Source organism: Acidovorax sp. Leaf160, assembly GCF_001424265.1.
Classification (GTDB): domain Bacteria; phylum Pseudomonadota; class Gammaproteobacteria; order Burkholderiales; family Burkholderiaceae_C; genus Paracidovorax.
In genome coordinates, this window is the sequence record NZ_LMOV01000027.1 from 1 (window position 1) to 56,907 (window position 56,907).

Below are 56,907 nucleotides of genomic sequence, written 5' to 3' on the forward strand. Positions count from 1 at the left end.
AGGGTCGCCCTTTCTTTGGTGACTTTCTTTCGGCGAGACGAAAGAAAGTTACTCGCCCGCCGGGGCGAAATCCCGGCCCCGGAAAGCAAAGGCCCAGCACCCGCCAGCACCGCCCCGGCAAGGCAAAGAGGCTCCGGAAAACTCATCCCGAACGGCCAGGACGCCGCCAACCGGCCCGTCCAAAACTATCAAAAAAGATAGCAGAAGACCCCATCACACCCAGCGCAGCCCCCCCAAAACACCCAAAGAATCAAGGAGAAGAAGAAGCCAGCGCCTTCTCGATCCGCCGCCGATTCACCGTCGTCTTCGGCACATGGAACGGAAACCAGGCCCGCACATCCTCCTCCAGCCCGATCCCATGCATGTAGTTGTAGATGGCCTTCTTCAACCCCAGCCCCAGCGCATCGTGATCCACCCCCGTCGGATCGATGAACCCCACGTCGTTCCTGGCGAACGCCCCGGCCGGAAGCGGCGCAAGCGTCACCCCGTATTCCTCGGGGTTCTTGCCGACGGGTGAATGCACCGTGCAGGCAAAGCGGTGGAAGAAGCCGCTCTGGATGCAGCCGTTGGCGAAGAGCTGCCGCACGTATTCCAGCGCGTCCACCGTGTCCTGCACCGTCTGCGTCGGAAAGCCGTACATCAGGTAGGCATGCACCAGGATGCCGGCGTCCGAGAACGCCTTGGTCACGCGTGCCACCTGGTCCACCGACACGCCCTTCTTCATCAGCTGCAGCAGCCGGTCGGACGCCACCTCCAGCCCGCCGGAGATGGCGATGCAGCCGGCATCGGCCATCAGCTCGGCCAGATCGGGCGTGAAGGTCTTCTCGAAGCGCACGTTGCCCCACCAGCTGATGCCGGCGTTGCGCGCGATGAGTTCGGTGGACAGCGCCTTGAGCGCCTTCGGCGGCGCGGCCTCGTCCACGAAGTGGAAGCCCGTCTGCCCCGTCTCGGCGACGATCGCCTCGATGCGGTCGGCCAGCACCGCCGCGCTGGCGCCTTCGTAGCGGCCGATGTAGTCCAGGCTCACGTCGCAGAAGCTGCACTTCTTCCAGTAGCAGCCGTGCGCCACGGTCAGCTTGTTCCAGCGCCCGTCGCTCCAGAGCCGGTGCATGGGGTTGAGCATGTCCAAGAGCGACAGGTAGCGGTCCAGCGGCAGGCCGTCCCAGGTGGGCGTGCCCACCTCGGCAAACGCCACGTCGGCTTCCATCATGTTCACGTACTGCACGGCGCCGTCATCGCCCCGGATGAACGTGCGCACCAGGCGCTGCTTGCCGCGGCGGCCTTCCAGGTGTTCCAGCAGCGCCAGCAGCGGGCGTTCGCCGGCGTCCAGCGTCACGTAGTCCACAAAGTCGAACACGCGCGGATCGGCCAGCTCGCGCAGCTCGGTGTTCACGAAGCCGCCGCCCAGCACCGTCGCGATGTGCGGGTGCCGCGCCTTGATCGCCTGCGCGATGCGGAAGGCGGCATAGACCGAACCCGGAAAGGGCACCGACAACAGCACCACGCTGGGCTGGTGGCGCTCGATGGCTTCGTGGGTGAGCTGCACCAGCATCGCGTCCACCAGCGTGGGCGGAGCGGCAAGGGCGTCCGCCAACGGGTCGAAGGTGGGCTGGCTGCCGGCCAGCGATTCGGCATAGCGCACGAACTCGAAACGCTCGTCCACGGCATCGCGCAGCACGTCCGCCAGGTCGTTCAGATACAGCGTGGCCAGGTGCTTGGCCTTGTCCTGCAGGCCCAGGGCGCCGAAGGCCCAGCCCAGCGGGTCGCCGCCCTGGTCGTCCACATAGACATCGAGCGTGGCGAAGCGGGGACCTTCGGGTAGGTAGTGGCGGCCGGCGATGCGGTGCGCCAGGGTGCTGTCGCGCCCCTGCAGGAAGGCGATGGCCGGCCCGATGGTGGCGAGATACCGCGCCTGCTGCGCCTCGAACGACTGCACGGCCGGGCTGCGCCGCGAGGGGGGAAGGGCCGCCACCTGCGCCGCCACCTGCTGCAAGCCTTCGGGCGACAGCAGCCGCAGCACCAGCGCCAGCGCCAGGTCTTCTTGAAACGCGGTGACGCCGCGCGAGCGCAGAAAGCCCGTGAGGTAGGCGGTGGAGGGGTAGGGCGTGTTCAGCTGCGTCATCGGCGGGATGACGGCCAGCACGCGGGAGGCGGAATCAGGCATGGAGAGCGAGGGCGGCAAGGCCCCCGATTATCCCGGCCCCCGGCCGGCCCTGTGCGGGCCGGGTTACTGCCCCGCCGCCGCGCGGGCCAGCGGCAGGGCCGGCGGCCCTATGCCGCCGCCCACTGCCGGTCCAGCCCCTGCAGCGTGGCGGCCAGCACCTGGGTGCCTGCCAGCACCTGTTCCGGGTCGCTCCACTCGCGCGCGCAGTGGCTGCGGCCGCCGCGGCAGGGAATGAACACCATGCCCATCGGGGCGGTGCGGGCCAGGGGGGCGGCGTCGTGGCCGGCGCCGCTGGGCATGCATCGGTGGGCATGGCCGTGGCGGCGCGCGGCCTGCTCGATGGCGGCGATCACGCCCTCGTCGGCGCGGGTGGGCTGCGTCAGCGTCTGGGTGCGGGCGCTGGCGGCAACGCGGCAGCGCTGCAACTCGCCTTCCGCGCTGCGCAGCAGTTCATCGGCGAAGCTGCCCAGCACCTCGGGGTCGTCGCTGCGCACTTCCAGGCTCATGCGCACCAGCCCGGGCACGGTGTTGGTCGAATTCGGCTCCACGGCCAGGCGCCCCACGGTGGCGACCACGTAGCGGTGCGCGTGGTTCAGTGCCCGGGCGCGGTGGTGGGCCAGCGTGATGAGGGCCGCCGCGCCGGCCAGCGCATCGCGGCGCAGGGCCATGGGCGTGGTGCCGGCATGGTCGGGCTGGCCGGTGACGGTGATCTCCACGCGGTGGATGCCGACGATGTGCGTCACCACGCCGATGGCCAGATGCTCCTGTTCCAGCACCGGGCCCTGCTCGATGTGCAGCTCGACGAAGGCGGCCAGGCTGCCGGGCTCGCGCCGCGCCGTGTCGATCCGTTCCGGCATGCCGCCGATGCGGCGCAGGGCCTGGGCCAGCGTCTCGCCGAGCGGGTCGGTGGCCTGCAGCAGGGGCAAGTCCAGCAGGCCCGCCATCGCGCGGCTGCCGACGCAGGAGACCCCGTGGTCGGTGGGCTCCTCGGCCAGGAAATCCACCACCTCCAGCGGGTGGTGCCAGGTCTGGCCGGCGTCGTGCAGCGCATGGGCCACTTCCAGCGCCGCGACCACGCCCAGGATGCCGTCGAACCGGCCGCCCTGCGTCACCGTGTCGCTGTGGGAGCCGCTCATCAGCGCCGGCGCGCCGGGCATGCGGCCTTCGCGCCGGCCGATCAGGTTGCCTGCCGCATCCAGCCGCACCGCCAGGCCGGCGCTGGCGAATTCCCCCTGCAGCCAGGCCCGGGCGGCGATGAATTCGGGCGAGAACGCGCGCCGGGTCCAGGGCAGGTCGGGACGGGTGAAGCCCGACAGGGTCTCCAGGCGCCGCCAGAGCCGGTCGCCGCGCAGGGGCAGGGTGGGCAGCGCCTCCTGCAGCGGTTGCAGCAGCAGCGCGGCGGCAGCCGGCTGCTGCAAGGTGGGTGCAGGAGGGGCGCCCGCAGCGGCGCGGGCGGGGCTGGGTGGGGCGGTGGAAGTGTCCATGCGGCGGATCGTGCCGCGCTATGCTCTGCAGAGGAACCTGGGGTAATGCATGCAAAGCATAAAATTTTCTTTGCCTTCCGATCTGCCGCTGGAGCCCCTGCGCGCGTTCGACCTGGTGGTGCGGGAAGGCACTTTCTCCGCCGCCGCCGAGCGGCTGGGGCTGACCCAGCCCGCAGTCAGCCTGCAGGTGCGGCAGCTGGAGCGCCGCCTGGGCGTGCGCCTGCTGGAGCGTGTCGGCCGCAGCGTGCGCCCCACGGCCGCCGGCGCCGAGCTGCTGCTGCACGTGCCTGCCATCGCCGCCGCGCTGCAGGCCGCGCTGCGGGCGGTGGGCTCGCATGCCAGCGAGGCGGCGGGCCGCGTGCGGCTCTGCACCGGCCTCACCACCTGCCTCTACCTGCTGCCCCCGGTGCTCCACCGGCTGCGGGCGGCCCATCCGCGGCTGGAGGTGGTCGTCAGCACCGGCAACACCGAGCAGTGCCTGCGCGGTGTGGAGTCCAACACGCTGGACCTGGCGCTGGTCACGCTGCCCGTCGCGTCGCGCGCGCTGACCGTGGTGGACGTGCTGCAGGACGAACTGGTCGCCGTGGGCCGCATGGGGGGCACCCCCGCGCTGCCGGCACGCTGCACGCCGGGCGCGCTGGCCAGCCTGCCGCTGCTGGCGCTGGACGCCGCGGCCACCACGCGGCAGATCGTCGATGCCTGGCTGCGCAGGAGCGGCGCGGTGCCGCGCCCGCAGATGGAATTCGACAGCGTGGAGGCCATCAAGGCGATGGTCTGCGCGGGCCTGGGCGTGGCCATCCTGCCGCGCATGGCGGCGAGCGGACCGGGATTGCCGGACGCGCTGGAGGTGCGTCCGCTGGTGCCGCGGCTGCAGCGCCGCATGGGGCTGGTGCTGCGCAACGACAAGCCGCTGAACCGGGCCCTTCAAGCGGTGGTGCAGGCCATCACGGAAGCGGGCCGGCCCGTAGCCTGAGCGCGCCGCCCGCTGCGGCCCGGGCGCCATGCGGCCTGCTGCGGCCTGCTGCGGCGTGGGGGCGGTCAGGCGCCTTTGCGGTCAGGCGCTCAGACGCTCTTGCGCGCCTGCTTGATCCGGTACATGGCCTGGTCCGCCAGTCGCAGGGCCTCTTGCGCGTCCTGCACCGCGCCCGGTGCCACGGTGACCACGCCCACGCTGGCGCCCGGGTAGTCGAGCGTGGCGCCCGGCAGCGCAAAGCGCCCGCGGGTGGCTTCGGCAATGCGGTCGGTCCAGCCGCCCTGCGTGACCGGGTCGGCGCCGCCCGAGGGCGACCCCATGCCCGCGAGGATGAATTCGTCTCCGCCCAGCCGGGCCGCGATGTCCTCGGCGCGCAGCGCGCGCTGGAGCCGCTCGGCCATCGCGATCAGCAACTGGTCGCCCACGTCGTGCCCATGGCGGTCGTTGACGGCCTTGAATCCGTCCAGGTCGATGAAGGCGATCAGCACGCTGGCCTGCTGGCGCTGGCCGTAGGCCAGCATGCGGGTGAGCGTCGCCATCAGCGCGCGGCGGTTGGGCAGGCCGGTGAGCTGGTCGGTGGAAGCCGCTGCGGCCAGTTGGTCGTTGGCGGCCACCAGCTGGCGGATGAGCTGTTCACGTTCGGCCTGCTGGGCGATGAGGTGGGCGAACAGCCGCAACGCCTGCTCCGTGTGAGGCCGGTGCGGCCGGGCCTCGCCGTCCACGGCGCAGAGCGTGCCGTACAGCCCGCCGTCGCTGGTGCGCACCGGCACGCCGGCATAGGTCTGCAGGCCGATCTCCTGCGCCACCTGGAGGTCGGGCCAGCGGGCCAGGACCTGGTTGGTGAAGACCACGCTGTCGTCCTGCGCGCGCTTGCAGGGTGAATCGTTCCACTGCAGCGAACGGTCTTCGGGAATCTGCAGGTTGCGGGAATTGTGCGCGTACACGATGTGCTGCACGCCCTTGGCTTCGTCGACGGAGGTGAGGAATGCGGACTCCAGGCCGGTGACCGCCTCCAGCATCTCCAGCAGCGGACGCGTCAGCTCCTCCAGGGTGCGGGCCTTGGAAACGGTGTCGGACAGCTGATCGATGAACGGGTTCATGGCCTGAAATTATCGCCATCGCGGCGGACCGCGGGTGGGTTCAAACCCCATCGGGCTCCGCTATGCTGGGTGCATGACCGACCGCCACGCCTCCCTCGATGTCGCGGCTCCCGTGACCGACGCAACTCTCTCGCAGGTCGTGGCGGGCCGGTTCCGCAACCAGGCGCCCCGCCATGCCCTGGGCCTGGCCAGAACGGTGGCGGTCTTCTGGAAGTTCGCGACCGGCCGCAAGCCCGCCGGCACCGTGCCCGGCGGGCCCATCGCGGTGCGGCCCCTGGCGCGCGCCGACCTGCTGGCCGCACCCGACATGAGCCTCTGGCGGCTCGGCCATTCCACGGTGCTGCTGAAGCTCTCCGGTGGCTTCTGGCTGACCGACCCGGTGTTCTCCGAGCGCGCGTCGCCGGTGCGGTTCGCCGGCCCCAGGCGCTTCCATGCGCCGCCCATCGCCATCGACGATCTGCCGCCCATCACCGGCGTGGTGCTGTCGCACGACCATTACGACCATCTGGACCACGCGGCCATCCGCGCGCTGGCGCCCCGGGTGGCGCATTTCGTGGCGCCGCTGGGCGTGGGCGACCGGCTCATCGCCTGGGGCGTGCCCGCGCACAAGGTGCAGCAGCTCGACTGGTGGCAGGGCACGGCCATCGCGGGCGTCGAGCTGGTGGCCACGCCGGCCCAGCATTTCTCGGGCCGGGGCCTGTCGGACGGCAACCGCACGCTGTGGGCGTCCTGGGTGCTGCGGGCGCAAGGGCGGCGGGTCTTCTTCAGTGGCGACAGCGGCTATTTCAGCGGCTTTCGCGCCATCGGCGAGCGCTACGGCCCCTTCGATCTGACGCTGATGGAAACCGGGGCCTACAACGAGGACTGGCCCGACGTGCACATGCAGCCGGAGCAGAGCCTGCAGGCCCATCTCGACGTGCGCGGCCGCCAGCTGCTGCCCATCCACAACGGCACCTTCGATCTGTCCATGCACCCCTGGAACGAGCCGTTCGACCGCATCGAGGCGCTGGCGGGTCAGCAGGGCATACCGCTGCTCACGCCCGCCATGGGCGAGCGCGTGGACATCGCCGCGCCGGCCGCCACGCCGCGCTGGTGGCGGGCCGGGGCCGCGTCCGCACCGACACCTGCCCCTGCCCCTGCCCCTGCCCCTGCCCCTGACGCCGCACCTGCCGGCTGACGGTTTCAGGCCGCCGCTCCATCGCCGGTGGGCAGCCGCATCACGCCCGTGTGGAAGTCGTACTCGAACACCTCCCCGTGGCGCGCCCAGGTGATGGCCGTGCGCAGCACGCTCTCGGCCTCGGCGGCGCCCAGCTGCTCGGCCAGCAGGCGCAGGAAGGGCGCCTCGGGCAGCTCGCCCTGGGCTTCCTGCTCCAGGCTGTGGCGGATATGGGCCACCAGCGGCACGTGGGCCAGCAGCTGCTGGCCGAAGAGCTGCTGGCGCAGGGCATGGCCGCCGTCCACGTAGCGGCGGCCCAGCGGGGTGATCTGCAGGTCGCCCACCTCCAGCGTGGCCAGGCCCAGCTGCGACACGGCATGCGCCAGGGGCAGCAGTTCGGCATCGGTCAGGCTGGTCTCCTCGGCCAGCTGCGGCAGGTCGGCGCGGCCGTCGAAGGGCGGCTCGGCCAGCAGCTCCAGCAGACCGTCCATGCGCGCCACGTCGGCCTCGGGCAGCCGGTCGGTCAGGCGGGCGGGCGACGGCTGCTCGGACGTCGCCTCGCCGGCCACGGCGGCACGGCGCGTGGCGCCTGCGGTCATCAGCGCATACACCTCGTCGATCAGCGCGCGCACCTGCGGGCTGTCGGCCTCGCGCGGCTGCGGCAGCTGGATGGCCAGCTGGCAGCGGATGCGGCCCGGGTCGCTGGCGAAGATCAGCACGCGGTCGGCCATCATCACGGCTTCCTCGATGTTGTGCGAGACGACCAGCATCGCCTTGGTGGGCATGGTGCCGCTGCGCCAGAGCTGCAGGATGTCTTCGCGCAGCCGCTCGCCGGTCAGCACGTCCAGCGCGGAGAACGCCTCGTCCATCAGCAGCACGTCGGGCTGGGTGACGAGGGCGCGGGCGATGCCCACCCGCTGGCGCATGCCGCCCGACAGCTCGCGCGGCAGCGCGCCCTCGAAGCCCGCCAGGCCGATCAGGTCGATGGCGGCTTCGGCCCGCGTGGCGCGCTCGGCCTGCGGCACGCCGCGCGCCTCCAGGCCCAGCTCCACGTTCTGCTGCACCGTCAGCCAGGGAAAGAGGGCGAACGACTGGAACACCATGCTGATCGCGCGCGCCGGCCCGTGCAGCGGCTGGCCGCGGTAGCGCACGCTGCCCTCGTCGGCGGGGACCAGGCCGGCCATGATGCGCAGCAGCGTGCTCTTGCCGGAGCCCGACTGGCCCAGCAGCGCGACGATTTCGCCTTCGCGCAGTGTGAAGTCGACACCGCTCAGCACGGGGCGTTCGCGGCCGTCGGACGAGCGGAAGGCCTTGCCCACGCCCTGGAGTTCGATGATGGATTGCGTCATGGTGGCGGTACGTTCATTCGGCGGACAACGTTCGGGGCGGTTCAGAAATGCATGCGGTCTTCGGCCAGGCGATAGAGGCGCCGCCAGAGGAAGTGGTTCAGCCCCATCACGAAGACCACCATGGCGCCGATGCCCAGCGCGATGCGCGGGAAGTCGCCGCTCGCGGTCATCTGCGCGATGTAGCTGCCCAGCCCCTGCGCCTGCAGCGTGGTGTCGCCCCAGGTCACGTATTCGGCCACGATGCTGGCGTTCCACGAGCCGCCGCTGGCGGTGATGGCTCCGGTCACGAAGCTCGGGAACACGGCGGGCAGCAGGTAGCGCTTCCACTTGAGCCAGCCCGACAGGCCCAGGTTCTGCGCGGCCAGGCGCAGCTCGTTGGGAATGCTCGATGCGCCCGCGATCACGTTGAACAGGATGTACCACTGCGTGCCGAGGATCATGAGCGGCGACAGCCACACGTCGGGGTTGAGCTTCCAGTGCAGCACCAGCATCACCGCCACCGGAAAGAACAGGTTGGCCGGGAACGCAGCCAGGAACTGCGCCACCGCCTGCAGCCGGCCCGCCCAGCGCGGGTTCATGCCGATCCACACGCCGATCGGCACCCACACCAGGGCCGCCAGGGCAATCAGCACCAGCACGCGCACCAGCGTGTAGCCGCCCAGCATGAAGACATGCCCCACCTCGTGCCAGCCGACTTCGGTGTGGACGAACTGCACCAGCCGGGCGATGGCGAAGAGCACGCCGGCGGCCAGTACCGCGTCCCACACCCGCTCGGCGCGGGCCGACGGCGCCGCCGGACGGGCGCGGATCGAGGTGCCGTCGTGGCTGCGCCGGAACAGCGTCAGCGTGCGGCCCAGCTGCCGCTGGCACCAGCCCGCCAGGGTCTGCGTGGCGCGCGCGCGGCGCAGCCAGTCCAGCAGCCACGAACGGGGCGCCGCGTCGCCGCTGCCTTCCTCGAAGCGGAACTTGTCGGCCCAGGCAACCAGCGGGCGGAACAGGAACTGGTCGTAGAGCAGGATCGCCGCCAGCATGCAGCCGATGGCCCAGCCGATGGCGGGCAGGTCGCGCGCCTCGATGGCCAGGGCGATGTACGAGCCCACGCCCGGCAGCTTGATGTCCTGGTGCGACACCGAGATGGCCTCGGACGCGACCACGAAGAACCAGCCGCCGGACATGGACATCATCATGTTCCACAGCAGCCCTGGCATGGCGAAGGGCAGCTCCAGCCGCCAGAAGCGCTGCCAGCCCGAGAGCTGGAACACGCGCGCGGCCTCCTGCAGCTCCGCCGGCACGGTGCGCAGCGACTGGTACAGGCTGAATGCCATGTTCCAGGCCTGCGAGGTGAAGATGGCGAAGATGGCCGCGCATTCCACGCCCAGCAGGCTGCCCGGAAAGAGCGCGATGAAGCCCGTCACCGTGATCGACAGGAAGCCCAGGATGGGAATGGACTGCAGGATGTCCAGCAGCGGCACCAGCACCCGCTCGGCCAGCCGGTACTTGGCCGCCAGCACCGCGAACACGCAGGCGAAGACCAGCGAGGCGCCCAGCGCGATGAACATGCGCAGCGTGGTGCGCAGCAGGTAGTAGGGCAGCTGCCAGGGGTCGAGCGAGATGGGCAGCGCCTCGCCCAGGTGGAACGGCTGCGCCATCTGCGCGGCGCCGTAGGCCAGCAGCACGATGGCGGCCAGCACCAGGGGCAGGAGCGCCCAGTCCCAGCGGTTGGGCGGCGCGTCCACGATCTGGCGGGGAAGGAATTCGCGGCGTTGGGGCGAGGTCATGGCAGGGCCGGCAGCAAAAGGCGGAACAAGGGTGGCCGCGCCGGGCGAAGGGCCGCGCGCCGCACACGGAGCCGGCCGAGGGTAAACCCGTTCTTTGTCGATTGTGTGTAGGCCGCGCGCAGGGCGCGAGGGTGCTGCCCTGGTGCCCCTTGTGGCCGCTGGAGCAGGCGGGCGCCCTGCCCTGCCGCCTGGCCCTATCGCCCGCCCTGCAGCCCGCCCGCCGGGGCGCCGCGCCCCGTCAGCTGCCGGGTGATGGCCGCCTGCAGCGGCGGCAGCCGGCGCGCGCCCTGCAGCACCCATTGCCGCAGCAGGCGGGGCAGGGGCCGCGCGTCGGTATAGAGCCGCACGATGGCGTTGGTGCCCTGGTAGATCGGCAGGGCGTGGCGGTGGTGGGCACGGGCGTAGCCGGCCAGCACCGAGGCGGCGCCGATGTCCTGGCCCCGCGCCCTGGCGGCGGCGAGCACCCCGGTCAGCGTCTCGACCCCCGCCAGGCCCAGGTTGTAGCCGTGCGCCGTCACCGGGTGCATGCCGACGGCGGCATCGCCCAGCAGCGCGCAGCGCGGCCCCGCGAACCGGTGCGCGTAGACGGCCACCAGCGGATAGGCATGGCGTTCACCCAGCAGTTGCATGTCGCCCAGGCGGTGCCGGAACTGCGCCTGCACCTCGGCGGCGAACGCGGCGGCGCCCTGCGCCATCAGCGCCGCTGCATCCGCCGTGCCGGTGGTGACGACCACCGAACACTGGTGCGCGCGGCTGAGCGGGTCGTCCGGCAGCGGCAGCACGGCCAGCGTGCGGGTGTAGCCGAAGCACTCATGCGCCACGCCGCCATGGGCCTGCGCGTGCCGCATACGGCAGACGATGACGCTGCGGCCGAAGTCGGTCATCTGCGCGCCGATGCCCAGTTGCCGCCGCGTGGCCGACAAGCGACTGTCCGCGGCGACCACCAGCGGTGCCCGCAGGCGCGTGCCCTGCCCGCCGTCGCCGGGCAGGCGCCAGTCCACCTCGGCATGGGTGGCGAGCGTGGCCACGCGGCCGACCTGCGCGCCGCAGACGATGCGCACCCCCGGCGTGGCCCGGGCCGCCTGCCAGGCCGTGCGGCGCAGCGCGTGGTTGGGGACGATCCAGCCCAGATGCCCGGCGCCGCTGCCGTGCGCCGCCAATTCCAGGGCCGGCCGCTGGCCCACCGGGCCGTCGTGCACCTGTGCTGCGCCGATGCGGCCGATTTCATGACGGGCCAGGCGTTGCCAGCTGCCCAGCCGCCGCAGCAGGTCGGCGCTGGGGTGGGTGAGGGCGATCTCGCGGCCGTCGGGCGCGGGGTCGGCGAGCGCTGCCTCGTCCTGCCGGTCGAGCACCGTGGCCTGGAAACCCGCCCGGCCCAGCGCGGTCGCCAGCGACAGGCCGGCCGGGCCGGCGCCTACGATCAGCACGTCGCAGGCGGGGGTGCCGTCGGTGCTGTCGGTATCGGGCCGGTGGCTGCGGGGTGTTGGTGGATCGGAGGGCATGGCGGGTTCCGGGTCGGGGGGGCTGCGCGGGGCGGGCGGGCGGCCATTGTGGAGTGGCTCTGGGGGCAGGTCTTGATGTGCCGCAAGGGGTGGTCGGGCACGGTCAGGCGCGCTGCGGGGGCGGTGCTGGCGGGGGCTGGGCCTTTGCTTCCCGGGGCCGGGATTTCGCCCCGGCGGGCGAGTAGCTTTCTTTCGTCTCGCCGAAAGAAAGTCACCAAAGAAAGGGCGGCCCTGCTGTGCGTGTCCCTTCGCTGCGCTACGGGCAACCTGCGATGCTCGCGCGTGAAGGGCTGCCGCAGAACTCACTGCGCGCTTTCAGCGCTCCGTTCAGACAACTGCGGCAAGTCAGAGCTTGAAGCATGCGTGTCCTGCGGCACGCATGCGCCCTTCACGCGCTGCGCTTCTCGGCACGCACAGAAGGGAACCCGAAGGCCCGATCCGGGCCGTCGCTGCGTTCGGCCTGGCGGGCGCGGCGCGTAGCGCCTGCGCGGGAGCGAGGGTCGGGATAGCGGAGTGGGGGGCCCCATGTCCTGGCGAGCGAGGCCTCGCCGCGCTGGTCCGATATGCCCGGCGGGATTTGCTATGAATTAGATAGCTGGATGCGTTGATGCATCCAGCGCTGGAGGTCGGAATGGCCTCAAAAACGCCCGCGCCGGCCACCGGCGTGCCGGTGGCCGGTCGGGTGCCATCACACCGGCACGCCTTGCCGCGCCGCCAGCCAGCCTGGCGCGTCCTGCAGCACCACCGGGCGCAGGAAGCGGTCCAGTGCCGCGTAGCCGACCGAGGTGGTGAAGGGGGCTGTGGATGCCGGGAAGGGGCCGCCGTGGTGCTGGGCGGCGGTGACGGCCACGCCGGTGGGCACGCCGGTGAAGAGCACGCGGCCGGCCACCTGGGTGGCGGCGCGCACCAGGTCGCGGTGCTCGGCCGTGTCTTCGTCGGCGCCCCAGACCGTCACGGTGAGCGAGCCGCCCACGGCCTTCAGCACGGCGATGGTCTCGGCGACCGAGGCCACGCGCACCACCAGGGCGGCGGAGCCGAAGACTTCTTCGTGCAGGTGGTGGTCGGCGATGAAGTCGGCTGCCTGCACTTCGGCCAGGAAGGGGCGGGGCGTGGCGCCGGCCTCGGCCACGTCGCTGACCAGGGGCTTGAGGCGGGCGTGGCCCTTCCAGGTGGCCACGCCCTTGTCGAAGGCGCCGCGGATGCCGGGCGTGAGCATGGCGTGCGGGGCCAGCGCGGCCAGCTTCTCGGCCAGCGTGGCGACGAAGGCGTCGCCGGAGGCGTCCTGGCGCACGACGATCACGCCGGGGCTGGTGCAGAACTGGCCCGCGCCCAGGCAGATGGAGCCGGCCAGCGTCTCGGCCAGCGCGGCGCCGTGGGCCTGCAGTGCGGCGGGCAGGGCGACCAGCGGGTTGACGGAGCCCAGTTCACCGTAGAAAGGGATGGGCGTGGGGCGTTCGGCCACCACCTTGGCCAGGGCCGTGCCGCCCTTGAACGAGCCCGTGAAGGCCACCGCCGCGATGGCGGGCGCCTGCACCAGCGCCACCCCGGCATCGATGGAGCCGCCTTCGACCAGTTGGAACACACCGGCCGGCAGGCCGCGCGCGGCCACCACCTGCTGTGCCAGGGCCACGGTGCGGCGGGTCAGTTCGGGGTGGGCCGGGTGGCCCTTGACGACCACCGGGCAGCCGGCGGCCAGCGCCGAGGCGGTGTCGCCGCCCAGCACCGAGAAGGCGAAGGGAAAGTTGCTGGCCGAGAACATGGCGACCGGGCCCACGGGCACGCGCACCCGCAGCATGCGGGGGCGGCCTGCGGGGGGCGCACCCGCCACCGCCGGGTCGTCGATGGTGGCGTGGGCATCGCCGCGCTCGATCACGTCGGCGAAGCCGCGCAGCTGGAAGGCGGTGCGGTCCAGCTCGCCGTTCAGGCGCACGGGTCCCAAGCCGCTTTCGCGGTCCGCCACCGGCACCAGGGTCTCGCGCTGCGCTTCCAGCGCACTGGCCAGGTCGCGCAGCAGGGCGGCGCGGTCGGCGGCCGAGGTGGCGGCGAAAGCGTCGGCAGCCTGCGCGGCGGCGGTGACGGCGGCCTCGATCTGGGCGGGGGTGGATTCGGGCCAGGCTTCGCCATGGGGCTGGCCGGTACGGGCGTCGATGGACTGGAGGGTATGTGGGCTCATGGCGTTGTCTGATGTCTGATGAGTGGCGGTGCGGGCGGAGCATAGCCTGTCCGCGCCGGGCAGCGCAAGTTGCACGCCGGCCGGCGTTCCAGACACCGGGCCGCTTCTGCCGACGCCGGCTGGGGTGCGAATTCCTACGTGGCGCGGCCAGCGCCGTCGCTAGAGTGAACGTTTCTTTAACCGACCCAGGAGTGACCCATGCGCGTGGACATCTATCGCCGAACCGAAGCCGAAGGCAAGTTCTCTCATCTGGTGGTGCCCGAGGGCCGCCCCATTCCGCAGGAGGCGATCAACACCGACTGGGAGAGCGAGATGTCCGGCCAGGAACTGGACGAGTCCGCCGCGCACTGGGACGATTTCGGCATCGCCGAACCCGGCCGCCAGATCAGCGAGAAGGGCTATGCCATCACCAGCGTGAAGGAACAGACGGACTGACATGCGGTTTCCGGGCGGGCGCGGCTGCATGACGAGCCCGGTCGCCCGCTGCAGGACGATCCGTTGCGTGCCCGCCCGCTCCAACCCCCGCCGTTCCGCACCTCACACGTTCCGCACCTCACACGTTCCGCACCTCACACGTTCGGGCTGGGCCTGTCCAAGCCCGGCCATGTTTCCCAATGCCCGGATGACTTCCCGGCCTCGCGCGCACCGCCTGTCCGGTGCGTGACGCCCCGCCGACCCGCCCCGTTGTCTGCCGCGCCGCCGCGCTGCTACGCTGCGTCGCCATGGAGACAAAAAACCCTTCCCCCTCGCACGCCGGTGCCCAGCCGGTCGCCGCCCCACCGCCCTACGTCCCGCAGATCCGCCTGTACCAGGAGTGGCTGCAGCGCGAGCGCGGGCTCTCCTTCGACGACTACGACGCTCTCTGGCGCTGGTCCACCACCGACCTGGACGCCTTCTGGCAGAGCATGTGGGACTACTTCGACGTGCAGTCGCCCACGCCGCACACCGCCGTGCTGGCGCGCAATGCCATGCCGGGCGCGCAGTGGTTCCCCGGCGCGCAGGTCAACTACGCGCGGCAGGCGCTGCGGCATGTGGACGCGGCCCATGCCGCCGGACAGCCCGCCGTCATCAGCCGCAACGAAACGGGCCGGCACCGCGAGCTGAGCTGGCCCGAGCTGCGCCGCCAGGTGGCGGCGCTTGCGCTGCACCTGCGCCGGCAGGGCGTGGGCCCGGGCGACCGGGTGGCGGCCTACCTGCCGAACATTCCCGAGACCCTGGTCGCCCTGCTGGCCACCGTCAGCCTGGGCGCGGTCTGGAGCGTGTGCGCGCCCGACATGGGCACGTCCGCCGTGCTGGACCGCTTCCGCCAGATCGAGCCCAAGGCGCTGATCGCCGTGGACGGCGTGACCTACGGCGGGCGCGCGCTGGACCGCACCGGCGTGCTGGCCGAGTTGCGCGCGGGCCTGCCCACGCTGCAGCACGTGGTGGTGGTGCGCCAGTTCGATGCTACTGAAAATATAGCTGACTGCGTAGACTACACCAGCGCTACAGCACAAAACGATGCAGAAGTGGCGGCCTTCGAGCCGCTCTGGGTGGCGTTCGACCACCCGCTCTGGATCGTCTATTCCAGCGGCACCACCGGCCTGCCCAAGCCCATCGTGCACGGCCATGGCGGCATGGTGCTGGTGGCGTTGCAGCTCAAGTGCCTGCACAACGACATCGGCTGCAGCTACGAGCCCAATTCCTGGGGCGAGCGCTACCACTGGTACAGCTCCACCGGCTGGGTGATGTGGAACGCGCAGGCCAGCGGGCTGCTGTCGGGCACCACCTGCGTGATCTACGACGGCAACCCCGGCGGCAGCAAGGAGCGGCCCGACTGGGGCGTGCTGTGGCGCTTCGCCGCCGATACCGGCGTGACCTTCTTCGGCGCCGGCGCCGCCTTCTACGCCAACTGCATGAAGGCCGGGCTGGAGCTGGCGGACTGCGGCGACCTGCGCCGCGTGCGCGCCCTGGGCACCACCGGCTCGCCGCTGTCGGCGGAGGTGCAGGAATGGGGCAGCCGGCAGTTCGCTGGCATGGGCACGCCCGACATCTGGTGGAACAACATCTCGGGCGGGACGGACTTCTGCGGCGCCTTCATCGGCGGCCACCGTGAAATGCCCCAGGTACCCGGCGAAATGCAGTGCCGCATGCTCGGCGCCGCCGTCGAGGCCTGGGACGCCGAGGGCCACCCGGTGGTGGACGCCGTGGGCGAGCTGGTCTGCACCCAGCCAATCCCCTCCATGCCGCTCTACCTCTGGGGCGACACGGACGGCAAGCGTTATCTGGCCAGCTACTTCGACATGTACCCGCCGGGCCACGGCCGCCGGCCCGGCGGCGGCGACGGCCCGGCCGAGATGGGCGCCGTCTGGCGGCATGGCGACTGGCTGAAGGTCACCTCCCGGGGCAGCTGCATCATCTACGGCCGCAGCGACGCCACCATCAACCGCCACGGCCTGCGCATGGGCACCAGCGAGCTGTACAGCGCCGTGGAGGCGCTGCCCGAAGTGCTCGACAGCCTGGTGGTCGACCTGGAATACCTGGGGCGCGAGAGCTTCATGCCGCTCTTCGTGGTGCTGCGCGACGGCGCGGTGCTGGACGACGCGCTGCGCCAGCGCATCGCCGGCGCCATCCGCACGGCGCTGTCGCCGCGCTTCGTGCCCGACGACATCGTGGCCGTGGCCGAGGTGCCGCGCACGCTGACGGGCAAGAAGCAGGAGCTGCCGGTGAAGAAACTGCTGCTGGGCCAGCCGCTGGAGAAAGTGGTCAACAAGGACGCCATGGCCAACCCGGGCAGCCTGGACTGGTACGTGGGCTACGCGGCGGCGCGGGGCTAGCCGCAGGCCGCCCGGCTCACGCCGGCCAGCGCAGCGAAAAGGCCGAGCCGCCCGGTGCGGAGGCGGCCCAGACGGCGGCGCCCCCATGCGCCTGGGCGATGGCCTGCACCACCGCCAGGCCCAGACCGCTGCCCGCGCCCGGCCGGGCCGAGCCGCCCCGCTGGAAGGCCTCGAACAGCCGCTGCGCCTCGGCGGGCTCCAGGCCCGGGCCGGCGTCCTCCACGCACAGGTGCCAGTCTTCGCCTTCCTGCCACGCCCGCACGCGCAGGGGGCCCGGCGTGGCGTGCCGCAGCGCGTTCTCCAGCAAGGCCAGCAGCGCCTGGCGGATGCGCACCGGGTCGCACAGTGCATCGCCGGGCTGCAGTTCCAGCGCCACCGCGAAGCCCGCGGCCTGCAGCGACGGCTCGTATGCCTGCACCACCGCGCGCACTTCCGCCGCCAGGTCGGCCAGCTCCAGGTGCAGCTCCAGGTGGCCGCTGTCCTTCAGGCCCAGCAGCCGCAGGTCTTCGATCAGGCGCGCCAGGCCCTCCACGTTCTTCAGCAGGGCCTGGAACTGCGCCGGCGTGGGCTCGAAGACACCCTCCGTCAGGCCTTGCAGGCGGCCGCGCAGGATGGTCACGGGCGTGCGCAGTTCATGGGCGATGGCCGCATTCCAGAACGCGCGTTCCTGCGCCATGTGCTGCAGCCGCTCGGCCATGCCGTTGAAGTCGCGCACCAGCTGCGCGGTTTCGCCCAGCGCCGGCTCGGCGTTCGCCGCGCGGGCCGAGAGGTCCCCTCCGGCGATGCTGCGCAGGCTCTCCGCCACCGAGTTGAGCGGCGCCACGATGCGCCGCGACAGCTTGACGGCGGTCGCCACCGCCAGCACCAGCGCCACCAGCACCGTGGCGAACATCCACGCGGCCTCGATGGGGGAGGGCATGAGGTCGTAGGAGATGCTGGAGGGCGAATAGGCCGTCAACAGCCCATAGAGCGCATACGAGCCCAGCAGGAACAGCAGGGCGATGCCCAGGGCCATCACCGCCAGGGTGACGACCAGCTGCCGGCGCAAGCCGTACGCGGGCGTCATGGCGTGATGCCCAGCCGGTAGCCCACGCCGCGCACGCTGGCCGGCACGCCCTCCAGCGAGATCAGCTCCAGCTTCTTGCGCAGCTTGCTGATGTGGCTGTCCACCGTGCGCTCCAGCGCGTCGCTCTCGGGCAGGCATGCGGCCATCAGCTCGGCCCGGCTGAAGACCCGCTTGGGTGCGCGGGCCATGTGGGCCAGCAGGTTGAATTCGGTCAGCGTCAGGGCCAGCACCTGCCGCTCGCCGTTCACCTCCAGGCTGGCCTCCAGCGTCTCGGGATCGATCTGGAAGCCGCCCACGCGCAGCACCTTCTGCGTGCGCCGCCCGCCCTGCGAGGCGGTGCGCCGCAGCACCGCCTGCACGCGCGCCACCACCTCGGCCGGGTTGAACGGCTTGACCACGTAGTCGTCCGCGCCCAGCCGCAGGCCCATCAGCTTGTCGATGTCCTGGTCCAGCGCGGTGAGCATGATGACCGGCGTGTCGCCGCGGTGGCGCAGCTCGGACAGCACCTGCCAGCCGCTCACCTGCGGCAGATGCACGTCCAGCAGCACCAGGTCGGGCTTGAGCGCCAGGTGCAGCGCCAGCGCCTGGCGGCCGTCGGCGGCGTGTACGGCGCGCAGCCCGCTGCGGCGCAGATAGGCGCCGAGGATGTCGGCGATCTCGGCCTCGTCCTCGGCCAGCAGCACCACGGCGCCCGTGCAGGCAGGGTCGGTCAGGGGTAGGTCGGCAGGGTCCATTCGGCGAATTGTGCCGGCTGCTGCGCGGCCTGGAACGCTCCATACAACTTCCATGGTGCGTCCAAGGCGCCGCCACCGGGCCCTCGCAGAATCGTCGTCCTCGCAGGCGCCAGGGCGGTGCCTGCCACGACGGTACGGAGGATGAATGAACGCCATGTCGGATGCAAGGGGAAGGGCCGCAGGACTGTGCTGCCTGCTGGCGGCGGTGCTGGCGGGATGCACTCCCGCCGCGCCCGAGGCGCCTGCGGCGCCGCCCCAGGTCTCGGTGACGGAGCTGCAAGCCAGCGCGGTGACGGTGCGCGAAACCCTGCCCGGCCGGGTCGCGGCGTTCCGCTCGGCGGAGATCCGGGCGCAGGTCGGCGGGATCGTGCAGCGCCGCCTGTTCGAGCAGGGCGCGGACATCGCCGCCGGCCAGCCGCTCTTCCAGATCAACCCGGCCCCGTTCCAGGCCGACGCCGACATGGCGGCGGCCGCCCTGCAGCGCAGCCAGGCCGCATGGCGCCGGGCGCAGAGCCAGGCCGCGCGGCTGGAGCCGCTGATGCGGGCCGACGCGGTGAGCCGCCAGGAATACGAGGAGGCCGCCTCGCAGCGCGACCAGGCCGCCGCCGAAGTCGCGCAGGCCGAGGCCTCGCTGGCACGCCGCCGGCTGGACCTGCGCTTCGCGCGGGTCGATGCGCCCATTGCCGGCCGCATCGACCAGGCCCTGGTCACCGAGGGCGCGCTGGTGAGCGCGGCGGATACCGCCCCCATGGCCCGCATCCAGCAGATCGACAAGGTGTATGTGGACGTGCGCCAGCCCGCCGCGCTGTGGGATGCGCTCCACGCCCAGCAGGGCGCGAACCCGCCGGTCGTGCTGCTGCGTCCCGACGGCCGGCCCTACCCGATGGCCGGCCGCGCGCTGTTTTCCGCCATCAACGTGGACCCGTCCACGGGCGACGTGCTGCTGCGCGTCCAGGTGGACAACGCCCGCCGGCTGCTGTTGCCGGGCATGTTCGTGCAGGCCCAGGTGGTGACCGCGCAGTACCCCGAGGCGCTGCTGGTGCCGCAGCAGGCGGTGCAGCGGGTGGAAGGCCGCCCCCGGGTCTGGACGCTGGAGGCCGGCGACGTGGCCCAGCCCGCCGACGTGCAGCTGGGCGAGGCCGTCGGCCAGCAGTACCGCGTGGTCGGCGGCCTGCGCGCGGGCCAGCGCGTGGTGGTGGAGGGCGTCGAGCGGCTCACCGCCGGCGCGCGGGTCGCGCCCCGGCCCTGGCAGGGGCCCGCGGCCGTTCCCGCAGCCGCTCCCGCAGCCGGGGCAGCCGCCTCGGCCCCGCGCTGACTTCCATCCGCACGCAGAGCAAGAGCCCAGGAGCCTTCCATGCCCCAATTCTTCATCCGGCGACCCGTGTTCGCCTGGGTGGTGGCCGCGTTCATCACCCTGCTGGGCCTGATCGCCCTGCCGCAGCTGCCCATCGCCCGCTACCCGTCGGTCGCGCCCCCGGCCGTCACGGTCTATGCCACCTACCCCGGCGCCACGCCGCAATCGCTGAACGACTCGGTGGTCAGCCTGATCGAGCGGGAGCTTTCCAGCGTCAAGAACCTGCTGTATTTCGAATCTTCGGTGGACACCTCCGGCTCGGCCCAGGTCGTCGCCACGTTCAAGCCCGGCACGAACCCCGAGCTGGCCCAGGTCGACGTGCAGAACCGGCTCAAGGCCGTCGAGCCCCGGCTGCCGCAGGCGGTGCGCCAGAACGGCCTCAGCGTCGAATCCTCGACATCGAGCTTCCTGATGATCGTCAGCCTCGTGTCGGAGGATGGCCGGCACAGCGAGCTGGAACTGAGCGACTACCTGGCCCGCCACGGCGTGGAGGAGATGCGCCGCATCGACGGCGTCGGCCGCGTGCAGCTGTTCGGCGCCGAGCAGGCCATGCGCGTGTGGGTGGATCCGGCCCGGCTGACCGCCTACGGCCTGTCGATGAACGATCTGTCCACCGCCATCACCCAGCAGAACGCGCAGATCGCGCCCGGCCGCGTCGGCGATGCGCCGAGCCTGCCGGGGCAGCGCGTGACCCTTCCGCTCACGGTGCAGGGGCAGCTCTCCACCCCCGAGCAATTCGCGGCGGTGGTGCTGCGCGCCAACCGCGACGGCTCCCGCGTCGTGCTGGGCGACGTGGCGCGAATCGAGCTGGGCGCGCAGTCGTACGGCTTCGCCACCCGGGACGACGGGCGGGCGTCGGCCGGTGCGGCGGTGCAGCTGTCACCGGGCGCGAATGCCGTGCGCACGGCCGAGGCGGTGCAGAGCCGCCTGGCGGAGCTGAGCGCGTCGCTGCCGGCCGGCATGCGCTACACCACGCCGTTCGACACCGCGCCGTTCGTGAAGATCTCCATCGAAAAGGTGGTCCACACGCTGCTGGAGGCGATGGCGCTGGTGTTCGTCGTGATGTTCGTCTTCCTGCAGAACGTGCGCTACACGGTCATCCCGGCCATCGTCGCGCCCATCGCCCTGCTGGGCACCTTCGCCGTCATGCACGTGGCGGGCTTCTCCATCAACGTGCTGACGATGTTCGGCATGGTGCTGGCCATCGGCATCATCGTGGACGATGCCATCGTGGTGGTCGAGAACGTGGAGCGGCTGATGGCCACCGAAGGGCTGGGCCCGCGCGAGGCCACTGCAAAGGCCATGCGCGAGATCACCGGGGCCGTGGTCGGCATCACGCTGGTGCTGACGGCGGTGTTCATTCCCATGGCCTTCGCCAGCGGATCGGTGGGTGCCATCTACCGGCAGTTCGCGCTCTCCATGGCGATCTCCATCCTGTTCTCCGCCTTCCTGGCGCTGACGCTCACGCCCGCGCTCTGCGCCACGCTGCTCAAGCCCGTGCCGGCGGGCCACCATGAGAAGCGCGGCCTCTTCGGCGCGTTCAACCGGCGCTTCGCCCGCATGACCGATCGCTACGGCCACGGCGTGGCCGGGCTGCTGCGCCGGCCCGGGCGGGTGATGCTGGGCTTCGTGGCCATCGTCGCGCTGATGGGCTGGGCCTTCGTGCGCCTGCCATCCGCCTTTCTGCCCGAGGAAGACCAGGGCTATTTCATGACCTCGTTCCAGCTGCCCGCCGACGCCACCATGGAACGCACGCTGGACGTGGTGAAGCAGTACGAGGCGCATGTCGCCGCGCGGCCGGGCATCGCCACCAACCAGTCGGTGATCGGCTTCAGCTTCTCCGGCTCCGGCCCCAACTCCGCGCTGGCGTTCACCATGCTCAAGGGCTGGAACCAGCGCGGCGGGGCCACCGCGCAGCAGGAGGTGGCGCTGGCGCAGCAGGCCATGTCGCACACCCGAGAGGGCACGGTGATGAGCGTCATGCCGCCCGCGATCGACGAGCTGGGCACCTCGTCAGGCTTCAGCCTGCGCCTGCTGGACCGCGCAGGGCAGGGCCAGCCGGCGCTGCAGGCGGCGCAGAACCAGCTCATCGCGCTGGCGGCCCAGAGCCCGCTGCTGACGGGCGTGTATGCCGACGGCCTGCCGCCGGGCACCACCGTGCGGCTGGACATCGACCGCCAGAAGGCAGCGGCGCTGGGCGTGCCCTTCGCCACCGTGAGCGACACGCTCACCGCCGCGCTCGGGTCGCTCTACGTGAACGACTTTCCCAACCGGGGGCGCATGCAGCAGGTCATCCTGCAGGCCGATGCCAAGGCGCGCATGCAGCTGGCCGACGTGCTGAACCTGACGGTGCCCGGCAGCGGCGGCGGCATGGCGCGGCTGGCGGAGATGGTGATGCCCGTCTGGAGCGAAACGCCGCTGCAGCTGGCCCGCTACCAGGGCTACCCCGCGGCACGCCTGTCGGGCAGCGCCGCTCCCGGCACCTCCAGCGGCGCCGCCATGGCGGAGATGGAGCGGCTGGCGCGGCAACTGCCGCCCGGCTTCGCCCTCGCCTGGACGGGCCAGTCGCTGCAGGAGCGGCAGTCGGCCGCGCAGGCTCCGCTGCTGATGGCGCTCTCGATGCTGGTCGTGTTCCTGGTGCTGGCCGCGCTGTACGAAAGCTGGTCGATTCCTGCGGCGGTGATGCTGGTCGTGCCGCTCGGGCTGATCGGCGCGGTCGCCGCCGTGCTGCTGCGCGGCCTGCCCAACGACGTGTTCTTCAAGGTGGGTCTGATCACCGTCATCGGCCTGTCGGCGAAGAACGCCATCCTGATCGTCGAATTCGCCCAGCAGCTGCGCGGACAGGGCCACGGCCTGGTGGATGCGGCCGTGACGGCGGCACGCCTGCGGCTGCGGCCCATCCTGATGACCTCCCTGGCCTTCGCGCTGGGCGTGATCCCGCTCATGCTGGCCGGCGGTGCCAGCAAGGAGACCCAGCACGCCATCGGCACGGGCGTCTTCGGCGGCATCGTCACCGCCACGGTGCTGGCGGTCTTCTTCGTGCCCGTGTTCTTCGTGCTGGTGGCGGGCCTGCGGGAGCGCTGGAGCGGCAAGCGGCCCGCGCCGCCGGCCGCTGCCGTCGCCGACGCGCAAGGAAAGGTCTGACCATGCGCCTCGCGATCTGCCTTCCCCTCGCCGTGCTGATGGCGGGCTGTTCCCTGGCGCCCGCGGTGCAGACCCCGCCGCCGCCGGTGCCGGCCCGGTTTCCTCACCAGGGTGCCGGGCCCGTAGACGCCGCCACCGTGGCTGCCGCCGACATCGGCTGGAAGCGCATGTTCGGCGACCCCCGGCTGCAGCGCCTGATCGAGCTGGCCCTGGAGCACAACCGCGATCTGCGACTGGCTGCGTTGAACGTGGACGCCTTGGGCGCGCAATACCGCATCCAGCGATCGAGCCAATGGCCCGGTGCGTCGCTGGAGGCTTCCACGTCGCGCGAGCGCGCCGGCGCGACCGGGCAGGGCGCCCCGGGCGCGGCGGCGCAAGCGGCCACCAGCACGCGCCACGCGGTCGGCCTGGGCCTCAGCGCGTTCGAGATCGACCTGTTCGGCCGCCTGCGCTCCCTGTCGGAGGCGGCCTTCGCACGCTACCTGGCCAGCGAACAGGGCCGGCATGCCGCGCAGCTGACCCTGGTCGGCGCGGTGGCCGACGCCTACTTCGCCGAACGCCTGGCGCAAGAGCAGTCGCGGCTGGCGGCGCAGACCCTGTCGGACTGGCAGCAGTCGCTGCAGATCGCGCGGCTGCGCTCGCAGGCCGGCCAGCGCAGTGGGCTGGACGTGGCCCAGGCCGAGGGCCAGGTGGCCTCGGCCCAGGCAGACATCGAGGCCCGCCAGCGCGAACAGGCCCGGGCAGGCAACGCGCTGCAGCTGCTGGTCGGCCTGCCCCAATGGCCTGACGACCTGCCCGACGGCCTGCCGCTGACCCAGCCGGCGGTGCTGACACGCCTGCCCGCGGGCCTGCCGTCGCAGCTGCTGCAGGTGCGCCCCGACATCGCGCAGGAAGAGCAGCGGCTGCGCGCCGCGCATGCCGATATCGGCGCCGCCCGCGCCGCGCTGTTCCCGCAGCTGTCGCTCACCGCGTCGCTCGGCTACGCCAGCCCTGCGCTGGGCAGCCTGTTCGATGCCGGCAGCCGCACCTGGCGGTTCACGCCGCAGATCACCCAGCCGCTGTTCCAGGCCGGGCGCCTGCGCGCCGAGGTGCGGCTGGCCGAGGTGCGCAGGTCCGAAGCCGTCGCCCAGTACGAGCGCGCCATCCAGACCGCCTTCCGCGAGGTGGCCGACGGGCTGGCGGGCAGCGCCACGTACGAGCGCCAGGTCGAAGCCCAGTCGCAGGTGGTTGACAGCGCCGAGAGGCGGCTGGCGTTGTCCGGGCTGCGCTGGCGCGCGGGCCTGGACGGGCGGCTCGAATGGCTGGACGCGCAGCGCCAGCTCTATGCCGCGCGCCAGGCGCTGCTGGACTTGCGGCGCGCCGAACTCGGCAACGCCGTGGCGCTCTACAAGGCGCTGGGTGGCGGCCTGTGCGACCAGGGGGCGCGACGGGCCCCCGCCAGCCTTGCGGAGGGCCGGCGGTGACGGCTGCGCCCCTTCACGTGCCTGACCATGACCCCGGCCCCCGTTGGGGCTGGCGCTTCGGGCTGGTCTTCGGCGGACAGGCGCTGTCGCTGATCGGCTCGGCGCTCAGCCAGTTCGTCCTGCTCTGGTGGATCACGGACACCACGGGCAGCGTGTCGGCCCTGGCGACGGCGGGGCTGGCCGCCCTGCTGCCGCAGGCGCTGCTGAGCCCGCTGGGCGGCACCCTGGCCGACCGCTTCAGCCGCCGCCTGCTGATGATCGCGGCCGACGCCATCAGCGCCCTGTGCATGTGCGTGCTGATCGGACTCTTCGCCGCCGGCCGGATCGAGCTGTGGCACGCCTATTCGATGATGGCGGTGCGCAGCGCGATGCAGGCCTTCCAGATGCCGGCAGCCACTGCCAGCGTCACCATGCTCGTGCCGCGGCACTTCCTGGCCCGTGCGGCCGGCCTGAACCAGATGCTGCAAAGCCTGACGCTGGTGGCCGCCGCGCCCCTGGGCGCGCTGGCGGTGTCGCTGCTGCCGATGGGCTGGGCCTTGGGCATCGACGTCGCCACCGTGCTGCTGGGCATCGGTCCGCTCCTGTTCCTGCGCATTCCGCAACCCCGGCGGGCGCCGGGCGCCGCCTCCAGCCTCTGGCAGGAGCTGCGCGAAGGCGTGTACGTGGTGTGGCGTTCGCCCGGCCTGCGCCGGCTGTACGCGCTGCTCGGCGCCGCGATGATGGTGGTCATGCCGACCTTCACCCTGGTGCCCTTGCTGGTGAAGACGCATTTCGGTGGCGGCGCCGCGCAGGTGGGCTGGATGGAGGGGCTGGCCGGCGGCGGAATGATCCTGGGCGGCCTGGCGGTGGCGGCCTGCGCGCCCCGCCGCCAGATGCCGTGGATTCTCTGGGGCCTCGGGCTGTCGTGCGCGGCGGTGGCCTTGGCAGCGCTGATGCCCAGCCGCCTGTTCTTCATGGCCGTGGTGTGGTGGACGGTGAGCGGCATCGCCTTCGCGATGGGCAATGCGCCGCTCACGGCCCTGCTGCAGACCATCGTCGCACCGCAGCTGCAGGGCCGGGTGCTGTCGCTCATGCAGATGGTGGCCGGCCTGGCATCGCCCGTGGGGCTGGCCGTGGCGTCGACCGCCGGGGACTGGCTGGGCGTCCGATGGCTGTTCGTCGTCACCGGCGCGCTGGGCGCGGCGGTGATGTGGACGGGTTTTTTCTCGGGGCCGCTGGTGCGGCTGGAAGATGCCGCGCCGGCCCCTGCCGGTGGCGCGCGCGACGCGGGCGAAGCCGGGCGGCGCTGAGGACCGGCGGGGAAGACGGGGCTGCAGGGGCCGAGGAGGGCCGAGGGCGGGGGGCGGCGTCGTCGCAAAGCTATCATCCGCCAACCCCCGCGCACCGCCATGATCCCTCCCACGCCCCCCGCCGCCGGCGCGCACGACGCCGTGCCGGTTCCCGACTTCGCGCGGCCGGGGCGGTCGTTTGCGGGATACAACGTGGCGGCGGTGCTGTACGAAGGCCCGCGCTCGGTGGTGCTGCGGTGTCGGCAGGCCGACGGCCAGCCGGTCGTCGTCAAGCTGCTGCGCTGCGAGCGGCTGGGCCCCGGCGAGGTGGCGCGCTTTCGGCGGGAATACGAGCTGTCGCGGCAGGTGTCGCACGAGCGCGTGGTCAGCGCCAGCGCCCTCGGCAGCCACGACGGGGTGCTGTTCATCGCCATGCCCGACGACGGCGCCGCTGCCCTGCGCGACTGGCTGCGCGCCGGGCCGCTGCCCATTGCGCAGGCGCTGGACATCGCACTGGCGGTGGTGGACGGGCTGGAGGCCATCCACCTGGGCAACATCGTGCACAAGGACGTCGCGCCCGGCAACATCATCGCCCGGCCCGGCGGCACCGTGCGGCTGATCGATTTCGGCATCGCGGCGAACGTGTCGGTCGAGCGCACGCAGGCCGTGAGCCTGCGCGAGCTGGAAGGCACGCTGTCCACCATGGCGCCGGAGCAGACCGGTCGCATGAACCGCGACCTGGACTACCGCGCCGACTTCTATGCACTGGGCGCCACGCTCTACGAACTGTTGACCGGCGCACCGCCTTTCGGCGCCATCGACGACCCGCTGCGCGCGGTGCACGCCCATCTGACGCTGCTGCCGCCGCCCCTGCAGGCACGCTGCCCCGGGGCGCCCGCGCTGCTCGGCGCGCTGGTGGACCGGCTGCTGGCCAAGGAGCCCGAGTCGCGCTACCAGAGCCACCACGTGCTGCGCCGCGACCTGCAGCGCATCCGCGCGTCGCTGGAGGACCCGGCCGCGCTGCAGGGGCTGGTGCTGGCGCAGGGCGATCTGTCGGAGCGCTTCCAGACGGCGGGCCGGCTCTACGGCCGGGCGCCGGAGGTGCGCCGGTTGCTGGCCGCCTTCGATGCGGCGGCCGGCGGCGCCGCCCGGCTGGTCACCCTGGCGGGCGCGCCGGGCGTGGGCAAGACCGCCCTGGTGCAGGAAGTGCAGCGCACCCTGCTGGCGCGGCAGGGCCACATGGCCAGCGGCAAGTTCAACCAGTTCGGCCAGCCCGCGCCCTGCGCAGCCTTCGTGCAGGCGCTGGCGCAGCGCACCCGCCAGGTGCTGGCGCTGCCGCCCGACGAGCGCGGCTTCTGGAGCGCGCGGCTGCAGACGCTGCTGGGCGCGAACCGGGCGCTGGCGCAGTCCACGCTGCCCGAGCTGATGGCGCTGCTCGATCCCGCCCTGCCGGACGAGCACATGCTCGGCCCGGTCGAATCCGAGAACCGGTTCGTGCGCACCATGCAGCTGTGCTTTGCCGGCCTCTGCAGCGCGCAGTCGCCCCTGCTCGTCTTCATCGACGACCTGCAGTGGAGCGACCGGCTCTCGCGCCGCCTGCTGCGGGAGCTGGTGCTCGACGACAGCCTGCGCCACCTGCTGGTGATCGGCGCCTACCGCGCGGACGAGGTCGTGGGCGACCACCCGCTGGTGCAGGACCTGGCCCTGCTGGCCGCGCAGGACGAAGCCCCGCAGGATCCGCCGCAGCCGCAGGATCGGGAGCCGTCCAGCACGGCACCGGCACCGGCGCCTGCTGCGGCGCAGAGCCGCTACCTCGCGCTCCGGCTGGGGCCGCTGTCGCCCGGCGACGTGGCCCAGTGGTTGGCCGACGCCCTGCAGCGCCCCCAGCCCGAAGTGCAGGCGCTGGCGCAGCTGTGCCATGCGAAGACGGGCGGCAACCCCTTCTTCCTCGGCCGCTTCCTGCACGACCTGCACCAGCGCGGCCTGATCTGGCTCGACCGCGCCGGGCCCCGCTGGAGCTGGGACACTGACCGCATCCGCCACGAACATGTGGCCGACAACGTGGTGGCGCTGATGCTGGAACAGCTGCGCCGCCTGCCGCCCGATACCCGCGACGTGCTGGGCACCGCGGCCTGCCTGGGCAACCGGTTCGACCCGCACCTGCTGGGCGTGGCCAGCCTGCGCTCCACGCCCGCCGTGGCCCGCGCCCTGCACCCGGCGCTGGAGGCCGGGCTGGTGCTGCCGCGCGACGCCCGCTACAAATGGCTGCCGGTGCTGGACGCGCAGGAAAGCGAACAGGTGGAGGCCGAGTTCGCCTTCGCCCACGACCGCGTGCAGGAAGCGGCCTATCTCCTGTCGTCGGCCGAGACGCGGCCGGCCCTGCACCTGCGCATCGCCCGCCTGCTGCGCGATGCGCGGCCGGGGCAGCAGCCCGACTTCGCGGTGGTCAACCACTTCAACCTGGGCCAGGCGCTGCTGGAGTCGCCGGCCGAACGCGCCCTGCTGGCCGGCTACAACGCCCGCGCCAGCCAGCAGGCGGCCGAAGCCGCATCGTTCGACCTGGCCGCGCATTACGCGGCACAGGCCGTGGCGCTGGGCGATGCCGCCAGCTGGCTGACCGACCCGGCGGGCCTGCTGGCGCTGCATGTGCATGCCGCCCGCATGGCCGCCCTGACCGGCGACGCGGCCCGCATGGAGGCGTTGATCGACGCCGCGCTGCCGCATGCCGCCACGCCGCTGGACCGGGCGCGCCTGCTCGACGTGCGCATCGAATCGTTCTATGCCTCGGGCCGGCTCGACGACACGCTGGAACTGGGCCTCGGCGTGCTCGCGCTGCTGGGGGCCTCGCCCCCGGCGGCCGCCTCGCCCGCCGACGCGGTGCAGCTGGTGACCGACGTGCGTGCCGAGATCGAGGCGATCGGCTTCGACGCGCTGGCGGCGCGGCCCGTCATGACCGACGCGCTCTGCCTGCAGCAGCTGTCGGTGGTCGCCAAGATGACCGCGGCCGCCTACATCGCGCGGCCGGCGCTGCTGCCGCTGCTGACCGTGCTGCAGGTGCGGCTGATGGTGGCGAACGGCCATGCGCCGGTGGCGCTGTCGGCGTATTCGGTGATGGGCCTGATGGTGGCCGAATTCCTGCAGGACTACCCCTTCGGCTACCGGCTCGGCCGCCTGTCGATGGACCTGGTGGACCGCCAGGGCTGGCGCCATGTGCACGCGCACGCCGGCTTCTCGTTCAACGCCTTCCTGCGCCACTGGATCGAAGGCATCGCCAGCGGCCTGCCCGGGCTGATGGCGGTGCACCGCAACGGGCTGGAGACGGGCAACCTGCGCCATGCGGGGCTGGGCCTCTACGTGCATGGCTATCACGCGCTGCTGGCCGGCATGCCGCTGGCCGACCTGGAAGCGCAGCTCCAGGCCGATGCGGCCACGCTGCAGCGCATCCGCCAGCCGGTGGCGCACGACTACCTGGGCGCGCTGCTGGCGGTCGTGCGCGTGCTGCGCCGGCCCGCGCTGGAGGCCGAGCCGCTGGAGCAGCCCGCGGCCGGTTTCTCGGCCCGGGCGCTGGAGCAGACCTATGCCGCCCGCGCGGATCAGACGGGCGGCATGTTCCTGCACGCCTGGCAGTGCATGCTGCATGCGCTGGCCGGCCGCGCCGACGAGGCCGTGGCGGCCGGCGACGCGGCGCAGGCGCTGTTCGCCGCCGGGCGCGGCATGGTGATGGTGCCCTTCAGCGTGTTCTTCTCCGCCATGTCAGCGCCGCGCAGCGGCCGCGCCGATGCCGCCCCGCGCTGCAAGGCCGCGCTGCACCGTCTTGAGCTCTGGGCCCACACCTGCCCCGACGTGCAGCCGCTGGCGCACCTGCTGCGGGCCCGCATGGGCGCCGGCGGCATCCGGCCGCCCGGCCCGCCCATCGACGTGGCGATGGAGATCGACGCCGCGCAGCGCAGCGCGCAGGCGCTGGACAACCTGTTCCTGCAGGCGCTGGTGCACTGGGCCGTGACCGAGCCTGCGATGCTGGCCTACCTGCCGCAAGCCGCCGCGCGCGCCGAGCAGGCGCAGGCCCGGGCGCTGTTCCTGCGCTGGGGAGCTCCTGCGCTCGCCGCGCTCATCGAGGACACCGCGCCGGCCACCGCCGGCCCGGCGCAGCGGTCCGCCTCGGTCGCGCTGCCGCGCGGCGCTGTGTCGGTGGCGCCCGGAGGTGCGCTCGACCTCTCCACGCTGATGAAGGCCGTGCAGGCCGTCACCGCCGAAATCGCGCTCGACGCGCTGCTGCACCGCCTGCTGCAGGTGCTGCAGGAAAGCGCGGGCGCCAGCCGCGCGGCGGTGGTGCTGGGCGACGGCAGCCGCTCGGGCGCGGAATGGTCGCTGCGCGCCGACAGCGCGGGAGCGGCCGGGGCCGGGGCCGGCGCGCCCGCCGAAGGGCTGCCGCTGGAAGAGGCCGGCGCGCGCCTGCCGCTGGAAGTGCTGCGCACGGTGCTGCACCTGGGCGCGCCGGTGCTGATCCCCGACGTGGCGCAGGCGCATGTCTGGCGCCGGCTGCCGTATTTCGGCGGCCGTTCTGTGCGCTCGGTGCTCTGCGTGCCGCTGGTGCGCGTGGGCAGCACCCTGGGCGCGCTGTACCTGGAGAACGACGCCCTGCCCGGCGTGTTCTCGCAGGAGCGCATCGAATTCCTGGAGTTGCTGTCGGGCAACGTGGTCAACGCCATCGACAACGCCCGGCTCTATGCCCAGTGGCGGGGGCTGGCGCAGACGCTGGAGCAGCGCGTGGCCGACCGCACCCGGGCGCTGGCCGAAAGCGAATCGCGGCTGCTCTCCATCCTGCACAACGCGCCGCTGCCGATGATCGTGACGCGGCTGGCCGACAACGCCTTCGTGTACGCCAACGAGCGCACGGCGCAGCTGGCCGGCATGGACCTGGCGGAGCTGATGGGCCGCGAGCCGCGCAGCCTCTACCGCAACCCCGGCGAGCGCGAACGCATGATCGCGCAGTACCAGCGCGACGGCCTGCTGCGCGACTACGAGATCGGATTGATCGCCGCGCAGGGGCGCGAATTGTGGGTGTTGCTCTCCATGGTGCCCATCACCTATGACGGCGCGGCCTGCGCGCTGTCCACCATCGTCGACATCACCGAACGCAAGGCCATGGAAGACGCGCTGCGCGTGGCGGCCACCACCGATGCGCTCACCGGCACCGCCAGCCGGCGCAACTTCATGGATCGCTCCCGGGTGGCCGTCGCCCAGGCGCGCCGGGCGGCCGCTGGCAGTGCCGCCGCAGCGCTGTCGATGGTGATGCTCGACGTGGACGACTTCAAGCTGGTCAACGACCGGTATGGCCATGCGGCGGGCGACGCCGTGCTGCGCGCCGTCACCGCCACCTGCATGGCGCGGGTGCGGGCGGGCGATCTGGTCGGCCGGCTGGGCGGGGAGGAATTCGGCATCCTGCTGCCCGCCACCGCGCTGCACGAGGCCGAGTTGCTGGCCGAGGCCCTGCGCGCCGCCATCGCCGCGACCACCGTGGCGGTGGAGACGGTGGCGTCCGGCATGCGGCCGCCCACGCCGGCCCCGGTGCGGGTCACCGCGAGCTTCGGCGTCAGCACCCTGGCTGCCGGCGATACGCTGGACAGCCTGCTCGCACGGGCCGACGGCGGACTCTACCGCTCCAAGCAGCAGGGCCGCGACCGGGTGAGCAGCCTGCCCGCACCGCCTGTGCAGGACGCGCCGGGTGGCGGCAACGGCATGAACGAAGCGCAGGGCGCGGCCGGTGCGGCCGGTGCGCCCGGTACCGCCGGCAGCGCTGCGCCGCCCCCCTCGCCGTAGGATTCGCCTGACGGGCGGCGCCATGCCCGCGTTCCATAATGGCTCGCACCGCCGGTGGCAGCGTCCGTTTTGCTGCCCGGCCGCCCACCGCCCATGCAAGGAGCTTCATGAACGCACCCGCCCCCAAGCGCTTTTCGATGATCCGCGAGTTCCATCTCGCGGACTGGTTCACGCTGGGCAATGCCGTGTGCGGCGTCGGGGCGCTGTTCTCCTGCATGACCTATCTGGCGGCAGGCGACGTGCGGCACATCTACTTCGCGGCGGCGCTGGTGCTGGCCGCGCTGATCTTCGACGTGCTCGACGGGCGCATCGCCCGCTGGCGCCAGAAGTCGTCCGCCATGGGGCGCGAGCTGGACTCGCTCGCCGACGTGATCTCCTTCGGCGTGGCGCCGGCCATCATCGCCTACGCCTGCGGCATGCAGGGCCTCTACGACCGCATCGTGCTGGCGTACTTCGTGGCCTGCGGCGTGTCGCGCCTGGCGCGCTACAACGTCACGGCCGAGACGCTTTCCGAAGGTTCCGGCAAGGTCAAGTATTTCGAGGGCACGCCCATTCCCACCTCCATCCTGCTGGTGGGTCTGCTGGCGCTGGCGGCGTCGGTGGGCGCGGTGGGCGATGCACTCTGGTTCGGAGAAGTGCGCATCGCCGGCTTCCTGCTGCATCCGCTGGTGCTGGTTTTCGCGATCTCCGGCTCGCTCATGATCAGCCGCATCCGCATTCCGAAGCTGTGACCGCGTCCCGCTGGGCGGAACGCTGCGCGATGCTATTCATTTGATAGCTTGAACACCCCGAGAATCGGGCGCAGGCACCTTCCCGGGGTCCGAGTCCGGCGCTCTGGCGCCGACGCAGCGCTGCAGGACACGTCCGGATGCAGCCCGCGCATCGGTGCCGGGTACACTTTGCGGCTTTCCGGCACCGCCCCTGGCACATGCCGCGCGCCACGCCGGTCCCTCTCATCTTCCGCGCATCCACAAGCTCCATGGCCGTTGACACGGCGGGCGCCGCCCGCACCAGCTTTGACCTCAAGAGCGCCCAGCTGCCCGTGGTGGCCGTCGCGCTGCGCACCACCGACGCCGCCGTGCTGGCCGCAGACCTGGCAGCGCGGCTGGCCGACGACCCCGAATTCTTCGACAACGACCCGGTGCTGATCGACCTGGCCGGCGTGCGCGATGCGGCCGAGCCGGTGGACTTCGAGGCGCTGACCGCATCGCTGCGGGCCCTGCACACCCAGCCCGTCGCCGCGCGCGGCGGCAGTCCCGAACAGATGGCGGCCGCGCTGGCTGCCGGCCTGGTAGCGGCGCCGGAGGCCGCCGCGGCCCGCGCTGCCGCACCGGTCGCCCCGGCCCGCGAGGTGGTGCGGGAAGTGGTGCGCGAGGTGGAGGTACCCGCCCCGGTACCGGTGGCCGGCCCGGCCACCGTGGTGGTGGACAAGCCGCTGCGCTCGGGCCAGCAGGTGTATGCGCGCGGCGGCGACCTGGTGGTGATGGCGGTGGTCAGCTTCGGCGCCGAGGTGATCGCCGACGGCAACATCCACATCTATGCGCCGATGCGCGGCCGGGCGATCGCCGGCGCGCGGGGCAATGCCGAGGCGCGCATCTTCAGCACCTGCCTGGAGCCGCAGCTGGTCTCCATCGCCGGCATCTACCGCACCACCGAAACCGAGCTGCCCGAGAACGTGCGCGGCAAGCCGGCCCAGGTGCGGCTCGAAGGCGAGAAGCTGCTCATCGAGCCGCTTTGAAGCCCACCCCGATTTTTCGACTTAGAACCTATCCGTAGCTTCGGATCACCAACGCAGGGAATCAGCACACCATGGCCAAAATCGTCGTCGTGACCTCCGGCAAGGGAGGCGTGGGCAAGACCACCACCAGTGCCAGTTTTGCATCGGGCCTGGCCCTGCGCGGCCACAAGACCGCCGTCATCGACTTCGACGTCGGCCTGCGCAACCTCGACCTGATCATGGGCTGCGAGCGCCGGGTGGTCTATGACCTGATCAACGTCATCCAGGGCGAGGCCAACCTGAACCAAGCCCTCATCAAGGACAAGCAGTGCGACAACCTGTTCGTGCTGGCTGCCAGCCAGACGCGCGACAAGGACGCGCTGACGCAGGACGGCGTGGAGAAGATCCTGAACGACCTGGCGGCGATGGACTTCGAATACATCGTCTGCGATTCCCCTGCCGGCATCGAGAGCGGTGCGCTGATGGCGATGCATTTCGCCGACGAGGCGCTGCTGGTGACCAACCCGGAAGTCTCCTCGGTGCGCGATTCCGACCGCATCCTGGGCATGCTGGGCAGCAAGACCAAGCGCGCCATCGAGGGCAAGGAGCCGATCAAGGAGCACCTGCTCATCACCCGCTACAACCCCGGCCGTGTGCAGGACGGGCAGATGCTGAGCCTGGAGGACATCCAGGACATCCTGCGGATCGATCTGATCGGCGTGATCCCGGAATCGGAAAGCGTGCTGCAGGCCTCCAACCAGGGCACGCCGGCCGTGCACCTGCAGGGCTCGGACGTGTCCGAGGCCTACAAGGACGTGGTGGCCCGCTTCCTGGGCGAAGACAAGCCGCTGCGCTTCATCGATGCGCAGAAGCCCGGCTTCTTCAAGCGCATCTTCGGCGGGAGGTAACAGGCATGGCATCGTTTCTCTCCTTCCTGCTCGGCGAAAAGAAGAAGACCGCCAGCGTCGCCAAGGAGCGGCTGCAGATCATCCTGGCGCACGAGCGCAACGGCCGCAACGCCGCCGAGCCCGACTACCTGCCGGCGCTGCAGCGCGAGCTGGTCGCCGTCATCTCGAAGTACGTGAAGATCAGCCCGGACGACCTGAAGGTGCACCTGGAGCGCCAGGACAACCTGGAAGTGCTCGAGGTGAAGATCGAGCTGCCCGACGCGGCGAAATAGGCACAGCCCTCGCGCCGCTACAGGTCAAATCGGCCTGTAGCGCCCGTGAATGCTGGGCTTGTTGCTATTATTTTTGATTTTCGCTCGCCAGCTGCGGCGCGGCGCCCAGGGGCAGTTCGGCGTAGAACATGCCGCCGTGATAGAGCAGCGGCGAGACGCCCGCCAGGTGGCTGCAGCGCTCGACCTCGCCCACGAAGATGGTGTGGTCGCCCTCCACGTACTGGCTGCGGTTGAAGCACTCGAACACCGCCACGGCGCCTGCCAGCACCGGCGCGCCGGCCACGCCCGGCGCGTGGTCCACACCCGCGAACCGATCGATGCCGCGCGTGGCGAAGCGCTCGGCCAGAGCCTGCTGCCCGGCCGCCAACACGTTGATCGCGTAATGCGAGCCCGCTGCGAACGCCGCCAGCGACGACGCCCGGTGCGCCAGGCTCCACAGCACCAGCGGCGGATCGAGCGAAACCGAATTGAACGAGCTGGCCGTCATGCCCACCAGCGTGCCGTCGGGCGCGCGCGCGGTGACGATGGTCACGCCGGTGGCGAACATGCCCAGGGCGTCGCGGAACTCGCGCGGTGAAAAGCCCGGTGGACGGGCGGCGAGGGGAGCAGGCGTTGGGGAATTCACGGGTGGCGTGTGGCGGCGCGACATGCGCGGCGGCAGGGAAAAGGGGGTGGGCTATTATGGTCCGGCGGCCCCGCCCCCACGGCGCGGGCCACCGGCTCCCCACTCTGTAGTCCATGGCTCTTCTTCCCCACTTCACCACCCTCGGCTCCGGCCCGACCGTCCTCATGCTGCACGACGCGGACGGCAGCCATCTCAGCTTCGCTCCCCAGGTCGAAACCCTCGCCAGCGCCGGCTACCGCGCCGTCGCGTGGGACATGCCCGGCTACGGCCACAGCGCGCCCATCGAACCCTATGGCTTCATGGGCCTGGCGCAAAGCTGCACGCGGCTGATGGAGGCGCTGCAGGGCGGCGCCGTCACGCTGGTCGGCCACGGCCTGGGCGCCATGCTGGCGCTGGAAGTCGCCCTGCGCCAGCCGAAGCTGGTGCGCCAGCTGGTGCTGTGCGCCGGCGGCCGGGCGCTCGACGCCGCCAGCGAGGCGGCCTGGGTGGCGCCGCGCCTGGCCGCGCTGGAGTCGGGCCAGGGGATGGACGCCATCGCCCAGAGCCTCGTGCCGCGCTACATCGGCACCGGGTCGCTGCCCGAGGGCGTGCGGCTGGCCAGCCACGCGCTGAGCCAGGTGAATCCGTCGGCCTGGCGGCGCGCGCTGCAGGCCCTGCCGACCTTCTCGCGCGGCGCTGCCGAACTGGCCAGGGTGCAGGTACCCGTGCTGATCGTCGGCGGCGCGCAGGACCGCTGCACTCCGCCCGAAGCCCTGCAGGCGCTGGCCCATGTGCTGCCCGATGCGCGCCATCTGTCGCTGCCCACCATCGGCCACTGGCCGCAGCTGGAAGACCCCGAGAGCTTCGATGGCGCACTGCTCGACTTCCTGGCCGAATCGTCGGGCCGGGTGCTGCACTGATGCGGCCGGGCGAGGTGTCGGCGGCGCCAGCCGCTGGTGGTGGTGCGCCACGCGGTGAGCACGCGCCGCTCGCCGCGCCGCCGTCCGCAAGGCGCTGGGCCGGGCCCGCAGCGGCCGCCGTGGCCGCGATCGCGCTGGCCTGGGGCGGCTGGCAGCTGCGGCCATCGCTGCAGGACGGGCAGGGCACCACGCGCGGGCCCTTGGGCGCCGCGCTGTTCGCCGAAGGGGCGGACGCGCCACTGCAACTGCTCGGCCCCCGCGCCTTGCCCCAAACCGCCACAGTCGCAGCTGCAGTCGCAGCCCCCGCCTCGATGGCGAACGCGCAGCCGCCCGGAACAGGCGGCCGGAGCCTGACGCCGAAGCGGGCGGACAGCGCCGCGCGCCCGGCGCAGCCGCTGCAGGCCGCGTCGCCCGAGGCCGCAGCCGCCGCCTGCCAGCGCTTTCTCAAGCGCCTGCCCACCATCGACGCGGCGACCTGCGCCGCCACGCGGCTGGCCGACAGCGGTGCCGCGTCGGTCCAGGGCACGCCGCTCTACTGGCGCGATGTGGGCCCGCCGGCAACGCCTCCGGCCAGCGCCCGCGCCGGCGGGGCCGCCGAACCGCTCCGGGTGCTGGTGGTCGGCGCCATGCACGGCGACGAGCTGACGTCGGCCGCGCTCGCACTGCGGTGGGTGACCCTGGCCGAAAGGCAGGTGGGCGATGCGTCGTCCACGCTGCCAATGCACTGGCGCTTCATTCCCATCCTGAATCCGGACGGCCTCCTCGCCCGGCAGCCCACGCGCGTGAATGCGCGCGGCGTGGATCTGAATCGCAACTTCCCCACGCCGAACTGGGAGCGCGACGCGCCCATCTACTGGGAAAAGCGCACCCGCCGCGACCCGCGCCGCTGGCCCGGGCCCGAGCCCCTGTCCGAGCCGGAATCGCGTTTTCTCTACGACCAGATGGAACAGTTCGCCCCTGACCTGGTGGTGAGCATCCATGCGCCGTACGGCGTGCTCGACTACGACGGCCCGGTGCCCCCGCCCAGCCGCCTCGGCCGGCTGCGCCTGGACCAGCTGGGCATCTTCCCGGGCTCGCTGGGCCACTACGGCAGCGTGCGCCAGGGCATGCCGGTGGTGACCATCGAGCTGCAGCACGAGCTGCGCATGCCCGAGGAAGAGCAGGTGCGCCAGATGTGGCGCGACCTGCTGCGCTGGATGGGCACGCATCTGGCGCGCGACGGCACCGGTCGCACGGCGTCCTGATCCGGTGGGGGCGGGGCCCGCGCGGGCCCCTGCCTGGGCCTGTGGCGATTTCCGGTGGCCACATGACGGTGCCAATCAGCGCTGGATTTCTTCGCCATTGCACAGCGCGCAGGATCTGCACGCTGCATTCGACGAATAACGGTGGATGTCTAACGCTTAACGCTTGGCGATTAATGCATCCGGCCATCGCGGAGCGCGATTATCTGTAAATCAAGGTTGTTCAATCATTGTTTGCAATCTGGCTTGATTGTGAATAATCCATAACGCTGGAAAAGCGCTACATCAAAATACATCGCGACACAACAAAATCGTCCGCATTCATACGCCGGGAGAATTTCCATGGATATGCGGACGGTTTTGCCATGTCGCTACCGCGTGCTGGCTTGGGCGGCGCTGGGCATTTTCAGTTCGGCCGGCGCATGGGCCGCGGCCGGCGCGCCGCTGCCCCGGTGCGCGGCCGGTTCGGACTCGTTCTACCTGATGCGCTACATCGAGCCTGGAACCCCGGACACGGCGCCCCAGACCATTCTGCAGCTGTCCACCGTGCCCCCGAACGCCGGGGACCCCGTCGCCAGCACCGTGGTCTGGAGCGGACAGACCGCGCCCACTCCGTCGCCCCGGGACCTGTCGCGCAACGCGGGCGCGACGGTGGCGGCGGGCATGGGCAAAGACGGGTATATCTATGCGATGCGGGCTATCGGCATCAACGAACCTGGCTGGGACTTGCAGGGCCGTACCTGGCGAGAGGAATGGAAGACGCACACGCGGCATTATGAAATGCTGCGTTATGGACGCGACGGCGTGGATAATCTGGGTATTGTCCGCGGGCTGGGTGTTTATCAAACCGATTCCAGCGACGACGGCACGCGCGTCGATGGTGCGACCGATGCCCGGCTGGGCCCCAATTTCAATGCCGCCGACATCGACCCCGTCTCTGGCCACATGATTCTGGCCAGCTTCCAACAGGGCGGGGCCTTGAACCAGCTGTTTCGCATCGACGTCACGCAATCGCCGCCGCAGTATGTGAGCACCATCACGCTGAGCAAGAACATCCCCGGCGCGCAGTCGGGCGACTTCGCCATCGACGCGGCGGGCCAGTATGCCTACGGAGTCGCCAAGGCGCGGGGCACCTTCGGCAATTCGACCAGCTACCGCATCGAACTCGCCACCGGCGCCGTCACCGACCTGGCGCCCAACCTGGGCATCTTTCCCTACGGGGCGGCAGCGCGGCTGCCCAGCGGCAAGTTCGCCTTCTACAACACGTTCCAGACGAATGTGATGACCGTGCCCGGCGGCACGCTGGAGGGCCGGCACTCCACGGAAACCTCCGACGGCAGCGACGGTGCGGCCTGCCTGCCGAAGATCAAGGCACGCCTGGAATGCACGCCCACGTCGCTGGTCGATGCGGACGGGAACGTCTCCACCTGCACCGTCACGCTGGATCAGCCCGCTCCTGCCGGCGGCCTGGAAGTCGCCCTGACGTCGCCCACCGACAACCCGCGCTACAGCACCACCTGCGGCGCTTCCGTCCAGGTGCCGCAGGGCGCCACCTCCGCGCAATGCACGGTGACGGCCACGCCCAATACGACGCCGGGCGACGGCGAGGTCACGGCGACCGTGGCGCTGGCGACGCCGCCGGCTTCCGGCGACTACGAGCTGGACAGCCCTTCCAGCGCCGACGTGCTCGTGCGCAACGACGACAAAGATGCCCCTGTCGGTCCGACCAAGAAGACACCGCTGCCCACCCTCGGGGAGTGGGCGGTGATCCTGCTGTCCATGGCGATGGCCGGGCTGGCGATGCTGCGGCTGCGCCGCACGGCCAAGCCCTGACGGCTGCAGCAGCGCGCGGTGGGGAGGCCGCCAAGCCGCCTGCCGCCTGCCACCCTGCGCGGGGGCGAAAGGCCGGTCAGGAAGAAAAGCGCGGTGGCGCCGCAGCCTGGCAGCGCGCCCGGTCGCGCATCGGATCAGCGGCGCTGGTTGCGGTAGGCAGCAGCTGCCATCTCGGCCAGGAGAGGCGCCTGGCTCGATGGCTCCTGCTTGGGCTTGTCGATCAGGAAATCGTCCCGGTTCCTGCCCTGGATCCAGGCCGGGGGCTTGCCTCGGCCGGTCCAGGTTGCGCCCGTCTTTTCGTCGAGGTATTTGGCGGCCACCTTCTTGGCGGCCGGTGCCTTCCACGGGAAAACCTGTTGGGCGGTGAAACCGAAGTCGTCGATCCAGGCATGGATCTGGGCCAGCGCGGCCTTGGACTCCACCGCGCGGGCCTGCGCGATCTGCGCTTCCAGTTCGGCGCGGGCGGCCAGCAGTTGCTTCAAGTCAGTGGTCATCAGGGGTGAGGAAGAGTTCTCGAAAAACGCGCCGGGCTGCGCGAGCCCCCGGCTCCACCGAGGGCGGGGAGCGCGTCCGGGCGGGCGCTGCGCCGTTCATGGGCCGGGCATCACGGCTCCAGCCGCTGCGGCACGTCGAAGCGGCGATTATCCCGCCGGCCCATGGGGCGCGGCATCGCTGGAGCAAAGTCCGCACGGAATGTCCGGGTGTGGGTGCCTGCCTGAATTCCGCAGGCCACCCCACGTCATCTCGCGCCCGCCCACGTCACCGGCGGCCACCTGGCTGGCGGATGGACAATCCGGGCAGCTTCCTCGCCCGCCCGTATGAGCCAGTCCCTGCACCGCCGTGATCTGATCCGCCTTGCCACCGCCGCTGCGGCCGCCGCCCAACTGCCGCGATGGGGCTGGTCGGCCACCTTCCGCCAGCGTGAGCTGTTTCCGCTGGGCGTGGCAAGCGGCGCGCCAGCCCCTGACGGCTTCGTGCTGTGGACCCGGCTGCTGGCGGGCCCCGTGCCCGGGGCCGCGCTGGCAGCCGCTCCAGGCGAAGCGCCGGCATCCCCCGGCGCCGACGCCGGGCCCACCGCTTCGCGCGATGCCTTGCCCGACATGCTGACCGTGCGCTGGGAGGTCGCCGAAGACGAGGCGTTCCAGCGCATCGTCCGCCAGGGCCAGGCGCAGGCGCTGGCCGTGCTGGGGCATGCGGTGCACGTCGAGGTGGCGGGCCTGGCGCCCGGCCGCTGGTACTTCTACCGCTTCATGCACGGCGATGCCGTCACCCGCACGGCCCGCACCCGCACCGCGCCGGCCCCGGGCGAGATGCCGCGCAAGACCCGCCTGGCCTTTGCCTCGTGCCAGCGGTGGGAGCATGGCCACTATGCCGCCTACCGCCATCTGGTGCAGGAAGACGTGGACCTGGTGCTGTTCCTGGGCGACTACATCTACGAGTACGCACTGCCCCACCGGCCGCCCGATCCTCCGTTCGTGCGCACCCACGCATTGCCGGTCGCCACCACGCTGCAGGATTACCGCGACCGCTACGTCCTCTACCGCAGCGACGACGCACTGCAGGCCGCGCACCGCGCCTGTCCCTGGCTCGTGACCTGGGACGACCACGAGGTGCAGAACGACTACGCCGGCCGTGATGGCATGGGCGCGCCTGCCGACTTTCTGGCGCGGCGCAATGCGGGCTACCAGGCGTTCTACGAGAACATGCCGCTGCGCGCCTCGGTGCTGCGGCGGGGGCTGGCCGGGCTGGGCACCCTGGATGCGGTGCGCATCCACGACCGGCATGCCTGGGGACGGCTCATGGATTTCCACGTGCTGGACACGCGCCAGTACCGCGACCGGCAGGCCTGCCGCGTTCCGGGCGGCGCGGCGGAGGGATCTGTGTCGCCCCGGCGCTGTGGCGAGTTGCGTGCACCATCGCGCTCCATGCTGGGCGCCGACCAGGAGCGCTGGCTGGCAGAGGGGTTGGCGCAGGATGCGGCCGGCGGCGTGCGCTGGAGCGTGATCGCGCAGCAGACGCTGTTCTCGCAGCGCAACACAGCGCAGCCGCCCGCCGAGCGCTACAGCACCGACACCTGGGACGGCTATCCCGCCAGCCGCCAGCGCGTGCTGGACGCGGTGCGGGCCGCCGGGCCGCGCAACACCATCTTCCTGGGTGGCGACATCCACCAGAACTATGTCTGCCGCGTGCTGGCCGACTTCGCCGATCCCCGGTCGCCGGTGGTGGCCAGCGAGTTCTGCGGCACCTCGGTCACGTCGCTGAGCCGTGTGCCCCCGGAGCGGGCCGCGGAGATCGTGCGCCGCCAGCCGCACATCCTGCTGGCCCGGCCCGAGCAGCGCGGCTACGGCGTGGCGGAGGTGACGCCCGAGCGCTGGACCACCACGCTGCGGGTGGTGGACGACGTGGCACGGCCGGACAGCGGCATCGCCACGCAGGCGCGCTTCATCGTGGACGACGGTGTGCCGGGGCCGCGCCCGGCGTGAGAGCCCGGGGCCGTGGCGATCAGGTCGCCAGCGCCGTGGCCGGCGCGCCGCGCCGGGGCGTATCCACGCCCATGAAGCCGAACGCCATCTCCGGGCGCGCGCCGCTGATCAGCTCGGCCATCGCCTTGCCCGAGCCCGCACCGTGCGTCCAGCCCAGCGTGCCATGGCCGGCGTTGACCCAGAGCCGCCCCAGGCGGGTCTTGCCGATGAACGGGATGTTGGTAGGCGTGGCCGGGCGCAGGCCCGTCCAGTACTGCGGGTTGCCGCCTTCCTCGGGCGTGCGCGTGTCGCATACGCCGGGCAGGATTTCCTCGATGCGGCGCGACAGCATGTGGCAGCGCGCGCGGGCCAGCGGGCTGTCCAGCGACAGGTCGTAGCCGCCCAGCTCGATGGTGCCGGCCACGCGCAGGAAGTTGCCCAGCCGGCTCATCGCGATCTTCTTGCCATCGTCGATGGTCGAGACCAGGGGTGCGCCCTCGGGCTTGAGCAGCGGGAAGGTGGCGCTGTAGCCCTTGCCCGGGTAGATCGGCAGGCGCACGCCCACCGTGCGCAGCAGCGGCGCGCTGTAGGAGCCGCAGGCCACCACGATGGCATCCGCCGTCAGGGTCTTGAGGTCATTCGTGCCCTGGGCGCCCGTATTGCGGGGGGTGACTGCTACTGATTCGATAGCGTCGCCGGCCTGGTTCAGGCGCACCACGTCGTGGCCGTAGAGGAACTGCACGCCGCGCTCGGCGCAGCGCCGGGCCAGCGCCTGGGTGAAGACACGGGCGTCGCCGCTCTCGTCGGTGCGGGTGTAGGTGCCGCCGGCGATGCGGTCGCCATAGGCGCGGAACGCCGGCTCGATCTGCAGCAGCTCGTCGCGGCTCACCAAGCGGCGCTGCACGCCGTGGCGGCGCATCAAGTCCACCGCATGGCCGGCGGCGTCGAACGACGCCTGGTCGGTATAGAAGTGGGCGATGCCGCGCTCCAGCCGGTTGTATTCGATGCCGGTGGCGCGCACCACGTCCTTCAGCGCGGCATGGCTGTAGGCGCCCAGCGCTACGATCTGCTGCACGTTCCGCTCGAAGGCCGCGTCATTGCACTGCGCCAGGAACTTCAGGCACCAGCGCCACTGCTCCAGGTCGAGCTGCGGGCGAAACAGCAGCGGCGCTTCCTTGTCGAACATCCATTTCAGCGCCTTCCACGGCGCGCTGCGGTTGGCCCAGGGCTCGCAGTAGCTCACCGAGATCTGCGCCGCGTTGGCGAAGCTCGTCTCCAGCGCCGCGTCCGGCTGCCGGTCGACGACGGTGACTTCGTGGCCGCGCTCGAGCAGATGCCAGGCGGTGGAAATGCCGATGATGCCGGCGCCAAGAACGAGGGTTTTCATGGCTGGTCAGTGTGCTGCGCGCCGGCGGGAAATAAAAGCAAAATTAAACTTGCTCCGATTTCATCAGCCCAACTTATTGAAGAGCCCGCCATGAGCACCTATGACCCCGCCGCGCTGGAGTGCCTGGCCGCCATCGTGGAAGAGGGCGGTTTCGAGCGTGCCGCACAGCGCTTGAACGTCACCCAGTCGGCCGTGTCGCAGCGGCTGCGCGCCCTGGAGGCGCAGGTCGGCTCGGTGCTGATCGTGCGCAGCCGGCCGCTACGGCCCACCACGGCCGGCCAGCTGCTGCTCAAGCACACGAAGCAGCTGCGCCTGCTGCGCGCCGATCTGGAGCGCGACCTGCAGGAGCTGGCGCCCAGCGCCCCGGGCGGCGGGCGCGAGGACGAGCGCATCTCCATCGCCATCAACGCCGACAGCATCGCCACCTGGGCGCTGGACGCGCTGCAGGGCCTGGTGCGCGAACGGCTGCCGCTGGAGATCATCGCGGATGACCAGGACTTCACCCAGGAATGGCTGCGCTCCGGCCAGGTGCTGGGCTGCGTCACCACGCTGGGGAGCGCGCTGCGCGGCTGCAAGGTGGTGCCGCTGGGCGCCATGCGCTATGTGGCCATCGGAGCGCCCGACCTTGCCTACCGCTACCTGCCCCAGGGTCTCACGGCGTACAACTTCCGCGACGTGCCGTTCATCGCCTTCAATCGCAAGGACGACCTCCAGGCTGAATTCGTCGCCCGCACATTCGGCCTCAAGCGCGTGGCGCTGAACCACCTGTTCGTGCCCAGCTCCGAGGGCCAGGTGCGCGCCGTGGCGGCTGGCTGGGGCGTGAGCGTGGTGCCCGAACTGCTGGCCCGCCCGCTCCTGGCCGATGGCCGGCTGGTGGACCTGGCCCCGGGCCAGGCGCTGCCCGTGCAGCTCTACTGGCACTGCTGGAACCTGGAGTCGGAGGTGCTCGACGCCCTGACCGCCGCCCTGACCGGCGCTGCCGCACGCCAGCTGGCACCGCCGGTGTGACCGCGATTCCGCGTGCGGCCTGCCCGCCGTGCGCGCAGCTGTCTCCCGGGTGCAACAAAATGTATCTGACTGTAGGGTTTTGACAGTTCAGTGACAGAGGCTATCGATAAGATTGGGGTGATGAATATCCCGCAGCTTCGCCGCTCCTTCAAAGAGCAGATGCACCAGGCGCGCGAGGAAGCCATCGTCACCGCTGCCAGCCGCCTGATGGGCAAAAAAGGCTTCGAGGCCATGACCGTGGACGACGTGGCCTGCGCCGTCGGCATCGCCAAGGCCAGTCTGTACAAGCACTTCGCCGGCAAGGACGAGTTGTGCGCCGCCGCCATGGTGCACGTGGTGGAGCGTGCCGAACGTTTTCTGCAGGAGCTGCCGGCCAGCCTGCCGCCGCTGGATCGACTGCGTGCTCTGCTGCGCTGGCTGCTGGAATTGCAGCTGACCGACGAGATGCCGCTGATGCTGAGCCGCAACTCCGGCCTGGCCGGCCCGCTGAAGGCCTGCGAGGCCTACCAGGCCGCCCTGCGGGACCTGCACGGGCTGGTGATCGCCTGGATCGAGCAGGCGCAGCAGGCCGGCCAGATCAACGCGGCGCTGCCGCCGGACGTGGTGATGTCCGCCATCTTCGCCCGATCGGCCGACCCGATGCTGCGGCTGCTGCGCGACCGCGGCACCTACAGCGACGCGCAGATCGTCGACTGGGCCGTGGACAGCTGCCTGTCGGGCCTGGCGGCGCGGGGCTGACCCCACGGCGTCCGCCGGGCCGGGCCGCGCCGCCGCCTCACACCGTCACGGTTCCGTGCGGCTGAAAGGCCACCTGCTCGCCCTTGCGCGCATAGCCCAGCGGGTTCGCCACGACGCGGCAGCGCCAGGGCGAGCCGTCCGCATGCGTGCCCTGCACGGTGTAGTCGCTGGGCGCGTGCAGATGGCCGTGCAGCCACAGGTCGGCTTGCGGCAGCAGGTCATCGAGCGCATTGCAGAAACCGGCCGTGCCCGGCACCAGGCCGTAGCGCGGGTCGGCGCTGCGCAGGCTGGGTGCGAAATGGGTGACGACCACCGTCGGCCCGCCCGCCCACGGGGCGGCGAGCGCCTCGCGCAGCCAGTGCTGGCAGGCCAGCGATTCCTCGCGCATGGGCTGCGCCAGGAAGGGCTCGCCCGCCCGGGTGCCGCCGGTCTTGCGCAAATAGAAATTGGCGGCGCGGAAAGCCTTTTCGCGCTGGCGCAGGCGCCGGGCGACGTCCGCGCTGCCTTCCTGCTCGGCCAGCGCATCGAAGTCGCTCCAGAGCGTGGTGCCGACGAAGCGCACGCCCTGCAGCACCACGGTCTCGCGCTCCAGCCAGATGATGCCCAGGCGCTCGCAGGTGCGGCGCAGGCGGTTCTGCGCGGCGTCGAAGTCCTGCGCGTCGTACTCGTGGTTGCCTGGGACGAACAGCACCGGCACCGGCCAGCCTGCATGCTGGGGCAGCGGGGAGAAGCGCGCCAGGCCGAAGTCCTCGTCTGCGAGCATCGAGCCTTCCTGGTAGGAGCCGATGTCGCCCGCCAGCACCAGCACGTCGGCGCCCGGCGCGGGCGTGGCGGTGAAATGCGGATGCGTCTCCAGGTGCAGGTCGGACAGCAGTTGAATCTTCATGCGTCCGATTGTGGCGGGCGCGCGGAGTCGTGCGGCGCACCGCTGCGCAAGCCCGACCGTTCCATCGCCTGCCGCAGCCAGCGGTGCGCCGGGTCGTGCCTGCGGCCGTGGTGCCACAGCGCATCCACATGCACGGTGGGCAGCGGCATGGGCAGGGGGCGCCACACCAGCTCGTCCTTCAGGCTGGCCACGCCGACGAAATGGCGCGGCAGCACCGTCAGCAGATCGCTGGCCGCCACGACCCGGCCGGCCGTGAAGAACTGGTTCACGGTGAGCACGATGCGGCGCTCACGCCCCAGCGCCGTCAGTGCCTCGTCGATGAAGCCGTAGGGGCGGCCCGAGAAGCTCACCAGCAGGTGGCGTGCCGCGCAGAACCTGTCGAGCGTGAGCGGCACCTGCGCCAGCGGATGGCCCTGGCGCATCACGCAGACGTATTCGCCGTCGTAGAGCCGCGTGCTTTCGTACGCGACCAGGTTGCCGGACTGCGCGCGTGCCGTCAGGTCGGCCATCACGGCGGGAAAGTAGCCCACCGCCATGTCGGCTGCCTCGTCGTCCAGCAGGCGGCGCGGGTCGCGCGTGGTGAGCGGCACCACCCGCAGCGACACGCCGGGCGCCTCGCGCTCGACGATCTCCACCAGCGGCGGAATCAGCGTGGCACCGGTGGCGTCGGCCATGGCCAGCACGAAGGTGGTGTTGGCGGTGGCGGGTTCGAACGCGCCGGGCGCCAGCGACTGTTGCAATTGCGCCAACGCGGCCCGCACCGCCGGCCAGAGCGCCAGGGCTCTCGGCGTGGGCTCCACGCCCTGGCCCCGGCGCACCAGCAGTTCGTCGCCCAGCGCGTCGCGCAGCCGGCGCAGCGCGTTGCTGACGGCCGGCTGGGTGAGCGACAGGGTCTCGGCCGCGCGAGTGAGGTTGCGCTCGGACATCACCGCATCGAAAACCCGCAGCAGATTCAGATCGAACGTGCGGAAGTTGAGCGGCTGCATGGGCAGATCATCACGGATGTGAATGGCTGGGATTCAAAATATAAAGTGGAGTCTATTTGGGGTAAACCCTAAGATACGTCCCATCAGCCCGGCAACTTCGCCACAAGCGGCTTACAAAGGGTACTCATCATGACCAGCTTCGTCCAAATCGACTATCGCACCGAACATCCTGGCGTGGAACGCGCTGAAAACGCCGTCGCCACCGTCAAGAACGCTTTCTCCCACTTCAACGGCGCCCGTGCCGGCGCGTCGCTGCTGCTCGCCGCCGTGGTGGCGTCCCTGCTGGTGGTGGCCAACCAGGTCATCGACACCTGGGGCGAAGGCCACCTGCTGGCCGCATGGATGGTGCTGTGGATGGTGGCCTTCGTCGCGCTGGCCCTGCTGGCCGGCCCGGCCCGCGGCGTCGTCGCCAGCCTGCGCACCCAATACGGCAACTGGGCCGAAGCCCTGCGCCGCCAGGAAGAAGACGAGCGTACCTGGAACGCCGCCCTGCGCGACGCGCGCATCATGGCCGACCTGAGCCGCGCCATGAACGGCATGGCCGTGGACAACATCCGCCGTTACTACTGATCCCGCCGGGCCGCAGAGCCCGTAGATCCGAAAAGAAGTTTTCAGGGCACCGCAAGGTGCCCTTTTTCATGGGCGCTGCTGAGCATTTGCTATTGAAAAGATAGCTGCATGCGCAGGCTGCGAGAGCGCTGCAGCGCAAAAAGGCGTTGAAAGCTTGAAGGAAAAGAGGCCGCCGGAGCGCGGCCCCTCCGCGCTGGCGGTTCAGCCCAGCAGGCAGTCCGCCACGCGGGCCAGCATCCCGGCCACGTCCGCCACGGGCACCGCGCCGGGCAGGGCCACGTCGCCGTGCATCACGAAGACAGGCGTGCCCCATTTGAGGCCCATGGCCATTTCCGAGAGCGTGCCCATGTTGCCGCCGATGGCGACCAGGCAGATGGCGCTGCGGGCGACGAGGGCGTTGCGCATCTCGCCCATGCCGGTGGGCAGGGCCACGCCCAGCCAGGCGTTGGCGTGGCGCTCGTCCTCCTCGGGCAGGATGCCGATGGCCAGGCCCCCGGCCTCGGCCGCGCCCTGCGATGCGGCGGCCATGACCCCGCCGCGCCCGCCGCAGACGATGGCCAGGCCCGCGCCGGCCAGCGCCCGGGCCACCTGGCGCGCGGCGCTGCATTCGCGCTCGCCGCCGTCGCCCGGGCCGATGATGCCCACCGGCCGCCGGTGGCGCCGCGGTCCGCGCTGGCGCTCGGCCAGCTGCTGCAGGGCTGCGCGCACGGCGGGCGGCAGGGTGTCCAGGAAGGCGCCTTCGTCGGCGGCGCCTGTCGATGTCTCAGTGCTGTGTGCTTGCATGCTTGGTCCGATCGCGCCGGCGCGCCAGTGCGTCGCCCGCCCCCATCACGATGACGCACAGCGCCATCAGCAGCAGCGAGAGGGCCGCCGCCACGCCGAAGTCGGAGCCGCCGTCGCCCACCTGGGCGTAGAGCATCAGCGGCAGGATGTTGAGCTGGGTGCCGGCCAGGGCCAACGCCGTGCCGTAGGTGCCCATGGCGATGGCCGCCACCAGGCAGGCGTTGGACAGCACCGAGGGCGCGACCTCGGCCAGCACCGTGTCGTTGAAGGCGCGCCAGCGCGTGGCACCCAGGGTGCGCGCGGCCAGCATGGGGCGCAGGTCGAGGTTGGCGAACACCGGGTAGAGCGAGAGCGCCACGCGCGGCACCAGGTAATAGGCATAGGCCAGCCCCAGGCCACCCGCGCCGTAGATCCAGCCGCCCACGCGGGCCGGGTCGGCGCCCAGGCCGCCGAGCAGTTGGGTGACGAAGCCGGCGCGGCCGAAGGCCAGGATGAAGCCGTAGGCGATCACCAGGCCCGAGAACGCCAGCGGCAGGCCCAGGAGCGCCATCATCCAGCGCCTGCGCGCGGCCGGCTGGCGCGCCAGCTCGATGGCCACGGCCGTGCCCACCAGGGCCGAGACGCCGCCCGCCGTGACGCCCAGCGCCAGCGTGTTGCGCAGCGCGCCGGGCAGCAGCGGGTTGGCGAAGAGCCGGCCGAAGGCGCTGCCGCGCTCGGCGAAGGCTTCGGGCACCAGCGCGGCCAGCGGCAGCGCGAAGAAGAGCGCCATGAAGGCCCAGGCGGGCCAGGCACCGAAGCGGCGGATGATCACGTCAGGTCAGATTCCGCGCGTCACTTGCCGGCCAGCGCCACCTGGGCCCAGAGCTGGTCCACCTCGGCCTTGCGGGCGGCGGCCTTGACCACGTCCAGCGGGCGGATCTGCGGGGCGGCGGGCATCTTGGCGGCGATGTCGGCGGGCAGCGGCGTGCCGGGCACGGCCGGGCGCACGAAGCCCTGGGCGAAGAGCTGCTGGCCGGCGGTGCTCATGATGAAGTTGAGCCACAGCTTGCCGGCGTTGGGGTTGGGGCCGTTCTTGACCAGGCTGATGGCGTAGGGCGCGGCCACGCTGGCCTCCTTGGGGATGACCACGGCGCAGTCGTCGCCCATGCCGTCGGCGTACTTGGCCTTGAGGCCGTCGTTCTCGTAGCCGATCCAGACGGGGATTTCGCCCTTGAGGAACTTGGCGTAGGGCGTGGTGCCTTCCACGCGCTGCACGTTGCCCGCGGCATGCAGGCGGCCCAGGTAGTCGATGCCAGGCTTGACGTCGTCCACGCTGCCGCCGTTGGCGTAGGCGGCGGCGAAGGCCATCACCTGGCCCACGCCGGTGCTGCGCGGATCCAGGTAGGTGACGGCGCCCTTGTACTCGGGCTTGAGCAGGTCGGCCCAGCCGGCGGGCACGTTCCTGACCAGCTTCCTGTTGACCAGGAAGGCGATGTTCAGCGTGTGGATGGTGAACCAGCGGCCTTCGGGCTCGCGGAAGACCTCGGGCAGCTTGTCGAAATGCAGCGGCTTGAAGGGCGCGACCACGTCCTTCTTCACCGCATCGACGGCCGAGGCTGCGAAGTAATACGCCGTGTCGGCCTGCGGGCGGCGGCGCATCTTCTCCAGCGCGACCACGGTGGCGGCCGAGCCCAGGTCGTTGTAGGTCAGCTCGATCTCGGGGTAGCGCTTCTTGAAGTCGCGGAACAGCGATTTCCAGTTGGCCCATTCGGGGCCGGTGTCGAAGGAGACGCACAGGCCCTCTTTCTTCGCCTCGTCGTACAGGGCGCGCTCGCCGGCATAGAGCTCGGCGCCCTCGAAGGCGAAGGCGGCGCGGGGCGCGAGCCAGGAGGCCAGGGGCAGGCTGCCGGCGGCCTGGAGGAGATATCTGCGTTGCATGGGGAAAGCTCCTGGATGAAGGGAAAAGACGGGGGATGAAGACGAAGAGCGCGGCCGGTCAGTCGTCCAGCAGCTGCAGGTGCTCGGGCGCGATGGCGACGGCCTCGCGGGCCGGCTGCGCGCCTTCGCACAGCAGCGGCCGGGGCGCGCCGGCGATGGCGAAGTCGTAGCGCGTGACCGCGCCCAGGTAGCGCTGGGCGCCTGCCGTGCCGGCCAGGCGGTTGGGCGTGCCCGGGGGCGGGTCGGCGCGCACGTGCTCGGGCCGCACCAGCACATGCACGGCCTGGCCCGCGGCGCGGCCGGCGGTGGGCACGGCCAGCTCGGCGAAGCCCGCGTCCACGCGGCCTGCGGCGCTCACGCGGGCGGGCAGCAGGGTCGAAAGGCCCACGAATTCGGCCACTGCGCGGCAGGCGGGCCGCTCGTACAGCGCGCGCGGCGTGGCCATCTGCAGCAGGCGGCCTTCTTTGAGCACGGCCACGCGGTCGGCCATGGCCAGGGCTTCTTCCTGGTCGTGCGTGACCAGCAGCGTGGTGGCGCCGAAGCGCTGCTGCAGGCTGCGGATCTGGTCGCGCAGATGGCTGCGCACGCTGGCGTCCAGGGCCGAGAGGGGCTCGTCGAGCAGCAGCGCGCGCGGGTCGATGGCCAGGGCCCGCGCCAGCGCCACGCGCTGCTGCTGCCCGCCCGAAAGCTGCGTGACGGCGCGCTGCGCGTGTTCGGCCAGGCCCACCACTTTCAGCAGTTCCAGGGCGCGGCGGCGGCGCTCGGCGGCCGGCACCTTGCGCAGCGTGAGGCCGTAGGCCACGTTGTCCTGCACGCTCAGGTGCGGAAAGAGCGCGTAGCTCTGGAACACCATGCCGATGCCGCGCTGGTGGACCGGCGTGCCTGCCATGTCCTGCCCGCCCAGCACGATGCGCCCGCCGTGGCCCGTCTCCAGGCCCGCCACCAGCTTGAGCAGCGTGGACTTGCCCGAGCCGCTGGGCCCGATCACGGCCACCAGCTCGCCGGCCGCCACGTCGAAGGAGACATCGTGCAGGCCCTGCGCGGAGCCGGGATAGCGGTAGCTGACCTGATCGAAGACGAGGCTCATGGGGACTTGCGGAAAACGGTGGACGACAGCAGCGCCGCGATGCCGGCAAGCAGCAGCAGCACCACGGTGGCGGCGCAGGCGAAGCCCGTGGCGCCGTAGAAGGCCTGCAGCAGCACCACCGGATAGGTGCGGTTCTGGAAGCCCGCCAACAGGTTGGAGAAGTTGAATTCGCCGATCGAGAGCGCCGCCACCATCACCAGGCCCGACAGCAGGCTCTGTCGCAGGCTGGGCAGCACGATGCCGGTGAAGCGCTGCCATTCGCCCGCGCCCAGCGTGGCCGCGGCCTGCTCCAGCCGCTCCAGGCCCAGGTGGCGCAGGTCGGTCAGCAGGGCGTTGGTGAGGTAGGGAAGGGTGGCGATGGCGTGCGCTGCCACCAGGAGCGGCGTGCTGCCCAGCCAGGGCAGCGCGTCGGTGTTGAAGACCAGCAGGTAGCCGAAGCCCAGCGTGATGGCCGGCACCGCCACCGGCATGGCCGACACGAGCCGCGCCGCCATGCCGCCGCCGCGCCGCGCGCCGTGGTAGAGCGCGTAAGCCAGCGGCAGCGCCAGCAGCGCGTCGATGGCGCAGGCCGAAAGCGCCACCACCAGGCTGTTGCCGAAGGCCTTGCGGAAAGATGGGTCCTGCCACAGTTCGGCATACCAATGGCCGGTGACGCCCGTCGGCAGCAGCGTATTGGTCCAGCTCTGGCCGAAGCTGCCCAGCACCAGCAGGCCCATAGGCAGCAGCAGGTAGAGGCCGTAGAGAAGGGTGATGCCGCGAACCAAGGGCGCTGCTTTCGTGCGGGGAACGGTGGGGTGTGTGGGGCCGGTGGCCGTGCAGCGGAATCGGATACTTTCCGGCAGCGACTGAACGGCAGTGCATGTGCCGGAATTTTATGAATCAAGGCTTGGGCTTGCGTGAAGCTTGTATGACAAAGCTTGAGCTTTTGGAAAGTATCATGCGTTCGTCTGGGCACCGCAGCCCGGCGTGTTGCCCGCCACCAGGAGGAGTTCCGTGAAGCGCGATTGCCCCACCATCCAGGAACTGCTGGCCTTCGACGCCGTGGCCCGGCACGAGGGGCTGACCCGCGCCGCCGAGGCGCTGTGCCTCACCGTGAGCGCGGTCAGCAAGCAGATCGCGGGGCTGGAGGCCTTTCTGGGCGTGCCGGTCCTGCGCAAGCAGGGGCGCGGCGTGCAGCTCACGCCGCAGGGCCGGGCCTACTGGCAGAAGATCGCCGGCCCGCTGCGCGCGCTGGAGGCAGCGAGCTTCGAGGCACGCGCGGGCGGCGGCGATGCGGGCGTGGTCACGCTGGCCAGCGTGCCCACCTTTCTCACGCGCTGGCTGATCCCGCGCCTGCCGGCCTTCAGCCGCCGCCATCCGCAGGTCACGCTGGGCTTCAGCCGGCACCTCGCGCCCACCGAGAACCTGCCGCCGCAGGTCGATGCCGCCATCCGCTACAGCCCGGCCGAACTGCCCGGCGTGGTCGCCGAATACATCGCGGGGCGGGAATTCGTGCCGGTCGCCTCGCCCGCGCTGCTCGAAGGCCCGCACCGCATCCACACGCCCGCCGATCTGCTGGGCCATACGCTGTTGCACCACGAAGAGGCCGCCACCGCCTGGCCGCGCTGGGCGGGCCAGCACGGCGTGGCCGAGAGCTGGGTGGCGGCCGGGCCGCGCTTCGCCCAGTATTCGGCGCTGATCCAGGCGGCGCGCAGTGGCCTGGGGCTGGCCCTGGTGCCGCGCGTGCTGGTCGAAGACGAGCTGGCCGAAAGCACGCTGCGCGTGCCTTGCGGCGAACCGGTGGTGGTGGAGCAGGGCCACTACCTCTGCTACCGGCCCGACCGCATGCATCTGCCGGCCTTCGCGGCCTTCCGCGCCTGGCTGCTGGACGAGGCCGCGCGCTCGCGCGGGCCGCTGGGGTGAGGCGCGGCGCCTCGCCTGGCCTGGGTCGCTGCTGTGCTATCGAATCAATAGCTGCGGGCGCTTGTAGGCCCTGCGCCAGCGCATGAAAAAGCCCCGGCCACTTGCGTGGTGCGGGGCTTGTGAGAACGTGAACACGTTCTGAGGGGCGCTGCCCGCGCGGGGCGGGCAGGGCCGGGTCGGCGCGGCGGTATCAGGCGTTCAGGCGCCCAGGCGCTCTTCCAGTGCGGCCTTGGTCTTGAGCATCTGCGCGGGCAGGTGGTAGGCCAGTTGGTCGAAGTGCGCGGTGTGCAGCTTCAGCTCGTCGGCCCAGGCCGCCTTGTCGATGCGGGTCACGGTGTCGAACTGCTCGCCCGTGAAGTCCAGGCCCGTCCAGTTGATCTCGCCGTATTGCGGCGCCACGCCGAAGGCGGTGGCCTGGCCGGCGGCGCGGCCTTCGATGCGGTCGATCATCCACTTCAGCACGCGCATGTTCTCGCCATAGCCGGGCCAGACGAACTTGCCGCCTTCATCCTTGCGGAACCAGTTGGTGGTGTAGATGCGCGGCAGCGTGGCGCCCGAGGCGGCGATCTTCTCGCCCAGGTTCAGCCAGTGCTGGAAGTAGTCGCTCATGTTGTAGCCCATGAAGGGCAGCATGGCGAACGGGTCGCGGCGCACCACGCCCTGGGCGCCGAAGGCGGCGGCGGTGGTTTCGCTACCCATGGTGGCAGCCATGTAGACGCCTTCCTGCCAGTCGCGGGCTTCGGTCACCAGCGGCACGGTGGTGGAACGGCGGCCGCCGAAGATGAAGGCGTCGATCTTCACGCCCTTGGGATCGTCCCAGGCTTCGTCCAGCGCGGGGTTGTTGGTGGCGGCCACGGTGAAGCGGGCGTTGGGGTGGGCGGCCTTGGCGCCGGTTTCCTTGGCGATCTGGGGCGTCCAGTCCTTGCCCTGCCAGTCGATCAGGTGGTCCGGCAGCTTGCCGGTGTCCTTTTCCATGCCTTCCCACCACACGTCGCCGTCGTCGGTCAGCGCGACGTTGGTGAAGATCACGTCACGGTCCAGGCTGGCCATGCAGTTGGGGTTGGTGTGGTAGTTGGTGCCGGGGGCCACGCCGAAATAGCCGGCCTCGGGGTTGATGGCGCGCAAGGAGCCGTCGGCCTGCGGCTTGATCCAGGCGATGTCGTCGCCGATGGTGGTGACCTTCCAGCCTTCGAAGGCCTTGGGCGGAACCAGCATCGAGAAGTTGGTCTTGCCGCAGGCGCTCGGGAAGGCGGCGGCCACGTGGTATTTCTTGCCCTCGGGGTTGGAGACGCCCAGGATCAGCATGTGCTCGGCCAGCCAGCCCTGGTCACGGCCCATGGTGGAAGCGATGCGCAGCGCGAAGCACTTCTTGCCCAGCAGTGCATTGCCGCCGTAGCCGGAGCCATACGACCAGATCTCGCGCGTCTCGGGGTAGTGCACGATGTACTTGGTCTTGTTGCAAGGCCAGGACACGTCCTGCTGGCCGGCCTGCAGCGGCGCGCCCACGGTGTGCACGCAGGGCACGAAGTCGCCTTCCACGCCCAGCACGTCGTACACCGCACGGCCCATGCGCGTCATGATCTTCATGTTGACGGCCACATAGGGGCTGTCGGACAGCTCGATGCCGATGTGCGCGATGGGCGAACCCAGCGGGCCCATGCTGAAGGGCACGACGTACATCGTGCGGCCGGCCATGCAGCCGTCGAACAGCGGCTGCAGCGTGGCGCGCATCTCATCGGGCGCCATCCAGTTGTTGGTCGGGCCGGCGTCTTCCTTCTGCGCCGAGCAGATGTAGGTGCGGTCTTCGACGCGGGCGACGTCCGACGGGTCGGACCAGGCCAAGTAGCTGCCGGGACGCTTGGCGGGGTCGAGCTTCTTGAAGGTGCCGGCGTCCACCAGCTGCTGGCAGAGGCGGTCGTACTCTTCCTGCGAGCCGTCGCACCAGTGGATGCTGGCGGGCTTGCAGAGGGCGGCCATGTCGGCCACCCAGGCGATCAGCCGGGCGTTCTTGACGTATGCGGGGGCCTGGATATCGAGGCCTTGCATGGTGGGTGCGTTCATCGGGAGCTTCCTAAGGTTGAAAAACAGTTTTTTCGAAGGAAGCGCACGCACCGTCCAAGCGGTGGTCGGCCTGCCGGCGCACGCTGTCGAGACTCCTGAGCGCTGCCTTTGAAAAAACGGCTGGATGCTCAGTCGGCGGGTGAATGGAGCGGCGGCCGGTGCGTTCAGGGAGCTCCGGCGCCGAGCCTTCCACGGGTCGGCTGGGATGACGATTTTATGAACCCACCCCCCGCGTGTCTGTCAGACACCGGGGAAATCCATGCAAAAGATGCATGGGGTTATGCCGTTGATTTTCAGGGAGCGAGGTCACGCGCAGGCTGTGCCTGGGCTTTCACCCACTGCGCATGCCCCGCGCTACGCAGCGCGCAGGCCGGGCACTCGCCGCAGCCATGGCCCCAGGCGTGCAGCGTGTCGCGCACGCCGTGGTAGCAGGTGTGCGACTGGCGCACGATGACGTCCACCAGGGCATCGCCGCCCAGCTGCCGGGCCAGCTCCCAGGTGTCGGCCTTGTCGATCCACATCAGGGGCGTCTCGAAGGTGAAGCGCTGGCCCATGCCCAGCGACACGGCCACCTGCAGCGCCTTGAGCGTGTCGTCGCGGCAGTCGGGGTAGCCGGAGAAGTCGGTTTCGCACATGCCGCCGACCAGTGTGTGCAGTCCGCGCCGGTAGCCCACGGCGGCGGCCAGCTGGAAGAACAGCAGGTTGCGCCCGGGCACGAAGGTGTTGGGCAGGCCGGCTTGGGTCATCTGGATGGCGGTGTCGCGCGTCAGGGCGGTGTCGCTGATCTGACCCAGCACGGCCAGGTCGACCATGTGGTCCTCGCCCAGCCGGCCGGCCCATTGCGGGAAGCGCTCCCGCACGGCGGCCAGCACCTCGGTGCGCGCCGTCAGTTCTACCTGGTGGCGCTGGCCGTAGTCGAAGCCAATGGTCTCGACCTGTGCGAAATGGGTCAGGGCCCAGGCCAGGCAGGTGGTGGAGTCCTGTCCACCGGAGAAAAGAACGAGTGCGTGGCCAGCTCTCATGGCGGTGATCCTCTTGTCAAAAAAACGGGCGGGTCGGAAAAAGAAAAAGCCCCGCTGGGCGGGGCTCCGGGCGTGGCCAGGACAGGGTGTGTGGGTGGTCAGGCCATGTAGATCGCGATGAACGCCAGCAAGAACATGATGACCGCGCCGACCGCGGGCAGCACGATGGGCATGAGCGGCACGATCGCCTCGATGGCGTCGGGTGCGTGCGTTTCGCCGGCGTGGGGTGCCGTGGTGCTGTCGTGGGCCATGCGGTTGTCTCCTGCGGTGGTCTGCCTAAAAGTTACGCAATTCTAGCCAAGCCGGGGCCGCGCCGCATGCGGCCTTTCCCGGAGGGCCGGGCCGCCGGGCGGCAGCCGCCGTGCCGTGCCTTGCCTTGCCTTGCCCCGCGCCAGGGCGCCGATGCGCGTCAGACCAGTTTGCGGTCCGCCGCAGCCGGGGGCACCCACTGGTAGAGCCAGGTTTCGGTGATGGGGCGGCCGTTCTCGCGCAGGAAGAGGCGGATGGTGATGGGCGCCGTGCTGTCGTCGTCCGGCCGCACGTCGAACATGGCGCGCCAGCCGTTGACGGCGTCCAGCGGCCGGGCCGAGGTGATCTCGATCTGGCCCCGGCTCACGGTGATCACCGGCTCCACCTTGGCATCGCGGCCCAGGCCAGCCAGGCTCTCGCCCGCGAAGTCCACGGCAAAGCGCCACGAGAAATACTTGCGCGGCTGGCCCACCACGCCGCCCAAGCCGGTGCGGGTGGCCACGCAGGGCGCCAGCGATGGCCGGGCCGGCGCCTCGGCGCCCCAGAAGAGGCGGTAGCCGATCAGCCATTCCTCGCCGGCCTGCGGCTTGCGCTCGGGGTTCCAGAACGCGACCACGTTGTCGAAGGTCTCGTCGACGGTGGGGATCTCCACCAGCTGCACCGAGCCCTTGCCCCAGTCGGCCTTGGGTTCCACCCATAGCGAAGGGCGGCGCTCGTAGAACACGCCGTCGTCCTGGTAGTGGTCGAAGTTGCGGTCGCGCTGCAGCAGGCCGAAGCCGCGCGGGCTTTCGTCGGCGAAGGCGTTGAACTGCAGGGTCGGCGGGTTGGTGATGGGCCGCCAGACCCACTCGCCGTTGCCGCGCCACATCTGGAGGCCGTCCGAGTCGTGGATTTCCGGGCGCCAGTCGTTGGCCATGCGACGGTCGTTCTCGCCGTGCTGGAACATGCTGGTGCAGGGCGCGATGCCGAGCCGCTCGATGGCCTTGCGCGGGTAGAGCGCGGCGTCGATC

Annotated in this window: 44 protein-coding genes (1 of these 44 only partly in view); 21 read left to right on the top strand and 23 right to left on the bottom strand. The window is 71.3% G+C overall.

Going from position 1 to position 56,907, the window contains the following annotated elements:
* Positions 1-250: 250 nt before the first annotated feature.
* Together ASF94_RS17535 and ASF94_RS17540 are read right to left on the bottom strand one after the other, a co-directional pair.
* A complete protein-coding gene (locus ASF94_RS17535; protein ID WP_200933133.1) occupies positions 251-2,164 on the bottom strand; it encodes a radical SAM protein in 1,914 nt (637 codons plus the stop codon).
* A gap of 107 nt (positions 2,165-2,271) precedes the next feature.
* Entirely contained in the window at positions 2,272-3,648 is a 1,377-nt protein-coding gene (locus ASF94_RS17540; RefSeq protein WP_082493392.1) for a Zn-dependent hydrolase, read from the bottom strand.
* A 49-nt stretch (positions 3,649-3,697) separates the two neighbouring features.
* Between ASF94_RS17540 and ASF94_RS17545 the strand changes: the two genes are divergently transcribed.
* Positions 3,698-4,621, top strand: a complete 924-nt coding sequence (locus ASF94_RS17545) for a LysR family transcriptional regulator (RefSeq protein ID WP_056669461.1) — start codon at positions 3,698-3,700, stop codon at positions 4,619-4,621.
* A gap of 89 nt (positions 4,622-4,710) precedes the next feature.
* Here ASF94_RS17545 and ASF94_RS17550 read toward each other — a convergent pair whose 3' ends face one another.
* A complete protein-coding gene (locus ASF94_RS17550) occupies positions 4,711-5,721 on the bottom strand; it encodes a sensor domain-containing diguanylate cyclase (protein WP_056669464.1) in 1,011 nt (336 codons plus the stop codon).
* 73 nt (positions 5,722-5,794) lie between these two features.
* Here ASF94_RS17550 and ASF94_RS17555 point away from each other — a divergent pair, with 73 nt between their 5' ends.
* The gene (locus ASF94_RS17555; protein WP_056669467.1) at positions 5,795-6,898 is read left to right on the top strand and encodes an MBL fold metallo-hydrolase; all 1,104 of its coding nucleotides are present in this window, start codon (positions 5,795-5,797) and stop codon (positions 6,896-6,898) included.
* A 5-nt stretch (positions 6,899-6,903) separates the two neighbouring features.
* Here ASF94_RS17555 and ASF94_RS17560 read toward each other — a convergent pair whose 3' ends face one another.
* From ASF94_RS17560 to ASF94_RS17575, 4 genes are all read right to left on the bottom strand, one after another.
* The gene (locus ASF94_RS17560; protein ID WP_056669468.1) at positions 6,904-8,226 is read right to left on the bottom strand and encodes a nitrate/sulfonate/bicarbonate ABC transporter ATP-binding protein; all 1,323 of its coding nucleotides are present in this window, start codon (positions 8,224-8,226) and stop codon (positions 6,904-6,906) included.
* Positions 8,227-8,267: 41 nt separating this feature from the next.
* Positions 8,268-10,004, bottom strand: coding sequence for an ABC transporter permease subunit (locus ASF94_RS17565; protein ID WP_056669471.1), 1,737 nt, complete (start codon positions 10,002-10,004; stop codon positions 8,268-8,270).
* Between the two features lie 194 nt (positions 10,005-10,198).
* The gene (gene ubiM, locus ASF94_RS17570) at positions 10,199-11,506 is read right to left on the bottom strand and encodes a 5-demethoxyubiquinol-8 5-hydroxylase UbiM (protein ID WP_056669474.1); all 1,308 of its coding nucleotides are present in this window, start codon (positions 11,504-11,506) and stop codon (positions 10,199-10,201) included.
* Between the two features lie 688 nt (positions 11,507-12,194).
* Positions 12,195-13,679 (bottom strand): aldehyde dehydrogenase (NADP(+)), encoded by a 1,485-nt coding sequence (locus ASF94_RS17575; RefSeq protein WP_056669477.1) that lies wholly within the window; start codon positions 13,677-13,679, stop codon positions 12,195-12,197.
* Positions 13,680-13,877: 198 nt separating this feature from the next.
* Here ASF94_RS17575 and ASF94_RS17580 point away from each other — a divergent pair, with 198 nt between their 5' ends.
* Positions 13,878-14,114: a DUF6139 family protein gene (locus ASF94_RS17580; RefSeq protein ID WP_056669480.1), complete on the top strand. Its 237-nt coding sequence runs from the start codon at positions 13,878-13,880 to the stop codon at positions 14,112-14,114.
* Positions 14,115-14,401: 287 nt separating this feature from the next.
* On the top strand, positions 14,402-16,495 hold the full coding sequence (locus ASF94_RS17585; RefSeq protein ID WP_056669482.1) for an acetoacetate--CoA ligase: 2,094 nt from the start codon (positions 14,402-14,404) through the stop codon (positions 16,493-16,495).
* 16 nt (positions 16,496-16,511) lie between these two features.
* Here the strand turns inward: ASF94_RS17585 and ASF94_RS17590 are convergent, their stop codons facing one another.
* Positions 16,512-17,561, bottom strand: coding sequence for an ATP-binding protein (locus ASF94_RS17590; protein WP_056669484.1), 1,050 nt, complete (start codon positions 17,559-17,561; stop codon positions 16,512-16,514).
* Positions 17,558-18,295: a response regulator gene (locus ASF94_RS17595; protein ID WP_056669487.1), complete on the bottom strand. Its 738-nt coding sequence runs from the start codon at positions 18,293-18,295 to the stop codon at positions 17,558-17,560. The genes ASF94_RS17590 and ASF94_RS17595 overlap by 4 nt, the downstream gene beginning before the upstream one ends.
* A gap of 154 nt (positions 18,296-18,449) precedes the next feature.
* On the opposite strand from ASF94_RS17595, the gene ASF94_RS17600 reads away from it, so the two are divergent.
* From ASF94_RS17600 to minE, 9 genes are all read left to right on the top strand, one after another.
* Positions 18,450-19,610 carry an efflux RND transporter periplasmic adaptor subunit gene (locus ASF94_RS17600; RefSeq protein WP_056669923.1) on the top strand — a complete coding sequence of 387 codons (1,161 nt, stop codon included), beginning with the start codon at positions 18,450-18,452 and terminating at the stop codon, positions 19,608-19,610.
* Positions 19,611-19,649: 39 nt separating this feature from the next.
* The gene (locus ASF94_RS17605; protein ID WP_056669490.1) at positions 19,650-22,793 is read left to right on the top strand and encodes a multidrug efflux RND transporter permease subunit; all 3,144 of its coding nucleotides are present in this window, start codon (positions 19,650-19,652) and stop codon (positions 22,791-22,793) included.
* Between the two features lie 2 nt (positions 22,794-22,795).
* Positions 22,796-24,256 carry an efflux transporter outer membrane subunit gene (locus ASF94_RS17610; RefSeq protein WP_056669493.1) on the top strand — a complete coding sequence of 487 codons (1,461 nt, stop codon included), beginning with the start codon at positions 22,796-22,798 and terminating at the stop codon, positions 24,254-24,256.
* A 17-nt stretch (positions 24,257-24,273) separates the two neighbouring features.
* A complete protein-coding gene (locus ASF94_RS17615) occupies positions 24,274-25,545 on the top strand; it encodes an MFS transporter (RefSeq protein ID WP_056669496.1) in 1,272 nt (423 codons plus the stop codon).
* A gap of 99 nt (positions 25,546-25,644) precedes the next feature.
* Positions 25,645-31,344 (top strand): diguanylate cyclase, encoded by a 5,700-nt coding sequence (locus ASF94_RS17620; protein ID WP_056669499.1) that lies wholly within the window; start codon positions 25,645-25,647, stop codon positions 31,342-31,344.
* A gap of 107 nt (positions 31,345-31,451) precedes the next feature.
* A complete protein-coding gene (pssA, locus tag ASF94_RS17625) occupies positions 31,452-32,075 on the top strand; it encodes a CDP-diacylglycerol--serine O-phosphatidyltransferase (RefSeq protein ID WP_056669502.1) in 624 nt (207 codons plus the stop codon).
* A gap of 248 nt (positions 32,076-32,323) precedes the next feature.
* On the top strand, positions 32,324-33,082 hold the full coding sequence (gene minC / locus ASF94_RS17630; RefSeq protein ID WP_056669505.1) for a septum site-determining protein MinC: 759 nt from the start codon (positions 32,324-32,326) through the stop codon (positions 33,080-33,082).
* A gap of 71 nt (positions 33,083-33,153) precedes the next feature.
* On the top strand, positions 33,154-33,969 hold the full coding sequence (gene minD / locus ASF94_RS17635; protein WP_056669508.1) for a septum site-determining protein MinD: 816 nt from the start codon (positions 33,154-33,156) through the stop codon (positions 33,967-33,969).
* Positions 33,970-33,974: 5 nt separating this feature from the next.
* Positions 33,975-34,241 carry a cell division topological specificity factor MinE gene (minE, locus tag ASF94_RS17640; RefSeq protein ID WP_056669510.1) on the top strand — a complete coding sequence of 89 codons (267 nt, stop codon included), beginning with the start codon at positions 33,975-33,977 and terminating at the stop codon, positions 34,239-34,241.
* Positions 34,242-34,308: 67 nt separating this feature from the next.
* On the opposite strand, the gene ASF94_RS17645 is transcribed toward minE, so the two are convergent.
* Positions 34,309-34,890: a flavin reductase family protein gene (locus tag ASF94_RS17645; protein WP_156382585.1), complete on the bottom strand. Its 582-nt coding sequence runs from the start codon at positions 34,888-34,890 to the stop codon at positions 34,309-34,311.
* Positions 34,891-34,979: 89 nt separating this feature from the next.
* On the opposite strand from ASF94_RS17645, the gene ASF94_RS17650 reads away from it, so the two are divergent.
* The 3 genes from ASF94_RS17650 to ASF94_RS17660 all read left to right on the top strand — a co-directional run bounded on the left by ASF94_RS17650 (position 34,980) and on the right by ASF94_RS17660 (position 38,839).
* Complete coding sequence (locus ASF94_RS17650) at positions 34,980-35,765, top strand: alpha/beta fold hydrolase (protein WP_056669513.1); 786 nt, start codon at positions 34,980-34,982, stop codon at positions 35,763-35,765.
* A gap of 119 nt (positions 35,766-35,884) precedes the next feature.
* Positions 35,885-37,009, top strand: coding sequence for a M14 family zinc carboxypeptidase (locus tag ASF94_RS17655; RefSeq protein WP_235505419.1), 1,125 nt, complete (start codon positions 35,885-35,887; stop codon positions 37,007-37,009).
* A gap of 339 nt (positions 37,010-37,348) precedes the next feature.
* Positions 37,349-38,839, top strand: coding sequence for an IPTL-CTERM sorting domain-containing protein (locus ASF94_RS17660; protein WP_082493393.1), 1,491 nt, complete (start codon positions 37,349-37,351; stop codon positions 38,837-38,839).
* 134 nt (positions 38,840-38,973) lie between these two features.
* Here the strand turns inward: ASF94_RS17660 and ASF94_RS17665 are convergent, their stop codons facing one another.
* Positions 38,974-39,333, bottom strand: a complete 360-nt coding sequence (locus ASF94_RS17665; protein ID WP_056669518.1) for an H-NS family nucleoid-associated regulatory protein — start codon at positions 39,331-39,333, stop codon at positions 38,974-38,976.
* A 324-nt stretch (positions 39,334-39,657) separates the two neighbouring features.
* Here ASF94_RS17665 and ASF94_RS17670 point away from each other — a divergent pair, with 324 nt between their 5' ends.
* Positions 39,658-41,322 (top strand): alkaline phosphatase, encoded by a 1,665-nt coding sequence (locus tag ASF94_RS17670; protein ID WP_056669521.1) that lies wholly within the window; start codon positions 39,658-39,660, stop codon positions 41,320-41,322.
* A gap of 19 nt (positions 41,323-41,341) precedes the next feature.
* Here ASF94_RS17670 and ASF94_RS17675 read toward each other — a convergent pair whose 3' ends face one another.
* Positions 41,342-42,688, bottom strand: coding sequence for a D-amino acid dehydrogenase (locus ASF94_RS17675; RefSeq protein ID WP_056669523.1), 1,347 nt, complete (start codon positions 42,686-42,688; stop codon positions 41,342-41,344).
* 90 nt (positions 42,689-42,778) lie between these two features.
* On the opposite strand from ASF94_RS17675, the gene ASF94_RS17680 reads away from it, so the two are divergent.
* On the top strand, positions 42,779-43,696 hold the full coding sequence (locus ASF94_RS17680) for a LysR family transcriptional regulator ArgP (protein WP_056669527.1): 918 nt from the start codon (positions 42,779-42,781) through the stop codon (positions 43,694-43,696).
* Positions 43,697-43,816: 120 nt separating this feature from the next.
* The gene (locus ASF94_RS17685; RefSeq protein WP_056669530.1) at positions 43,817-44,434 is read left to right on the top strand and encodes a TetR/AcrR family transcriptional regulator; all 618 of its coding nucleotides are present in this window, start codon (positions 43,817-43,819) and stop codon (positions 44,432-44,434) included.
* 37 nt (positions 44,435-44,471) lie between these two features.
* Here the strand turns inward: ASF94_RS17685 and ASF94_RS17690 are convergent, their stop codons facing one another.
* Together ASF94_RS17690 and ASF94_RS17695 are read right to left on the bottom strand one after the other, a co-directional pair.
* Complete coding sequence (locus tag ASF94_RS17690; protein WP_056669533.1) at positions 44,472-45,320, bottom strand: metallophosphoesterase; 849 nt, start codon at positions 45,318-45,320, stop codon at positions 44,472-44,474.
* Positions 45,317-46,306: a LysR family transcriptional regulator gene (locus tag ASF94_RS17695; RefSeq protein WP_056669539.1), complete on the bottom strand. Its 990-nt coding sequence runs from the start codon at positions 46,304-46,306 to the stop codon at positions 45,317-45,319. Before ASF94_RS17695 ends, ASF94_RS17690 begins: the two co-directional genes overlap by 4 nt.
* Positions 46,307-46,435: 129 nt before the next feature.
* Here ASF94_RS17695 and ASF94_RS17700 point away from each other — a divergent pair, with 129 nt between their 5' ends.
* Positions 46,436-46,876: a hypothetical protein gene (locus tag ASF94_RS17700; protein WP_056669541.1), complete on the top strand. Its 441-nt coding sequence runs from the start codon at positions 46,436-46,438 to the stop codon at positions 46,874-46,876.
* A gap of 201 nt (positions 46,877-47,077) precedes the next feature.
* Here the strand turns inward: ASF94_RS17700 and ASF94_RS17705 are convergent, their stop codons facing one another.
* The 5 genes from ASF94_RS17705 to ASF94_RS17725 all read right to left on the bottom strand — a co-directional run bounded on the left by ASF94_RS17705 (position 47,078) and on the right by ASF94_RS17725 (position 51,379).
* On the bottom strand, positions 47,078-47,659 hold the full coding sequence (locus ASF94_RS17705; RefSeq protein WP_082493394.1) for a TIGR00725 family protein: 582 nt from the start codon (positions 47,657-47,659) through the stop codon (positions 47,078-47,080).
* Complete coding sequence (locus ASF94_RS17710) at positions 47,640-48,428, bottom strand: ABC transporter permease (RefSeq protein ID WP_235505428.1); 789 nt, start codon at positions 48,426-48,428, stop codon at positions 47,640-47,642. The genes ASF94_RS17705 and ASF94_RS17710 overlap by 20 nt, the downstream gene beginning before the upstream one ends.
* A gap of 62 nt (positions 48,429-48,490) precedes the next feature.
* Entirely contained in the window at positions 48,491-49,576 is a 1,086-nt protein-coding gene (locus ASF94_RS17715) for an extracellular solute-binding protein (RefSeq protein ID WP_056669544.1), read from the bottom strand.
* A gap of 58 nt (positions 49,577-49,634) precedes the next feature.
* Positions 49,635-50,663: an ABC transporter ATP-binding protein gene (locus ASF94_RS17720; protein WP_056669546.1), complete on the bottom strand. Its 1,029-nt coding sequence runs from the start codon at positions 50,661-50,663 to the stop codon at positions 49,635-49,637.
* A complete protein-coding gene (locus tag ASF94_RS17725; protein WP_082493406.1) occupies positions 50,660-51,379 on the bottom strand; it encodes an ABC transporter permease in 720 nt (239 codons plus the stop codon). Before ASF94_RS17725 ends, ASF94_RS17720 begins: the two co-directional genes overlap by 4 nt.
* A gap of 277 nt (positions 51,380-51,656) precedes the next feature.
* Here ASF94_RS17725 and ASF94_RS17730 point away from each other — a divergent pair, with 277 nt between their 5' ends.
* Positions 51,657-52,565 carry a LysR substrate-binding domain-containing protein gene (locus ASF94_RS17730; protein ID WP_056669552.1) on the top strand — a complete coding sequence of 303 codons (909 nt, stop codon included), beginning with the start codon at positions 51,657-51,659 and terminating at the stop codon, positions 52,563-52,565.
* Positions 52,566-52,763: 198 nt separating this feature from the next.
* Here ASF94_RS17730 and ASF94_RS17735 read toward each other — a convergent pair whose 3' ends face one another.
* The 4 genes from ASF94_RS17735 to ASF94_RS17745 form a co-directional block, all read right to left on the bottom strand.
* Complete coding sequence (locus tag ASF94_RS17735) at positions 52,764-54,626, bottom strand: phosphoenolpyruvate carboxykinase (GTP) (protein WP_056669556.1); 1,863 nt, start codon at positions 54,624-54,626, stop codon at positions 52,764-52,766.
* A 293-nt stretch (positions 54,627-54,919) separates the two neighbouring features.
* Positions 54,920-55,648 carry a 7-cyano-7-deazaguanine synthase QueC gene (gene queC, locus ASF94_RS17740; protein WP_056669559.1) on the bottom strand — a complete coding sequence of 243 codons (729 nt, stop codon included), beginning with the start codon at positions 55,646-55,648 and terminating at the stop codon, positions 54,920-54,922.
* Between the two features lie 98 nt (positions 55,649-55,746).
* Positions 55,747-55,899: a hypothetical protein gene (locus ASF94_RS21615; protein WP_200933137.1), complete on the bottom strand. Its 153-nt coding sequence runs from the start codon at positions 55,897-55,899 to the stop codon at positions 55,747-55,749.
* A gap of 158 nt (positions 55,900-56,057) precedes the next feature.
* A protein-coding gene (locus ASF94_RS17745; protein ID WP_056669562.1) for a glucan biosynthesis protein crosses the window boundary here: on the bottom strand, positions 56,058-56,907 show its 3' portion. It continues 752 nt past the right edge of the window; 850 of the gene's 1,602 nt are visible here — the last part of the coding sequence; its start codon lies off the right edge, out of view; its stop codon occupies positions 56,058-56,060.

Excerpts from the sequence above, each read along its gene's own strand:
- minE (WP_056669510.1), top strand. The coding sequence starts at position 33,975 with ATGGCATCGTTTCTCTCCTTCCTGCTCGGCGAAAAGAAGAAGACCGCC.
- ASF94_RS17660 (WP_082493393.1), top strand. The coding sequence starts at position 37,349 with ATGGATATGCGGACGGTTTTGCCATGTCGCTACCGCGTGCTGGCTTGG.
- ASF94_RS17650 (WP_056669513.1), top strand. The coding sequence starts at position 34,980 with ATGGCTCTTCTTCCCCACTTCACCACCCTCGGCTCCGGCCCGACCGTC.
- ASF94_RS17585 (WP_056669482.1), top strand. The coding sequence starts at position 14,402 with ATGGAGACAAAAAACCCTTCCCCCTCGCACGCCGGTGCCCAGCCGGTC.
- ASF94_RS17560 (WP_056669468.1), bottom strand. The coding sequence starts at position 8,226 with ATGACGCAATCCATCATCGAACTCCAGGGCGTGGGCAAGGCCTTCCGC.
- ASF94_RS17645 (WP_156382585.1), bottom strand. The coding sequence starts at position 34,890 with ATGTCGCGCCGCCACACGCCACCCGTGAATTCCCCAACGCCTGCTCCC.
- queC (WP_056669559.1), bottom strand. The coding sequence starts at position 55,648 with ATGAGAGCTGGCCACGCACTCGTTCTTTTCTCCGGTGGACAGGACTCC.
- ASF94_RS17670 (WP_056669521.1), top strand. The coding sequence starts at position 39,658 with ATGAGCCAGTCCCTGCACCGCCGTGATCTGATCCGCCTTGCCACCGCC.
- ASF94_RS17535 (WP_200933133.1), bottom strand. The coding sequence starts at position 2,164 with ATGCCTGATTCCGCCTCCCGCGTGCTGGCCGTCATCCCGCCGATGACG.
- ASF94_RS17595 (WP_056669487.1), bottom strand. The coding sequence starts at position 18,295 with ATGGACCCTGCCGACCTACCCCTGACCGACCCTGCCTGCACGGGCGCC.
- ASF94_RS17540 (WP_082493392.1), bottom strand. The coding sequence starts at position 3,648 with ATGGACACTTCCACCGCCCCACCCAGCCCCGCCCGCGCCGCTGCGGGC.
- ubiM (WP_056669474.1), bottom strand. The coding sequence starts at position 11,506 with ATGCCCTCCGATCCACCAACACCCCGCAGCCACCGGCCCGATACCGAC.
- ASF94_RS17675 (WP_056669523.1), bottom strand. The coding sequence starts at position 42,688 with ATGAAAACCCTCGTTCTTGGCGCCGGCATCATCGGCATTTCCACCGCC.
- pssA (WP_056669502.1), top strand. The coding sequence starts at position 31,452 with ATGAACGCACCCGCCCCCAAGCGCTTTTCGATGATCCGCGAGTTCCAT.
- ASF94_RS17695 (WP_056669539.1), bottom strand. The coding sequence starts at position 46,306 with ATGCAGCCGCTCAACTTCCGCACGTTCGATCTGAATCTGCTGCGGGTT.
- ASF94_RS21615 (WP_200933137.1), bottom strand. The coding sequence starts at position 55,899 with ATGGCCCACGACAGCACCACGGCACCCCACGCCGGCGAAACGCACGCA.
- ASF94_RS17600 (WP_056669923.1), top strand. The coding sequence starts at position 18,450 with ATGTCGGATGCAAGGGGAAGGGCCGCAGGACTGTGCTGCCTGCTGGCG.
- ASF94_RS17680 (WP_056669527.1), top strand. The coding sequence starts at position 42,779 with ATGAGCACCTATGACCCCGCCGCGCTGGAGTGCCTGGCCGCCATCGTG.
- ASF94_RS17720 (WP_056669546.1), bottom strand. The coding sequence starts at position 50,663 with ATGAGCCTCGTCTTCGATCAGGTCAGCTACCGCTATCCCGGCTCCGCG.
- ASF94_RS17735 (WP_056669556.1), bottom strand. The coding sequence starts at position 54,626 with ATGAACGCACCCACCATGCAAGGCCTCGATATCCAGGCCCCCGCATAC.
- ASF94_RS17555 (WP_056669467.1), top strand. The coding sequence starts at position 5,795 with ATGACCGACCGCCACGCCTCCCTCGATGTCGCGGCTCCCGTGACCGAC.
- minD (WP_056669508.1), top strand. The coding sequence starts at position 33,154 with ATGGCCAAAATCGTCGTCGTGACCTCCGGCAAGGGAGGCGTGGGCAAG.
- ASF94_RS17705 (WP_082493394.1), bottom strand. The coding sequence starts at position 47,659 with ATGCAAGCACACAGCACTGAGACATCGACAGGCGCCGCCGACGAAGGC.
- ASF94_RS17700 (WP_056669541.1), top strand. The coding sequence starts at position 46,436 with ATGACCAGCTTCGTCCAAATCGACTATCGCACCGAACATCCTGGCGTG.
- ASF94_RS17545 (WP_056669461.1), top strand. The coding sequence starts at position 3,698 with ATGCAAAGCATAAAATTTTCTTTGCCTTCCGATCTGCCGCTGGAGCCC.
- minC (WP_056669505.1), top strand. The coding sequence starts at position 32,324 with ATGGCCGTTGACACGGCGGGCGCCGCCCGCACCAGCTTTGACCTCAAG.
- ASF94_RS17620 (WP_056669499.1), top strand. The coding sequence starts at position 25,645 with ATGATCCCTCCCACGCCCCCCGCCGCCGGCGCGCACGACGCCGTGCCG.
- ASF94_RS17580 (WP_056669480.1), top strand. The coding sequence starts at position 13,878 with ATGCGCGTGGACATCTATCGCCGAACCGAAGCCGAAGGCAAGTTCTCT.
- ASF94_RS17710 (WP_235505428.1), bottom strand. The coding sequence starts at position 48,428 with ATGGCGCTCTTCTTCGCGCTGCCGCTGGCCGCGCTGGTGCCCGAAGCC.
- ASF94_RS17610 (WP_056669493.1), top strand. The coding sequence starts at position 22,796 with ATGCGCCTCGCGATCTGCCTTCCCCTCGCCGTGCTGATGGCGGGCTGT.
- ASF94_RS17725 (WP_082493406.1), bottom strand. The coding sequence starts at position 51,379 with ATGGGCCTGCTGGTGCTGGGCAGCTTCGGCCAGAGCTGGACCAATACG.
- ASF94_RS17690 (WP_056669533.1), bottom strand. The coding sequence starts at position 45,320 with ATGAAGATTCAACTGCTGTCCGACCTGCACCTGGAGACGCATCCGCAT.
- ASF94_RS17605 (WP_056669490.1), top strand. The coding sequence starts at position 19,650 with ATGCCCCAATTCTTCATCCGGCGACCCGTGTTCGCCTGGGTGGTGGCC.
- ASF94_RS17565 (WP_056669471.1), bottom strand. The coding sequence starts at position 10,004 with ATGACCTCGCCCCAACGCCGCGAATTCCTTCCCCGCCAGATCGTGGAC.
- ASF94_RS17575 (WP_056669477.1), bottom strand. The coding sequence starts at position 13,679 with ATGAGCCCACATACCCTCCAGTCCATCGACGCCCGTACCGGCCAGCCC.
- ASF94_RS17715 (WP_056669544.1), bottom strand. The coding sequence starts at position 49,576 with ATGCAACGCAGATATCTCCTCCAGGCCGCCGGCAGCCTGCCCCTGGCC.
- ASF94_RS17685 (WP_056669530.1), top strand. The coding sequence starts at position 43,817 with ATGAATATCCCGCAGCTTCGCCGCTCCTTCAAAGAGCAGATGCACCAG.
- ASF94_RS17590 (WP_056669484.1), bottom strand. The coding sequence starts at position 17,561 with ATGACGCCCGCGTACGGCTTGCGCCGGCAGCTGGTCGTCACCCTGGCG.
- ASF94_RS17550 (WP_056669464.1), bottom strand. The coding sequence starts at position 5,721 with ATGAACCCGTTCATCGATCAGCTGTCCGACACCGTTTCCAAGGCCCGC.
- ASF94_RS17665 (WP_056669518.1), bottom strand. The coding sequence starts at position 39,333 with ATGACCACTGACTTGAAGCAACTGCTGGCCGCCCGCGCCGAACTGGAA.